Genomic DNA, 54,751 nt, shown 5'->3' with positions numbered 1-54,751 from the left:
GCAGAAGATCCGTGCTTCCGGCGCGGACATGCTCTTCCTCGGCATGCCGTCGCCCCGCAAGGAGAACTTCCTCCGCCGCTGGGAGGATCTGCTGGAGGTCCCGATCCGTCACGGTGTCGGTGGATCGTTCGACGTCCTCGCCGGCATCACCAAGCGCGCGCCCGAAAGGTGGCAGCGGGCCGGCATGGAGTGGGCGTACCGCCTGCTCCAGGAACCGCGCCGGATGTGGCGGCGCTACCTCACAACCAACACCGCTTTCCTGTTCCTGCTCGCTCGCGAACTGTTCCACACCACCCCGCCGTATCGCCCTTCCAAAACACTCTCCGTCGCAAGGAAGCATCATGGCTGACACATTCAGCGGTACCGTCGCCGTCGTCGGACTCGGTTACATCGGCCTGCCGACGGCCGTCGTTCTGGCGACTCGCGATGTCGACGTCATCGGCGTCGACATCGATCCCCGTATCGTGTCAGCAGTTTCGCAGGGTGAGGTTCCTTTCGCCGAACCAGATCTCGCGGCGAGTCTCGCGGGCGCGGTAGCCATGGGCACCCTGAGCGCGACCGACACGGTACCCCCCGCCGAGGCATACATCATCGCCGTTCCGACGCCGTTCAACGCCGATCACACCGCAGACCTGTCGTACGTGCGGCGTGCCACCGAACAGATCGCACCGCAGCTGCGCGGCGGGGAGATCGTCGTCCTCGAATCGACCTCACCACCCGGCACGACGGCGAATGTGAGCCGGTGGCTGTCCGAACTGCGGCCGGACCTTCGCCTCCCCCACACCGACGAGGGCATGCCCGACATCCACATCGCGCATTGCCCCGAACGTGTACTCCCGGGCCGAATCATGATCGAGATGATCACGAACGATCGCGTCGTCGGAGGGATCACTTCGCTGTGCGCCGAGCGTGCCGCGGCCATCTATCGGGTGTTCTGCCAGGGCGAGATCTGTCTCACCGATGCCGCAAGTGCCGAGATGGCGAAGCTGGTCGAGAACGCCTACCGCGATGTCAACATCGCTTTCGCCAACGAATTGGCCTACATCTCGGACGAACTCGAATTGGACGTCTGGGAAGTCATCCGCCTGGCGAACCGGCATCCTCGGGTGAACATCCTCAGTCCCGGTCCCGGTGTCGGGGGGCACTGCATCGCCGTCGACCCGTGGTTCATCGTCGGCGCCTCCCCGGATTCGGCCAAACTGATCCGTGCGGCTCGCGAGATCAACGATTCCAAACCCGATTACGTCGCGCGGCAGGTCATCGAGACATGTTCGCGTTTCAAGAATCCCACGGTCGCGTGTCTCGGGTTGACGTACAAAGCCAATGTCGACGACCTTCGCGAGAGTCCGGCCCTGCACGTCGTCGAACTCATCGCCAAGGCGCTGCCCGAGGTCGAGCTCCTGCTCACCGATCCCTTCGTGCGCGAGATACCGGATACCCTGCTCGGGTACGAGCACGTCCGCACCGCGCGCTGCAAGGATGCCATCGCCGCGGCGGACATCGTCGTCGAACTCGTGGACCACGACCAGTTCAGGTCGCTGTCGCGCAGTCTTCTGGCGGGCAAGGTCGTGTACGACACCCGCGGGGTGTGGCGCTGATTCGAACGGGTCCCGCCCGCAGAACCGGCCGGTAGGTGTCGATCGGACACCTACCGGCCGGACCGGTTTCGGCGGATTCAGTAGGAGGGCGCTGCTTCGACGGGTGCGAATTCGGCGGGGCGAGGCCCCCTGCCGAAGAAGTTCTCGATCGCGGCCACGGATCGTGCAGCGGCGTTTCCGTCCCCGTAGGGATTGACCGCATGGGCCATCTCGTCGTAGACGTCAGGTTGCGTGAGCAATCGCGTGACCCAATCGACGATGAGTTCTTCGTCCGTCCCCACCAGCCGAACGGTTCCCGCCGATACGGCCTCGGGACGCTCGGTTGTCTCCCGCATCACGAGGACCGGCTTGCCGAGACTCGGAGCTTCCTCCTGGACACCGCCGCTGTCGGTCAGCACGATCGTCGATGCGGCCATCGCCTGTGCGAAATCGCTGTAGGACAACGGGTTCGTCACCACCACATTGCGTAGGCCGGCGAGCGGCGGTAGGAGAACCTTCCGTACTTCCGGATTGAGGTGGGCCGGCAGGAGGAAAGTCATGTGCGGAAACGCCTGGGCCAGACGGGCGACGGCACGCGCAGACCTGGCCATCGGCTCCCCCCAGGATTCGCGCCGATGCGCCGTGACGAGAACCATGCGACGGCCGAGCACCGACGCCAGATCCGGGTTGTCGAGCGACGGGCTCTGCTCGGTGACCGTGTGGAGCGCGTCGATCACGGTGTTGCCCGTCACCATGATGTCACCGGGATCGACGCCCTCCGCAATGAGATTCGCCCGCGAAGTGGGTGTCGGCGCAAGATGCAGCGACGCCAGTTGCGAGGTCATACGACGGTTGATCTCCTCCGGGAAGGGGTTGTACCGATCGCCCGTCCGGAGGCCGGCCTCGAGGTGTACGAGCGGAACCCTGCAATAGAAGGCCGCAAGAGCCGCGGCGAAGCAGGTCGTCGTATCACCTTGGACGAGGACGGCACTCGGCTTCTCGCGGGCGATCACCTCCGACACACCGCAGAGAGCCTTGGTCGTGATGGCCTCGAGGCCCTGCCGTTGGGTCAGGATGTCGAGATCGTGCCTCGGTTCGATACCGAACAGGCGGTTGACCTGGTCCAGCATCTCGCGGTGCTGACCGGTCACGGCAACGACGGGCTCCAGCACATCCGATCCCTGCAGCGCGGTGACGACGGGCGCCATCTTGATTGCCTCGGGACGGGTTCCGTAGACCACCAAAACCTTCACCATTACCCAATAGTAGCGGTGAATTACTACCACAGGACTGTTTCAATCAATAAAACAGACCAAAAGTTTGTTCACTCCTCGGTACCTACGACAACGGCTTCCCACCGCGAGTGCGGCGGGAAGCCGAGATCGAAACGACGTATCCGGGCGGTCAGCGGAGCGGCTCGAGCACCTCACGTCCCACGAACGGGACGAGCGCCTCGGGCACCTTCACCGAACCGTCGGCCTGCTGGTGGTTCTCGAGCAGCGCGACGAGCCAGCGGGTGGTCGCGAGTGTGCCGTTGAGGGTCGCGGCGGTCTGCGGCTTGCCGTTCTCGTCGCGGTAGCGGATGTTGAGGCGACGTGCTTGGAAGGTCGTGCAGTTCGACGTCGACGTGAGTTCGCGGTAGCGCTTCTGCGTCGGCACCCAGGCCTCACAGTCGAACTTGCGGGACGCCGAGGACCCGAGATCGCCGGCAGCGACGTCGATGATGCGGTACGGCACGTCGATGGCGGCGAGCATCTCGCGCTCCCAGGCCAGCAGCCGCTCGTGTTCGGCCACCGCATCCTCGGGCTTGCAGTAGACGAACATCTCGACCTTGTCGAACTGATGCACGCGGATGATGCCGCGGGTGTCCTTGCCGTAGCTGCCCGCTTCACGGCGGAAGCACGACGACCAGCCCGCGTACCGCTTCGGCCCCTTGGACAGGTCGAGAATCTCCCCCGAGTGGTACCCGGCGAGCGGAACCTCGGAGGTGCCGACGAGGTAGAGGTCCTCTTCTTCGAGCCGGTACACCTCGTCGGCGTGCTGGCCGAGGAAACCCGTTCCCTGCATGACCTCGGGTCGTACGAGCACGGGCGGGATCATCATCGTGAACCCGTTCGCCGTGGCCTTCTGTGCGGCGAGCTGGAGCAGACCCAACTGCAGGAGCGCGCCGTAACCGGTGAGGAAGTAGAACCGGGCACCGGAGACCTTGGCGCCGCGTTCCATGTCGATCAGCCCCAGCGACTCGCCGAGCGCAAGATGATCCTGCGGCTCGAAGTCGAATACGGGCAGCTCGCCCACGGTCTCGAGCGTGACGAAATCGTCCTCACCGCCTGCGGGCACCCCCTCGCCGACCACGTTGGAGATGGCCAAGTGCGCTCGATCGAAGGCTTCCTGCGCAGCGTTCTGCTGCGCCTCGAGGTCCTTCACCCGGGCAGCGAGTTCCTTCGAGCCCTCGAGCAGGGCGGGCCGCTCCTCCGGGGACGCCTGGCCGACCTTCTTGCCCAGCGCCTTCTGTTCGGCACGTACGTTGTCGCCGGCGAGGACCGCGGCGCGACGAGAGGCGTCGGCCTCGAGCAGCGCGTCGACGAGGCCCGGATCCTCCCCCCGCATGCGCTGCGACTCGCGGACGGCATCAGGATTCTCGCGGAGGAACTTGAGGTCGATCACGGAATCGAAGCCTACCGCTGCCAGAGTTCCAGGTAGGCGTCGCGCCCGAACATCTTCGCCGTGTCCTCGGCGGTGGGGTGCCCTAGGCGCGGGTCCGCACCGGCCTCGGTGAGCACCCCAACGACCGCGTCGACGCCTTTGAAGACAGCACCTGCGAGCGGCGACTGGCCACGGTCGTTGAGCCGATCGACGTCGGCTCCCCGGTCGACCAGGGCCTGTACGGCCTCTGCGTGGCCGTGATAGGACGCCAGCATGAGGAGCGTGTCCCCGGTCTCGTTGGTGAGGTTCACCGGCACCCCGGCGTCGACATACGCGACGAGAGTCTCGACGTCTCCTTCCCGCGCAGCCGCGAAGGTGTGCTGGGCGATCTCGAGGATCTGCGGATCGATCGGGTCGTCGGCCATATACCGAAGCTACCTGCGTCCACTCGAACAGGCATGATGGAAGCGATGGCCGAAGACACCAAGCCCAAGCCCGATCGGCGCCCGCCCTCGGCGCAGCTGACCCGCCGCGCCCTGGTTCTCGTCGCGGCCGGCGCCGTGCTCGCGGCGGTCGCCACATTCGTCGTCGCAGGATTCCAGGGCACCGGCGGCGGGAACGATGACGCCGGCGTCGGTATCAGCACGACCGGTGCAGTCGCGGGGGAAGCGTTCGGAACCGCCACCGCCGGGGACTGCCTCACCTGGAGCGCACTCGACGCGAGCGACCTCGCGAAGGTCGACTGCGCCGAAACGCACCTGTTCGAGGTGGTCGCCGATATCGACCTGAGCATGTATCCCGGAACCGAGTGGGGGCCGGGATCGCGGTTCCCGTCGGTGACACGCTTCACCGAACTGCGCGACGAACTGTGCGCACCCGCAGCGCTGGATTATCTCGACGGCCGGTTCGATCCCAAGGGCAAGTTCAGCGTCGGCCTCATCAATCCCGGTGAGGCGGGCTGGGCGGCCGGAGAGCGCACACTGCGTTGCGGCCTGCAGTTCTCGTCGACCACCGGCAATCTGCTGCCCGTCAAGGGTCGTGTCGCCGACCAGGACCAGTCGCGCGCATGGGACGTCGGTGTGTGCATCGGCATCAACAACGGTGTTCCCGCCGACCCGGTGGAGTGCTCCAAGCCACACGCCTTCGAGGTCGTCGCCGTCGTCGACCTGGGCGGAGACTTCCCGGGAGGGCTGCCGAGCATCGAAGACCAGGACCGCTACCTGGAGGAGGCGTGCACCCGCCTGGTCGGTGAGTATCTCGGCGACCCGGAGGGGTTACGCAACAAGACCCTCACGCTGTTCTGGGACAACCTCGACTACGACAGCTGGCTCGCCGGCAGTCGCCGCGTGAACTGCTCGATCGGCAAGCAGGTGGAGGGCGGTGGCTTCTCGTCGATCACCGGTAGCGCCAAGGGCGACATCCTCATCGACGGCCAGCCCCCCGTAGCGCCGCCGCCCGTTCCGGAAGGCCGGTCGTTGCCGACGCCGTTGCCGGGCGCCGTCCCCCTGCCGGGGTCCTGACATGCCGGTGGAGATGAAGGACGAGCATTTCGAGGAGCTCGTCTCGGAGGCGCTCGATGAGATTCCGCGCGAACTCGCGCAGGCCATCGACAACGTCGTGGTTCTGGTCGAGCCGCGCCACGAGGAAGAGCCGGATCTACTCGGTCTCTACGAAGGTATCGCGCTCACCGACCGCGACAGTCACTATGCGGGATCGCTCCCGGATACGATCACGATCTACCGCGACGCGATCCTCGACATCTGCGACAGCGACGACGACGTGGTGCACGAGGTCCTCGTCACCGTTGTCCACGAGATCGCGCACTATTTCGGAATCGACGAAGAGCGCCTCCACCAGCTGGGCTGGGGCTGAGGCGCTCTACGCGGACGAGTCGGTACCCGCGGCGATGCTAGTTACGGGCAGGGGTCGCCTTGTCGAGGCTCGTGCTCTTGGCCTTGCGCTGACCGAAGTGCGGGCTGAGCGTCGAGACGATGAACAGAATGACGGTCCCGAAGGCGACGAGGGCCACGGTGAGCCACACGATGATGACGCCGAAGAGTTCCAACATGCCCGGTTACCTCCACAGTCGATGACACTTCGAGGCAAACGACCCACGTCCGCCCTGGGGTCACCCTATCGTCCGCGCCTCGCGGGGCCGCGACCACCTCTCCACCGGCGCTTGCGGGCCGGAGATCAGAGAGCGGTGTACTGCGTGAGCTTCGGCGCTCCCGCGAGGAGAGGCCCGAGATCGACGATGGCGCCCTCGCCCGCGCGGAACTTCCGGTAGGCGGCGTCGTGCTCGGCCGAGCGCCACTTCTCCACGATCACCCAGCGGGCCTCGTTCTTCTGATCGACGAGAATCTCGATGCCTTCGCATCCGTCGAACTGCCGGGTCTCGTCGAGCACCCGGGTCATGACCTTCTTCGCGTCGTCGAGGGAGTCGGCCTTGAATTCGAGTTCGAGCAGAGCAGTGAGCGCCATGGGAAACCTTCCGTGATGTCGTGCGATTGCGAAGATCACATTTCCGTATGCGGGAGAACGGCGCAATACCTTTCCGGAAACAGCATTCCCCTACGGGGCGGGTCAGGGAGCGAGCGCCGGAAGCACGTGATGTTCGAGCAACGGGGCCAGGTCGCCGGGCAGCGGCGAAGCGGCGGGATCGAGCCAGCGGGTCTCGGCGATCTCTGCCGAAGCACCTGCGACCTGCACGGGCGGATGCTCGTACACCGTTCCCTCGATCCGGTAGCCCGGCTCGTTCGCCGCGTCCGCGTCGAATACGCCCACCAGGCGCAGTGCCGCGACGTCGAGTACCGCACCGACCTCCTCGGCACACTCGCGAACGGCAGCCTCGGCCGCGGTCTCCCCCGGATCGGGCTTTCCGCCGGGCAGCATGAAACGTGACGTGTTCCGCTTGCGCACCGTGAGCACTTCACCGGTGGCGTTGCGGAGAACGACGGCACTGACACGAATCGTCCGGTCCTGAGTCACCGGATCATCGTAGGCATCTCAGAACAGGCTGTAGCCGCCGTCGATGAGCGTCGAACTCCCGGTCTGGAAGGACGAGGCGTCGCTCGCGAGGTAGACCGCGATCCCCTCGAAGTCCTCGGGCGTGCCCCACCTCCCCATCGGTACCCGGGAGATGACATTCGAGTTGAAGACGTCCGAATCCTGCAGACCACCGGTCATGTCGGTCGCGATCCAGCCCGGCAGCACGCTGTTCACCCGGATCCGATGCCGCGCGAACTCGACAGCACATCCGTTCGCGAGCGCGAGCACGGCGGCCTTGCTCGCCGCATACGGCTGATTACGCCCGGCGCCCTGCAGAGCACCGAGGCTCGACGTGACGATCATCGAGCCGCCGGCGCCCTGCTCGACGAGCACCCGCGAGGTCGCACGCATCGTGAAGAACGCACCGTCGACGTTCGTGGTCATGACCGCGCGGTACCGCTCGGTGGTCGACTCGTGGAACTTCTGCAGCGACGACCCGATACCGGCGTTGACCACCACCACGTCCAGCCCGCCGAACTCGTCGACGAGAGCGGCGACGCCGTCGTTCACGGCCTGTTCGTCGGAGACGTCGACCGATCGGGTGACCACGCGACCGGTGAACCGTCCGATATCCACCGCCGCGTCCGCGAGTTTGTCCTCACTTCGACCCCACAGGGCGACGTCGGCGCCGGCTCGGGCCAGACCGCGGGCCATACCGAGACCGATCCCGGCCGAACCGCCCGTGACGAGAGCACGCTTGCCCGTGAGATCGAACATCGAGTTCCCTTCTTCCGCAATCGGCTGCGCGCTAGACGTACTTCGCGGCGATGTCGCGGCCGATGATCTCCTTCATGATCTCGGTCGTGCCACCGTAGATGGTCTGGATGCGTGAATCGACGTAGGCGCGGCCGATCGGGTACTCCATCATGTAGCCGTACCCGCCGTGCAGCTGCACGCACCGATCGACGACGCGCTTCTGCAGTTCCGTCGCCCACCATTTGGCCTTCGACGCATCCACCGGAGTCAGCTCGCCTGCGTTGAGTGCGAGCACGCACCGATCGACATGCGACTCGGTGATCTCGATCTCGGTGAGCATCTCGGCGAGCACGAAGCGGGTGTTCTGCAGGTCGCCGATCGGCTTGCCGAAGGCCTTGCGCTCGAAGACGTACTGCGCGGTCCACTCGTAGGCCGCCCGCGCGGACGTGATCGCGCTGACAGCGATACCGATGCGCTCGAGGGGCAGGTTCTCCATCAGGTGCACGAACCCGCGACCTTCTGTGCCGAGCAGGTTCTCCGCGGGGACACGGGCGTCGTCGAATACGAGTTCGGCGGTGTCCTGTGCGGCGAGCCCGACCTTGTGGAGCTTGCGCCCACGGCCGAAACCGGGGGTGTCGCGCTCGACGACGATGAGAGAGAAGCCCTTCGAGCCCGCGTTCGGATCGGTCCGGCACACCACGATGACGAGATCGGAATGGATGCCATTGGTGATGAACGTCTTCTGACCGTTGATCACCCACTCGTCACCGTCGCGCACGGCGGTGGTCTTGACGCCCTGCAGGTCGGAGCCGGCACCGGGTTCGGTCATCGCGATCGCGCCGATGCGTTCGCCGGTAGCGAGTTTCGGCAGCCAGCGGGCTTTCTGTTCCTCGGTGCCGAGGTGCATCAGGTACGGGATCGTGATGTCGTCCTGCAACGCGAGCCCCGCACCGAAAGAGGTCGTTCCGATCCGCGCGATCTCCTCCTGCACGATGTGCCGGAAGCGGTAGTCGGTCACGCCCGAACCGCCGAACTCTTCGGGAGCTCCGAGGCCGACGATGCCGGTCTTGCCGGCAGCGATCCATGCCGACCGATCGATGAGGCGTTCTTCCTCCCATCGCTCGTAGTTCGGTTCGATCTCGCGGGCGAGGAATTCGCGCACGGTATCCCGGTACGCCTCGTGATCGTCGTCGAAGTGGGTGCGTTTCATGGCTTCTCCTATGCGTTCACGCGCGACATCATGCCGCTCAGACGCTCTGCGATGAGACTCTCCGCCTCGGCGACGATGCGCTCGACGAGTTCGCCCGCCGGGGGGATGTCGTGGATGATGCCCTGCACGGTGCCGACGGTCCAGATGCCGGCCTCGGGATCGCCGTTCTCGTAGACCAGGCGACCGCGGGCACCGGCGACGAGTTCGCGCACATCCTCGAACTGCCCACCGCGATCGAGGATCTCGACGACCTCGCGGCTGACGGTGTTGCTCGCGACGCGGGCGGTGTTGCGCAGCGGGCGGAAGATCAGTTCGGTGTCGGTCTCGTTCGCCGCGACGATGGCTTCCTTGATGTTGCGGTGGATCGGGGATTCCTCGGTGCACATGAAGCGAGTGCCCATGTTGATGCCGTCGGCACCGAGAGCGAGTGCCGCGACGAGACCGCGACCGTCGCCGAAACCACCCGAGGCGATCATCGGGATGGTGATCTTCTCGGCCGCGGCGGCGATCAGCACGAGTCCGGGGACGTCGTCCTCACCGGGATGCCCGGCGCATTCGAAGCCGTCGATGCTGATGCCGTCGACACCGATGTCCTGCGCCTTGACCGCATGCCGGACGCTGGTGCACTTGTGCAGCACCTTGATTCCGGCGGCGTGGAAGTCGGGCAGGTGCGGAGCGGGGTTGGAGCCGGCGGTCTCGACGATCTTGACGCCGGAGTCGATGATGACCTGGCGGTATTCCTCGTAGGGTGGCGGGGTGATCGCCGGCAGGATCGTGAGGTTGACGCCGAACGGCTGGTCGGTGAGCTCGCGGGTGCGGGCGATCTCCTTCGCGAGGTCCTCGGGTGTCGGCTGAGTCAGGGCGGTGATCATGCCGAGCGCGCCGGCATTGGCAACCGCGGCGACGAGTTCGGCGCGGCCGACCCACTGCATTCCTCCCTGCACGATGGGATGTCGGACGCCGAAGGTTTCGGTGAAGGCTGTGGTCAGCACGGCATGATTCCTTGCAGTGGAAGTGGATTCGATCGTTTCAGGAGTCCCGGCGGTGGCCCACGACGCGCAGGGCGATGCCGATGTAGCGTTCGGCCACCCGGGAGGGGGTGAGCGGACCGTCGAGCTGGTACCAGCGAGCGATGGACTGGAACATCCCCAGCAGGGCTCGCACGGTCTCCTCGATGTCGTCGACGTCGAAGACGCCCTGTTCGGTACCCTCGCGCACCAGGTCGAGCATCATCAGCTCGAGACGTTTGCGGGTCGCGGCGTAGGTTCGACGGTTCTCCGGGGAGATATGGCGCACTTCCGAATCCAGTCCGGAACGTTGCGCACGACAGGTCATGTTCAGCACGATCGCCTCGACCGCATTGGCGAAGCGGGTGACCGGGTCGTCGCCGCCGTCCGCGACCGCGGCCGAGACACGGTCGATGAGGTCGAGGACGGCGGCGTCGAGCAGAGTGACGAGAACGGCTTCCTTGTTCTCGTAGTGGTAGTACAGGGCAGGCACCGTCACGCCGACCCGGCGCGCCAGGTCGCGGACGGTGGTGCCGTGGAAACCGTTCTCGCTGAACGCTTCCAGGGCATGCCCGAGAATGAGGTCGAGTTCGGGCGGCTGGAACTCGCGCCAGTCGTCCGACCGGACGGTCCGGGCCTCGGGCGCACCGATCTCGGTGGCCGGGGCCTCGAAAGCCGGGGTCATCGACCCCTCCTCTCACAGGTGGTACGGATCAGCGCGGCGCCATGCGGATCGCACCGTCGAGCCGGATGACCTCGCCGTTGAGCATCGGGTTGGCGACGATGTGCGCGGCCAGAGCACCGTACTCGGACGGATCACCGAGGCGGGCCGGATGCGGCACCTGTGCACCGAGCGAGGCCTGGGCCTCCTCGGGGAGCGAGCCGAGCAGCGGGGTCTTGAACAGTCCCGGCGCGATCGTGACGACGCGGATGAGCAGCGACGCGAGGTCGCGGGCGATCGGCAGCGTCATTCCCACGACGCCGCCCTTCGACGCCGAGTAGGCGGCCTGGCCGATCTGGCCGTCGAAGGCGGCGACGGAGGCGGTGTTGATGATGACGCCACGTTCGCCGTCGATCGGCTCGGTCTTCGCGATGCGCTCGGCAGCGAGACGGATGACGTTGAACGTGCCGAACAGGTTGACGTCGACGACCTTCTTGAACGCGTCGAGCGGGAAGGCACCCTTCTTGCTGACGGTCTTGATGGCGTTGCCGATGCCGGCACAGTTCACCGCGACGCGCAGCGGACCGAGCGACTCGGCGACGTCGAGTGCCTCGGTGACGGCGGCTTCGTCGGTGACGTCCGCAGCGACGAAGCGGACGCGGTCGCCGAGTTCCTTGGCGATGGTCTCACCGTTGGACGACGGCAGGTCGATGATGACGACCTGGGCACCATCGCCGAGCAGGGCCTTGACGGTGGCGAGACCGAGGCCGGAGGCACCACCGGTGACGACTGCGACGCTGTCGTTGACGATCATTGATTACCCTTTCGAGAGTGGTTGCAGTTCAGAGACGTTCGATGACAGTGGCGTTGGCCATGCCTGCGCCCTCGCACATGGTCTGCAGGCCGTAGCGACCACCGGTGGCCTCGAGGTGGTTGACGAGGGTGGACAGCAGGCGGGTGCCGGACGAACCCAGTGCGTGACCCAGCGCGATGGCACCGCCCCACGGGTTGAGCTTGGCGGGGTCGGCACCCAATTCGTGTGCCCAGGCGAGCGGCACAGGCGCAAAGGCCTCGTTGACCTCGTAGGCGTCGATGTCGTCGATCTTCAGTCCGGCGCGGGCGAGCACCTTCTGCGTCGCGGGAATGGGTGCGGTGAGCATGAAGATCGGATCGTCGCCGGCGACGGAGAACGAGTGGAAGCGGGCACGGGGCGTCAGGCCCAGCTTGTTCGCCATTTCCTCACTCATGATCAGTGCGGCCGAAGCGCCGTCGGTGAGCGGCGACGAGTTGCCGGGGGTGATGACCCACTGCGCCTCGGGGAACCGGGCGGCGTACTCCTCGGTGTGGAAGGAGGGCCGCAGGCCGGCGAGACCCTCGGCGGTGGTGGAGGCGCGGAGGGTCTCGTCGACGGTGTGCTCGACCTGTTCACCGGCAGCATTCGTGACCGAGATCGGGACGATTTCGGAATCGAAGTGCCCGGCGGCATATGCGGCGGCGGCACGCTGATGGGACTGTGCGGAGTAGGCGTCGAGAGTGTCGCGGTCGAACTTCCACTTCGCGGCGATCAGTTCGGCCGAGATGCCCTGGTTGACCAGGCCTTCGGGATAACGGGCGCGCACGCTCGGGCCGTGTGTGTCCTTGCCGAGGGTCGCGGTGCCCATCGGGATACGGCTCATCGACTCGACACCGCATGCGATGACCATGTCGTAGGCGCCGGCGATGACACCCTGGGCCGCGAAGTGCGCGGCCTGCTGGCTCGACCCGCACTGGCGGTCGATGGTGGTCGCGGGCACCGACTCGGGGAAACCGGCGGCGAGCAGTGCAGTGCGCGAGATGTTGAGGGACTGCTCGCCGACCTGCGCGACGCAGCCGCCGATCACGTCGTCCACCTGCGCGGGGTCGATGCCGTTGCGTTCGACGAGCGAGCGGAGCACATGGGCGAGAAGTTCGACGGGATGGGTACCGGAGAGGGCGCCCCCCGGCTTGCCCTTACCGACAGCTGTGCGGACCACGTCGACAATGACAGCGTTGGTCATGACGATCCTTTCGAAAGTGCAGCGAGCGGGCCGGAGGCATCCCCAGCAGCGTACTTATCGATCGCTAATCTCTATCACGGACTTAACGCTCGGTCAATGATCGATGAGATCTGGCGCACACTGTGCGAGTCTGATAGCGGTTGATCACTATGGAGTCGAGGAGACACACGTGCGCGCAGCGCAATTGACCGAACACGCAGGACCCGCCGCCGTCCGCGTGACCGATATTCCGGAACCCGTGACCGACGGATCGCTCGTGGTCGTCGATCTGCACGCCGCCGGCGTGTCCTTCCCCGACCTGCTGCAGACGACGGGCGCCTACCAGACGGTCCGGCCACTGCCGTGCGTCCTCGGGGCAGAAGGTGCGGGCATCGTCCGCAGCGCCCCGGAAGGCAGCGGTCTTGTCGCCGGGCAGAGCGTCGCCGTACTGGCGGTCACCGGCTCGTGGCAGCAGACCGTCGCAGTCCCCGAGCAAATGGTGTTCCCACTTCCCGACAGCGTGTCGCCGACCGCCGGTGCCGGGATGCTCATGAACTACTTCACCGCGCATTTCGCCCTCGACGAACGAGCCCGCTGCCGAGCCGGGGAAACCGTGCTCGTCCACGGCGCCGCAGGCGGTCTCGGGGTGGCCGCACTGCAGGTCGCGGCGGCGCTGGGCCTCGAGACGATCGCAGTGGTCGGCACCGAGGAGAAGGCGGCGGTGGCGAAGGCCAACCGCGCGACCCACACAGTGCTCGCCGACGGCTTCAAGGACCGTGTCCTCGAGCTCACCGCAGGTCGCGGAGTGGACATCGTGCTCGATCCGGTCGGCGGAGACCGATTCACCGACAGCTTGCGCAGCCTCGCTCCGGGCGGGCGTGCCGTGGTCCTCGGATTCACCGGCGGGAGTATCCCCACGGTGAAGGTCAATCGGCTTCTGCTGAACAACATCTCGGTTGTCGGTGCCGGATGGGGAGAGTACCTCCGCACCGTCCCCGACTATGCGGGACGGCAGTGGGCGACGCTCGAACCGCTGCTGCGCGACGGAACTCTCGTCGTACCCGAACCCACTCTCTATCCACTCGACGAAGCATCGTCCGCGCTGCTTTCACTTGAGAACCGTTCTGCAACAGGAAAAGTCGCTCTCGATTTGACGTCACGAGACTAGGAGCAAGATATGGCCGACGATCTGCCCGGAGTCGACACGACCCTCGACGACGGCGTCCTGCGCGTCACCCTGAACCGGCCCACGCGGATGAACGCCGTGAAGACCGAGACCCTCGTGGCGATCGCCGAAGCATTCGAGAAGCATGCCGGTGACGAGTCCGTCCGCGTCGCAGTGCTCACCGGTACCGGTCGTGCGTTCTGTTCGGGCGCCGATATCGCAGGCCGGGACCTGAAGGCACCCCCGAGCGCCGAGACGATCGACGCCGCCAACCGCACCGCGGCGGCGATCCGCGCGTTCCCCCGTCCCGTCGTCGGCGCAGTCAACGGCGCGGCTGCGGGAGTCGGCGTATCTCTCGCTCTCGCATGCGATCTCACAGTGGCGAAAGAGTCGGGGTATTTCCTGCTCGCGTTCACGCGAATCGGGCTGATGCCCGACGGTGGAGCCTCCGCACTGGTCGCCGCGTCCGTCGGTCGCGCACGCGCATTGAAGATGGCGCTGCTCGCCGAACGGCTTCCGGCCACCGAGGCCCTCTGCTCCGGCCTCATTGCCGAGGTCTGGCCTGACGACGAATTCGACGGCGCGGTGGAAGCGCTCGTGCAGCGGCTCGCCGACGGCCCGTCGGCTGCATTCGAGTCGACGAAGAACGCGATCAACGATGCGACGCTAACCGAACTCGCCAGCGCGTTCGCGCGAGAACGGGCCGGGCAGCTCACTTTGCTCGGCGGGCCGGACTTCGCCGAAGGCGTCACCGCCTTTCAAGAGAAGCGCGCCGCGAACTTCCGTCGCTGAGACGGAGGTTTCGGTGGATCGAGCCCCGCTCAGCGGGTTTCGATCCACCGAAGTACGTCAGGCCTCGGCGGGGATCACTCGCTCGACGGCCGTTCGCACCAATGCGGCAGCACGGTCTTCGTCGAAGATGCCGGGCAGGGTGAGACGGTCGAGGATGAGCCAGTTCAGAGCGAGATACAACAGCACGACGGCTTCTTCACCCCCGGGTAGTCCGGACTGCCGGTAATTGCCGATGTTGAAGTCCAGATCGGCACGCACCCGCTCGGTGAGCAGTTCCTGGAGTTCGGGCCGGCGAGTCGCCTCGAGACGCAGTTCGAGGATCGCGAGATAACCGGTGCGGAACCGGGAGACCCGGTCGACGACCTCCGTCATCAAGCCGATCATGGATTCGCGGGTTTGCGGCCCCTGCGCCTGCTCGATGGCCTCGTCGGCGGGAAGCAGCCGCTCATAGTAGCGGTGCGCCGCCTGCACGAGCAGTTCGTCGCGATTGGTGAAGTAGTTCGAGGCGGTACCCGTGGGCACCGCCGCCTCCTTGTCCACGGCGCGAAAGGTCAGTCCGCGGGCGCCGTCGCGCGCGAGCACCTCGATCGAGGCGTCCAGCAATGCCTGTCGCCGTTCAGGATTCGTTCGAACCACTTGACACCACTCCATGTGTAGTACTACGTTGACACCACTTCAATCATAGTACTTTGAACGGCGGTCGAATATGCGAAAGCTCGTCTACTACGTGGCCGTCACCCTCGATGGCTACATCGCAGGTCCCGGAGGGGAGTACGACTTCTATCCCATCGACGACGAGATGGCAGCGGCGATGAGCGCGAGATACCCGGAAGCCGTTCCCACGGCCTTCCGCGAACAGATCGGCATGCCGGTCGACACGCCGAACAATGAATGGGACACGGTGATCATGGGGCGCGGCGCCTACGAACCCGGTCTCTCGCTGGGACTCACGAGCCCGTATAGCCACATGCAGCAGTACGTCGTGTCCCGCACTCTCGCGCCGGTAGACGATCCGCAAGTCCGGATTGTCGACACCGACCCGGTCGAGCTGGTCCGCACGCTGAAAGCCGAAGACGGCCTGGATATCTGGCTGTGCGGAGGAGGCAACATCGCAGGGCAGCTCGTCGACGAGATCGACCGGCTGATCTTCAAGAGCTATCCGGTGATCGCGGGCGACGGTATCCCGGCACTGTCGGGCAACTTCGTCCCCACGCGATTCGACGTCACCGCGCGGGAAGATTTCGGCAACGGTACCCAGGTCACCTGGTTCGATCGCCGCTGAATCCGGCCGGTCTCAGACCCCGACGGTCTTGAGCGCGATCCGCACGTACTTCTGCGCGACGGCCTCGGGGCTGAGAGTGCCCTCGGCGTGATACCAGCGCGGGATCGACTGACACATGCCGAGCAGGGCACGCGTCGTCTCGGCGGGATCGTCGACGTCGAACACCCCGGCGGCCACGCCCTGCTCGACGATCTCTCGCATCAGCTGCTCGACACCCTTGCGCACCGCCCGGTACCGCTGACGGTTCTCGGGGCTGAGATAGCGTGCCTCCCCTTCGAGCGCGGCGAGGCGGGCACGCATAGTCATGCGCAACACGATCGCCTCGATCACGTTGGAGAGCCTGCGCACCGGATCGCCGTCGGCGTCCTCGGCGGCGGCGTGCGCTCGAGAGAGGACATCGCTCGTGGACAACTCGAGAAGGGCGATGAGCAGCCCTTCCTTGTTCTCGTGGTGGTAGTACAGGGCCGGGACGGTGACACCGACGCGTCGAGCGATCTCCCGCACCGAGGTGCCGTGGAAGCCGGTCTCGTAGAACGCGTCGAGCGCTGCGGTGAGGATGGGGCTCAGCTGCATCGGCTCGAGGATGCGCCAGTCGGGGATGGCCTCACCCTCGGTGAGGGTGTCGGCGTCGTCGCTCGAAGCACCCATGAAACCGCACCTACCTACCGATCGTTACTTCACACGGACGCCCCGAGGATACCCGTACATTTCGCGCTCGAAGGATCGATAGGTGGGCGGTCTCACCCCATCGGATCGTCGGCGCCGCCGCGCGCGGTGTCGTGGAAGGGTGCCAGGAAGGAGCCCCAGCGCACGCACTCCCACCCGCCCCCGGCCACCGGTCGCAATTCGACCGTCTCGGTGTTGGCCAGGTGGTTGGTGGTGGCGAAATTGCCCGGCACCTTTCCCAGGTATGCCGCGACGAGCCGGATCGCGGCCCCGTGGCTGACCACCACGACGTCTCCGGAGCCTGCGTCGAGATAGTCGCTGCGCAGCCACTCCACGACCGGCAGATACCGATCGAGCACGTCGAGTGCCGACTCGCCACCCGGTACCCGGGCACGCAGGTCACCGCTGTGCCATTCCTCGTAGACCTTCATGAACAGTCTGTGCGACTCCTCGTCGCTGCGGTCCTCGAGTTCGCCGACCTGCACCTCGTGCACGCCCTCGCGGACGACCGTCTCGAGCGACACCGCGGGTGCCGCGTGATCGGCCGTCTGCCGGGCCCGAAGCGCCTGCGACGCGACGAGCAGGGCTGGTGCCCGCTCGACAAGGTTCTTCCCGAGAGTGCGAGCCTGTTCGACTCCGAGATCGGTCAGCTCCGCCCCGGGAAGTTTGGTATCGAGCCTCCGGGCGACGTTCGCCACCGTCTGCCCGTGTCGGGCCAGGATCAATCTGCCGCTCACCCTCAATCCTCTCCGCGCCGCAGCCGGTCGAGCCACCGCGCATCCTCGTCATCCGGAACCGGCGGAACACCGTGTTCGGACACGGCGGGCCACGATCCGAGGAAACGCACCTGCGCGAAGCGGTGCAAACCCTGCAGCGCTTCGGCGACCAGCGCGTCGTCGATATGTCCCACGCAATCCAGGTGGAAGAAGTAGGTGCCGTACTCCCTGCGGGTCGGCCGGGACTCGATGCGGGAAAGATCGATTCCGCGCGTCGCGAACTCGGTCATCGCTCGCACGAGCGAGCCGGGCTCGTTGGGGAGCTGCAGCACGATCGACGTGCGGTCGACGCCGGTGCGCTTCGGCACCGGCCGAGGCCGGGTGACGAGCACGAACCGTGTGCGGGCGCCCTCGAAGTCGGCGACCCCGTCGGCGAGCACGGACAGGCCGAGCCGTTGCCCCGCGAGTGCGGTGGACACGGCTGCGTCGACCTTGCCGGACGCGACGTCCTCGGCGGCTCCGGCATTGGAGGCAGCCGTCACGACCTCGGCGCGGGGCAGATGATCCTCGATCCAGCGGCGCACCTGTGCTGCGGCCACCGGGTAGGCGCCGATCGTGCGGACCTGCTCGCGCGTGACTCCTCCGCGGGTTACCACCGTGAATGCGATATCGAGTTCGACCTCGGCGACGATCTGGAGCCGCGGTCCGAGCGCGAGGGCGTCCATCGTGGGCGGTACCGAGCCCTCCACCGAACTCTCGATGGGGACGACGGCACCGTCGACCTGCTGGTCGCGCAGGAGTTGCAGGGCAGCGGGCGGGCTGGCCGCGGAGACACGCTCGACGGCGGTGTCCCCGGATCTGTCGTCGAACCCGTCGAAGGCACCGAGGCTCTCGAAACGGTCGAGGGCCATCTCGGTGAACGTTCCGGTCGGGCCGAAGAAAGCGATACGTGGCACGTGTACGAGGTTACGCATCGTCCGTTGCCGGAAGGCGAAATGGACATGAACCGCACGGGGCCGTCGCGGGGCTTCGGGAACCCCGGTCAGTCCGAACTGCGACCGAAGTCCTCCAGCTCACGGCCGATCAGGTCGGTGTCGTCGACCTCCACGACCAGCAGGACCTCCCGTACCGCAGCGGCGGCCTCAGGGCTCAGATTCCGCAGCCGCGCTGTGTCGGGGGATGCAAGTGCGGTGCGGACGTCGGAACCGCTCAGCGCCGCGACGGTGGCGGCGAGCAGAGCCAGCACGTCGTCACTCCCGCGGGCGCGGGCGGCATATCCGGTGTCGGCGTGAGCGAGCACCGCGAGGAAGTCGGCAACAGCGTCGGGGTCGCGACCTGCGGTGAGGCCCGGAATGTGGCCGACCTCGGTGAGCGCGCGGGCAGCATCTGCGAGCGCGGCGTCGGGTACGTGCGCATACACGACGAGGGGTGCCGGCGCGGTGATCGCGAGCACGTCCTCGAGATCGTCCGAGGCGCAATCGATCTGATATCTCACCGGTCGCCACCCGGCCGGCGAGGGGAGTTCGGCCGAGACGTCGAGTTCGACAACGAGCTCGCGGTTCGGAGATCCGGTGACGGCAGCGGCCGGGACGATCGGTGGAGCGAGCACGCGGCCGGTCGCCGCGAGGGCCTCGGTGAGGCTCTCGTGCCGGCGGGTCAGCAGCGCGTCGAGCAGGCCGCGAGGCTCGTCGCGGGACGGCGGCATTCCGAGAGGAAGTGGGATCGGCACCGGTCCAGGCTACGCCGGGCGAGATGGCACCGGTTCTCCGCGGAAAGGCACGACGGGTCTCACGGAACCGGCGACTTCTGTCGGCTGTGACGGTCATCATGTGCGTGTCCCCTCCGCATTCACGCTTCTACGGCGCGGAGGGGCTCCGACGAACGAGGGGCATTCCTATGGGCAAGATCCTGGTGCACGAATTCGTGAGCCTCGACGGGGGATACGAGGATCCGAGCTTCACCTTCGATTACGGCTTCCCCGACGACCTCGGTGCGAGCATAGGGCGTCTCAGTGCTTCCAGCACGGCGATCCTGCTCGGGCGCAACACCTTCCAGATGTTCGCGGCAAGTTGGGCCGACCGCACCGTCGAGGACGACCCCGGGGCGCCGTTCTTCAACGACACTCCCAAGTATGTGGTCTCGTCGACTCTCGAGAACGGCGACGAGTGGAAGAACTCGACGGTCCTGGGGCCGTACGATCCGGGCGCGATACGGGATCTGAAGGCCGCGACCGAGGGCGACATCTACATCAGCGGCAGCGGGACGCTCGTACGCGCCCTCCTCGCCGACGGACTCGTCGACGAACTGCACCTGCTGGTGTACCCCGTGGTGCTCGGCTCGGGTGCGCGACTGTTCCCCGACGGCACCGGACCTCTGCCGGTCGCACTTCTCGACAACCTGTCGTTCGGCAACGGCGTCGTGCATCTCACGTACGGCCCCGCCGCCTGAAATCGGCTACGACGAGGGAACACGGCCCCCTTGCGACCGTGGTCACGATGACTTAGGTTTGCCTCACCTACTTCGAGACGGAGGGTTGGTATGCAGACCACCACATCAGTCATTCCCGCGCCGACCACGGCCGAACGCGTGCGCACCGCCCTCATCCGCGCCGATACCACCCAGCTCGCGATCGACGGGTGCGATCCGGTTCCCACCTCGGTTCACCATCTCCTCGACGACGGCCGGGTCGCCGTCGTGGTTGCCGAGGACAGCCTCCCTGTCGCCCTCGCCCGGCAGTCCGGGAGCGCAGGAATTCCGGCCATGCTCGAATTCACCGATTACTCCCCGATCGCGTTGCGCAATCCCGTGCGATCGCTCATCTGGCTCAGTGGCACACTGCGGCCGATCGAACATCCCCGCCGCCTGGCCGCCGAGATAGCGGAGATCCTCCCGCATCCCGAACTTCTCGACGTGGGACACCGCTCCGAGCTGCTGTGCCTGACCGTCGACTCCGTCGTCGCCGCCGACACCACCGGGGCCGAGGCCGTCGATGTCACCGACGTCCTCGACGCCGCTCCCGACCCGTTCGCGGCACTCGAGACCGGGTGGCTGCAGCATCTCGAGCAGGATCACGCCGACATCGTCCGGCAGATCGCGCGACGAATCCCGCCCGCACATCGCGGCGGACGGGTCCGTCCCCTCGGTCTCGACCGTTACGGACTTCGACTGCGCGTCGAATCCGAAGGCGACGACCACGACGTACGGATCCCCTTCCACGAGCCGGTGGACGATCCCGCGGCGCTGAGCCGCGCGCTGCGCCTGCTCGCCGGATGCCCGTTCCGCAACGGCCTGCCACCCCGCGCCTGAGGGTCCGCTCAGACCTGATGCAGGTCGACGCCCCTCGTTTCCTTCATGATCAGTGCCGCGATTCCGGTCGCGACGCACAGCACCATGATGTACACCCCGAAGACCCATCCGATGTCCCAGCCGGCGAGCAACTGGTTGAGATAGGGCGCCGTACCGCCGAAGACCGCCACCGAGAAGGAGTACGCGAACCCGATCGCCTGGGTCCGCAGGCGGGTCGGGAAGCTCTCGGAGAGAGTGCACGACAGGATTGCGCCCGGGATCGAGACGATGAGAAGAGCAACGGTGGTCGACACGAGCAGCGTCCATCCGGAGGAGGTGATCATCGATGTCAGCGGGATCTGCAGCGCGAACATCAGGATCGCGAAGCCGCCGAGCATGGGACGACGGCCGATCCGGTCCGACAGCCGACCCCACAGGGGCAGCGACACCAGCGCGATCACCTGAGCGATCACAAGCATCCAGTAGGCAGTGTCCGGGTTCATCCCCTCCTGGGTGATCGCGTAGGTCGACACGTACGAGGTCCAGGTGTAGTGCGCCGCCGTGACCCCCGAGGTCATCCCGATCATCAGCAGGATCGCGCGCACGACCACCTTCCGGGGGATGCGCGGTTCGTCGTCCCGCTCGCCCTGCGCGTGGAAGACCTCGCTCTCGTCCATGCTGCGCCGCAGATAGAGGGCGAACAGTGCCAGGAAGAACCCGAGCAGGAAGGGCACGCGCCATCCCCACTCGCCCACCGCACTCTCCGAGAGTGTCGAGGTGACCACTCCACCGATCGTGTACGCGAGCACCGAGCCGCCGAAGATGGCGGCGAAGGCAACGCTGCCCCACATGCCGCGGCGATTCGCCGGCGCGATCTCGCTCACGTAGGAATACGCGGTCGCCGACTCGCCGCCGTGCGCGAAGCCCTGCACCACCCGGGCGAACAGCAGGATCAGCGATGCCCACACCCCGATCGAGGAGTAGGTCGGCATGAGGCCGATCACGAGACTGCCACCTGCCATCATCAGCATGGTTGTGACGAGTACGAACTTACGGCCCCGCTTGTCGGCGACGCGGCCGAACACGATGCCGCCGAGCGGTCGCATCAGGAAGCCGACGGCGAAGACCGCGAGCGTGGACAGCAGCGCCGACACCGGATTGTCGCTGTTGAACATTGCTGCGGCGATGAACGGAGCGAACACCGCGTAGGCGCTCCACTCGTACCACTCGAGAATGTTGCCGACAGAGCTGGCCAGGAGTGACTTCTTCTTCGACGCCGGCGTCACCGACGCGGTGGACGCAAGGTTCTTCTCAGGAATTTCGGTGTTCATCTCCCCCACTTCCGGGTCGCAGATCCCTCTCGGCCTCCAGGACCGCCCGCGACCGAGCGATCGATCGGTCGGGTGATGTGAAGTGTGATGGGTCACAAGGTTGCTGTCAAATCGGACACGTCACCGGGGCGCGAGCATTTCTTCTGGCGCGCAGGGACCCATCGACGCTCCGTCCGGCACAATCGCTTCGGTGATGACCATCCGCGACTGGCTGCGGCCCGCACCCCGCACCCCCGAGCCGCCCCTCGATCCGGCCGCGCGTCGCGCGCTGTGGATCGAGATCACCATCGTTCTGCTCGTCACATTCGGCCTGAGCGGGATTTCGTCGATCCTGTCCCTGGCCGAGGCGGCATTGGCACCGGAACCACTCGCGGACCAGACCGTCGCTCTGAACACGCCGCGCTCGTCGCAGGAGTTCATCGATCTCGCACGGCAGCTCCTCGGCATCGTCCGTCTGCTCGCATGGGGGGCACTGGGCCTGTATCTGCTGTGGCGCAGCGGAATCGGGCCGCGACTCGCAGGTCTCGCCCGGCCCGGTCCCCGTCGGGATCTGCTGCCCGGCGTGGGCCTGGCCGCGCTGATCGGGCTCCCTGGTCTCGCGTTGTATCTCGTTGCGCGCGCGGCCGGATTGAACCTGACGGTCGCGCCGAGCCTGCTCGAGGACTACTGGTGGCGACTGCCCACCGAGGTGCTCTGGGCGATCGCCAACTCCGGTGCCGAGGAGATCCTGGTGGTCGCCTATCTCATCACCCGCCTGCGACAACTCGGCTGGTCGGAGAACTCGTCGCTGCTCGCATCCGCACTGCTGCGGGGGAGCTACCACCTCTACCAGGGCATCGGTGGCGGGTTCGGCAATGTCGTCATGGGCTTGGTCTTCGGGCGCTACTGGCAGCGCACCGGCAAGCTGTGGCCGCTCGTGATCGCCCACGCGCTCATCGACACCGTCGCCTTCGTCGGCTACCAGGCGCTGCGGGGGCATGTCTCGTGGCTGCCCTGAACGTAGAGTTGTCCAGGTGAACGGCGACCCTCGCGACCCTCGGAACAGGCCGCGACCTCCGCAGGGACCTCCCCCGCAGGGACCTCCTCCCCGACGGCCCGCACCTCGCGGCGCCGTGCCACCGCCTCGACCTGGCGCTGTTCCGCCCTCCCCCGAGGGCACCCAGGTGCTCCGACGCGACGGAGGGCCTCCGTCGCCGCAGGCATGGTCGCAGGCACCCGCGCCGAGCTACCGGCCCACCCCAGGCCCCCGCCCCACCCGACGGCAACCGCCACCGCAGCAACAGCAGCAGCGCGGCTGGGCCCCGACTCAGCGACCCGAACGGTTCACCGACCCCGCCGTCGATCGTCGCCCACCGGGTGGGAAGACTCCGCCGCCCGCGCCGCCCCGGCGCCGTCCCGCACCCCCGCCCCCGGGGTCACCTCCGCGGCGGCCCGTCGGCGCGCGGCAAGTCCTGCGACGACTCGCAATCGCGCTGGTAGTGCTCGTCGTCGTGATGGGCGCAGGCGCGGTCTACTTCGACAGCAAGCTCGCGCGCGTCGACGCGCTGGCCGACTACGACGGCCGCGTCGGCGACACCCGAGGAACGAACTGGCTGCTCGTCGGCTCCGACAGCAGGGTCGGCCTCACCGCCGAGCAGGAACAGGAACTCGCGACCGGCGGAGACGTCGGCGCCGACCGTACCGACACCATCCTGCTCGTCCACATCCCGCCCGGCGGGGGTGCCACGACGATGGTGTCCCTGCCGCGCGACTCGTACGTGAGCGTGCCGGGTTTCGGGCAGGACAAGCTCAATTCGTCCTTCGCCCTGGGCGGGCCGCAGCTGCTCGTGCAAACGGTCGAAGGTGCTACGGGTGTGCATATCGACCACTACGCCGAGATCGGCTTCGGCGGGTTCGCCTCGATCGTGGATGCGATCGGCGGCGTCGACATCTGCGTGCCTTATCCCATCGACGACCCGCTCGCCGGCCTCACGCTGCAAGCCGGATGCCAGGAACTGAACGGGGCCCAGGCGCTGGGTTTCGTGCGCACCCGCGCCACCCCGCTCGCCGATCTCGACCGGATGAACAATCAGCGTCTGTTCCTGTCGGCGCTGCTGAGCAAGGCAACGAGTCCCGGTACCTTCCTGAACCCGTTCCGTGCGTGGTCCCTGATGTCGGGTGCAGCCGGCTCGTTGCGGGTCGACGACGGCGACCACCTGTGGGACCTCGCGCGACTCGCGTGGGCGATGCGCGGCGAGACCGTCACGGCGACGGTTCCGGTAGGCGGATTCGAGGACGTCTACGGCATCGGCAACGTCCTGCTGTGGGATCGCGCGCGTGCCGTGCCGTTCTTCGAGGCGATCTCGCAGGGCGACCCGATCCCCCCGGAACTCCTCGCTCCTGCCCCCTGACACACCGCCACGACCGACTTCGATCTTGGGAAAGGCTGTCCGAATCTTTCATAGGGTAGCCGACGCTGCGAAGTGCAAGGGTAGCCAATGCTTGGATGAAAACTGTCTTGACCTGCACTAACGTCATGATCATGACGACGATGGGCGACATGACCAAGACCAAGTTCCACACCCTGCTGCACGACCAGATCCGCAACGAGTTCACGGCGTCGCATCAGTACATCGCCATCGCGATCTTCTACGACAACACCGATCTCCCGCAGCTCGCGAAGCACTTCTACGCCCAGGCAGTCGAGGAGCGCAACCACGCCATGATGATCGTCCAGTACTTCCTGGACCGTGACATGGCCGTCGACCTCACCGGTGTCGACGCGGTGCAGTCGATGTTCGAGGACGCCCGCGAGCCGATCGCATTGGCCCTGTCCCAGGAGAAGAAGGTCACCGACCAGATCGTCGAACTCGCCCGCACCGCGCGCGAGGAGGGCGACTACCTCGGCGAGCAGTTCATGCAGTGGTTCCTGCAGGAGCAGGTCGAGGAGGTCGCGACCATGACGACCCTGCTCACCGTAGCCGGTCGCGCCGGCGCCAATCTCTTCCACCTCGAGGACTTCGTTGCCCGCGAGCTGAACTCGAAGCCACGCGAGCCGCGCGGTGCCGCTCCCCTCGCCGCGGGCGGCACCATCTGACCGTTTCACCATCCGGGGACAGCCCACCCGGAACGACGAAGGCCACCTCCTCATGCGGGAGGTGGCCTTCGTTCACGCGACCTCGGTCAGCGCAAGGTGATCTGACGACTGCGCAGTCCGTCCCGGGAGCGGCGCTCGGCGGCGGTGAGCGGCTCGTCCACTGCGAGAGCCTCGTCGAGACGCCGCCCGAATTCGATCGTCGGGGCGACCCACTCGTCCGGATGCTTCTCGCGGTCGAGATCGAACACCGGCACCAGCAGTCCGTGGGTGCGGAACGAACCGGCGAACCGCGATCCCTCGCCGAGGTGCAAACCGCCTGCCGCATGTACGCGCGACAACGCTGCCATCAACACGTCCTCGTCCTCCGGCCGCACCCACCGAAGATGAGCCTTCTCGCCCGGATCGACCCACCACGCGCCACGAAGGCCCTCGCCCTCGAGCCGCGCCGAGGGCAGGACGGCGTCGTTCGCATGCTTGACGGTGTGCGCGATCTCGGCGCTCGGTTCGACACCCGGTGGGATCCACCAGTTGAAATCGTCGTGCACGGTGATCACCGGTACGACCGCCGGATCGATCAGTTCCGCGAGCTGCGGGGTGTCGTCGTCCACGCTCGCGGCCTGCAACGAGGAGCCTGGCTCGGCCGTATGCGCCCAGTCCAGAGCGGCAGCCAGTTCGCCCGCCGGATCCGGTCCGTATCCGGCAGCGAGCTGCAGGCCCACATAGGCGACCGGTTCACCGTTCTCCTCACGGACCAGGGCCGCGACCCCTCCGGGCAGGATCGTCGCGCCCACCACCCGGCGGCCGTTCTCCGCAGCGGGCAGCTCCGCGAGAGCCGACGGCACGAACTCGCGCAATGCCACGAGGTCGCACTCGAAGGCGAACCCTTCGAAGGGCCGGGACGTCGCAGCCGCCGCCGCTTCCCGCTCGAGCCGGCGCTGCTCGAGCTTCGCGGCGCGATTGCTGCCGGGCTTGGGTCCGCTGTTTCTCTTGCTCTTCTTGGCCACGGCGCCAAACTACACGGCGACCCGCGACACGATGTCACCCTCGCACGACCCGCGGGGCGCGCTCACCGGCCGAACGCTGCACCGAGTTGCAGCTTGGTGCGCCCCGGATGGTTCGTGGCGACCCACTCGACGCCCAGCTCGCGGCACAACTCGACGTCGGCGGGATCGTCGACGGTCCAGCAGTAGGTCGCCCGTCCCGACAGCGCGGCACGGTCGACGAGGTCGCGGTGCTCACGCAACGTCTCGATCGACGGCCCCACGGCGGTCGCACCGACTGTGGTCGCCGCGCTCCCGCGCAGGTAGCGCGACGTCTCGCCGAGCAGCACGGTGGGCAGCAGCGGCGCGGCACGCCGAATCCGCCACACGGCGCCGGCTGCGAACGACATCACCACCACCCGGGAGAAGTCCGCGGAGGCCGGAGTCGCGAGTCCGAATCGGGCGAGTTCGGTGAGCAGTTTGCTCTCCACGAGCCCGCCGTAGCGCACGGGATGCTTGGTCTCGATGAACACCTTCACCGGAACACTCGTGAAGTCCATGACGAGTTCGAGCAGTTCCTGCAGGGTAAGGAGGTCGGCGGGCTCGCCGGGCCGGCCGTAGTCGAACTCCGCGAGCTCGCCGAGGGTCATCTCGCTGACGACACCGGTACCGTTCGACGTCCGGTCGATGGTGCGGTCGTGGACGCACACGAGGTGACCGTCGCGGGTGAGCCGCACGTCGCATTCGACACCGTCGGCGCCTTCCTTCAGGGCCAGTTCGTACGCACCGAGCGTGTGTTCCGGCAGCGCGGCCGATGCACCGCGGTGGGCGACGACCCGTGGATAGGCGCTGCGGGTCACGGCGCCACCGCCTCGGCCGAGTCCTCGTCGTGGGCCGTCCGCTCGGGGCGATCGATGTCGGTCTGCGCCCCCTCGCGTGCCGCGGCGGGAACGATCGGTGCGATCGGCGACGATGCCGGCCCGGTGGCATGGGTGAGCCGACGGCGCCGCAACGGCCGCCCCCACAGATCCTGCCCGTCGAACAGACGCAGTACGTACAGGCTCGCGAGTCCGACGACGGCCCCGAGTGCCGCAAGAAGCGCGGTGAGCAGGACACCGTCGGCACGAGCCTGCAACGTGTCGCGCTGACGCCACGCGAGGAGCGCGACGACGAGCACCCCGTTCACCACCCACAGCACCCACCAGATACGGACTGCGCGCAGCAGCCGGGCGTCGTGGCCGGCGATCTCGGTCAGGAACACTCCGGGCATGGCGAGGTTGACTCCGGGGATCACGAGCCCGGCGAGTACGGACAGCGGCTGACGTGAATCGGCCAGTCCCCGCTCGGCGTAGATCCGACGGCGCAGGTCGAGCAGGCGGAATCCGGACGCGACCGCTGCGGCCAGTGCCACGATCGGACCCACCACCTGGGTCGCCCACACTGCCGCGTCCGAGACGGCGAGCACGAGAGGGTCCACGAGCCGGGTTCGGTTGAACAGCAGTACTCCGTATCGCACGGCCTCCGCGACTGCCGCGAGACCGAAGACGACCGCAGTGCCGACGAGCAGCGTCGGCGCGAGATCGGCGGCGGTTTCGGCGCGATCGGGTTCGTCGTCTTCGATCGGGAGCGGGTCGGTGAGTCCCCAGCGAGGCATCTCGCGGTAGGACGGCGTCTCGGTGGTCGCGCGTCGCTGCGGACCGGAGTTCGGCTCGGTCACCGGAAGACCACCCGCGGGTCGCGCGACCCAGCGGAAATTGCGGTGCGAAGGCGGAACCGATCCGTCGGGTGCGACGGGCGAGAGCAGCACACCGCGGCAGGCCGGACACCACTGACGCGGCTGATAGGTCACGGGCCAGCGATTCTCACAGCGCACACAGATCTGATAGGCCGACATCAATAGATCTTCGCCGGTTCGCCGCGTTCGGACACGAGCGGAAGCCCCTGCTTCTGCCACGCCACCATGCCGCCCGCCACCTGGAAGGCCTCGTATCCGATGCGGGCGAGATATTCGACCGCACCGAGTGAACGTCCACCCTGCCTGCAGATCACGTAGATCTCGGCGTCGGGGTCGACCTCGTCGATGCGGGCGGGCACGTCGGCGAGCGGAATATGCAGTGCGCCGGGGGCGTGCCCGAGTTCCCATTCGTCGTCCTCACGGACGTCGAGGAGGACGACCTCGTCGCCGAGTTCGGGTACCAGGTCGACCGACACTGTGGGCACGTCGGGAAAGCTCACGTCTCCAATAGTGGCACGCGCGTGCACCCCCAGGGGTGTGGTGGGACCGATCCCGGTATCACCCGTGGGGATGGCCGGACCGGCCGGTGCACTTCCCACCAACCTCATCCGCTGGAGTTATCCACAGTTTCCACAAGTTCATCAACAGGTCTATCCACGCATGTGGAATCACATTGGGGACATCTCACAGCCGAGGGTCGCACTCCGCTACGGCGAAGCCGCAGGGAGGCTGAAATGATCGGAACATGGAATTGCGCATCTTCACCGAACCCCAGCAGGGCGCCAGCTACGACGATCTCCTCGCCGTCGCGCAGACCGCAGAACGACTCGGCTACGGCGCGTTCTTCCGCTCCGACCACTATCTCGCCATGAACGCCGAGGGCCTGCCCGGACCGACGGACGCATGGATCACCCTGGCCGGTCTCGCCCGCGACACGTCCACCATCCGTCTCGGCACCCTCGTCACCTCGGCGACATTCCGGTATCCCGGCCCGCTCGCGATTTCCATCGCGCAGGTCGATGCAATGAGCGGCGGACGGGTCGACTTCGGTTTCGGCGCGGGCTGGTTCGAGGAAGAACACCTCGCCTACGGCATTCCTTTCCCCTCCGTGAAGGAGCGGTTCGACCGCCTCGAGGAATCCCTCGCGGTCATCACCGGCCTGTGGGAAACACCCGAGGGCGAGACGTTCTCGTACGAGGGCAAGCATGTACGGATCGAGAATTCCCCGGCACTGCCCAAGCCGTATCAGCGTCCCCACCCGCCGATCATCATGGGTGGTGCGGGCAAGAAGCGCACTCCGGCGCTCACGGCGCGCTACGCCGACGAGTTCAACGTGCCTTTCATGTCGGTCGAGGATACGAAGACGCTGTTCGAGCGCGTGCGCTCGGCCTGCCGGGATGCCGGCCGCGATCCCGCGGAACTGACCTACTCGAACGCCCTGGTGCTGTGCTGCGGCCGGGACGAATCCGAGATCGCCCGGCGCGCGGCGCGAATCGGCCGCGAGGTCGACGAACTTCGCGAGAACGGGCTCGCGGGAACGCCTCAGGAACTGATCGACAAGATCCGTACCTACGCCGCGGCCGGAACGCAGCGCATCTACCTGCAGGTCCTCGATCTCGCTGACCTCGAACACCTCGAACTGGTCGCGAACGAAGTCATGCCCGCGGTCGCCGAACTCTGACCCTGCGGCGTCAGTGGCTGCTGGTGGAGCCGAGGAACGCTTCGATCTCCCGGCTCCACTCGCGGCTGCGCAGCACCTCGAGCCGCCAGTGTGCCAGGGCGAACAAGCCCGAGACCCCCACCGCCGAGAACGTCCAGAGGGACACACCGGAAAGTACGGCGGTGAACTTCGCAGCGGAGGTGGTCATCGGCGGCCGGGTGTGTTCGCCCGAGCGTGCGTCGACCCAGATCTCCACCTCGCTGCCCGAGGTCGCCATGTCGTCGACCTGCACGAGATCATGACGCGTCTCGTCGCCCCAACGCCAGGTCGCCGGAGCCGAGGCGAACTTCACCGTGTCTCCCCATCCTGTGGAGTCGCTCACCGCATCGGCATCGGCATCGAGCACCGCCGTCACGGTGATGCGCTCGGCGTTCTGCGTCTCCGCGAGGTCGAGTTGGGAGTCCCACATCGTGGCCGACACCCACACGGCGACGGGAATCAGGAACACCGTCACGGCGACCATCAGTGCGAAGCACCGTGCTTCGATCCGGTCGGTACGACGCACGAGCGGATCGTGACTGCGTAGACCGCGTCGTGTACGCCGCAGATAGCCCGCCCTCGTCGTCATGTCGGCAACCGTCCCTTCCCCCCGGGGATGTCCCACTTCCCAGCACGCGTTCTTCCCAGCATGCGTTCGCCGTCGAGGGAGTTCAAGGCGGGCCAACGCATCTCACAATCCCGGAGGAGGCACGGGCGTCGTCCGCTGCGTGGATCAGGCGCCGAGCCCGACCGGGCAACTCACCCCGGTGGCATGGACAGGGCAGTACCCGTTGGGATTCTTCGCGAGGTACTGCTGGTGGTAATCCTCGGCATAGTAGAAGTCCGTCAGCGGTGCGATCTCGGTGGTGATCTCGCCGTAGCCGGCGTCGGACAGTCGCTTCCCGAAGGCTTCCGCGGTGGCCTCGGCGATCTCGATCTGCGTCTCGTCGTAGGTGTAGATCGCCGAGCGGTACTGAGTGCCGTGGTCGTTGCCCTGCCGCATGCCCTGGGTGGGATCGTGGTTCTCCCAGAACTGCTGCAGGATGCGCTCGTAACCGATCACCTTCGGGTCGAAGACGACCAGCACTACCTCGGTGTGCCCGGTCCGGCCGGAACACACCTCCTCGTAGGTGGGATTGGGTGTGTACCCACCGGCATATCCGGCTGCGGTCGAATACACACCGTCGAGCTGCCAGAACTCCTTCTCCGCGCCCCAGAAGCAGCCCATACCGACGACTGCGGTCTGCAGGCCCTCCGGGAAGGGAGGAACGATGCGATTGCCGTTGACGTAGTGGGTCTCGGGGACAGGCAGCGGCTCGGCGCGACCGGGGAGCGCGTCCTCGCGTCCCACCATCTGCGACTTCGAACCGGCACGGGCGAGGATCTCGTCGAACCAGGACATGACCCGATGCTACGCGCGTGTCGCGGTAGCAGGCCGTTGCACGGATGCGACCGGCTTGGGCGCCAGCCAGCGGTTCTTGATCCACTGCGCTGCCGGAACCTCGACGGTCCGGTAGAGCACTTCGGCGACGAGACCGCAGCCGATCAACACGAGCGCGATCGCGACCGTCGTACCGGCGATACCCACGGTGTTCTCGTAGATCCGGTACATCACGAGCGTATGGGTCAGGTAGATGCAGTAACTGCGGGTCGCGACCCAGACGACAGCGGGTGAGTGCGCGAAGCGGCCGTCGTACCGTGCGACGAGCACGACCGCCGCGAAGATCACGATCACGGTCCACAGGTAGCGACTGCCCGACCAGTAGACGTTGATGTCCGTGGCCATCACGATCACCGAGACCTGCGCGAACAGCGCCGCCAGGAAGGCTCGTACCGAGATCAGGCCCGCCCAGCGCAGGTACACGATCTGCCCCAGGAACAGGGTCGGCAGCGTCGAGGCGACCTTCGACAGGAAGGGCACACTGTAGGGCTCGGGCACATACAGGTTGTAGAGAAGCACCAGCATGCACAGCACGGCGCCGAGCATGGGGACCGCCACCGGAGCGGTCCGCAACAGCGACCGGCCTGCGACACACCACAGATAGAAGGAGATCTGCGCGGCGAGCGTCCACACCACGCCGAGCACGATCACCTGTGGTTTCAGGAAGAACCCGCCGAGGAAGAACGACAGGAATGCCTCCGAGACGGATACCGTGGCGTGCCCGCTGAACGTGCCGTTGATCCCGAGCCACACCAGCGCGACCGCAGCCAGGATCGACACCCAGAAGGCCGGCAGGAGCCGTGCGGCGCGGGCGATCAGGAACTTTCCGCGGTCCTGGCGGATCGCTGACCGGGTGACGAGCAGGCCCGTGAGCATCATGAAGGCCGACACCCCGACGGACGACAGATGCTGGTTGAGTCCGGCGCCCTTGACGAGCACCTCGTACGTGAGGTCGATACCCCACCACCCGGTGCCGAGGTCGTCGACGAGATAGAAGGCGATGTGCGAGTACAGGACGGCCGCGACCGCGACGAACCGGACGACATCGACGCCCGGCAGGTCCACACGCGGTGGGACGGCCCCGCGTGTCGGTTCGTTCAGGAAGGGCCGAAACACCTGCCAATGTTAAAGTCCCGTTCACACGACTGTTGCCGACGGCCCCTACAGGCACCTGTCTCCGCTGGTAGGAGCGGTGTTCCGAAGGGATCGACGTTTTCGGGTGCCGCGCGAGCAGGTCGGCTTACAGGCGTGTCCGCATGACAGCGAATGTTGCGGACGGTGTACTTATGGGTTTGGGTGGAAACCCGATCAAGGTACGGAATAACTGCACGGGCCTGTCGGCCCGGAGAAGAAGGGACCCTTCGTGGCTGAATACACTCTTCCGGACTTGCCCTACGACTACGCAGCGCTCGAGCCGCACATCTCGGCGAAGATCATGGAGCTGCACCACTCGAAGCACCACGCGACCTATGTAGCCGGTGCGAACACCGCGCTCGAGAAGCTGGCCGAGGCCCGTGAGAACGGCACCATGGCGGCGCAGGCGACCAAGCTGGAGAAGGATCTCGCCTTCCACCTCGGTGGTCATACCAACCACTCCGTCTTCTGGAAGAACCTCTCCCCCGAGGGTGGCGACAAGCCCGAGGGTGAGCTCGCCGCCGCGATCGACGATGCCTTCGGCTCGTTCGACAAGTTCCGCGATCACTTCTCCGCGAACGCGAACTCCATCCAGGGCTCCGGCTGGTCGATCCTCGCGTGGGATTCGATCGGACAGCGCCTGATCATCGTCCAGCTGTACGACCAGCAGGGCAACATCCCGATCGGCCTGACCCCGCTGCTCATGCTCGATATGTGGGAGCACGCCTTCTACCTGCAGTACCAGAACGTCAAGGCCGACTACGTCAAGGCCTTCTGGAACATCGTCAACTGGGCGGACGTGCAGGACCGCTTCGAGCGCGCCCGCACCGCCACCTCCGGTCTGATCGTCTAGGACCGATCGAGACCGGTTCGCGAAACCGACACGACGAAAGGCGCCGGACCACCGGCGCCTTTCGTCGTCCTCGGGCCGTTACGGTACGGCCATGAATACCAGTGAGGTGTTGCTCGACGGCCTGGCCTTCCCGGAATGTCCCCGACTGCACGAGGGTCGGCTGTGGTTCTCCGACGTGTATGCGGGCGAGGTCTTGTGTCTCGATCCCGGGACGGGATCGGCCGAAGTGGTCGCCCGAGTCGACGGCCACCCCGCGGGCCTCGGATTTCTGCCCGACGGGCGACTGCTCATCGCAGCGGGAGTGCCCCGCAAGGTACTGCGCCGCGAGTCCGACGGGCGTCTCGTCGAGCACGCAGATCTCTCGCATGTCGCGACCTGGCATCTCAACGACATGTTCGTCGACACGCACGGGCGCGCGTACGTAGGCAACTACGGCGACGCGAGCGCCCCTCCCGATCCCGTGCGCCCGGCCGCACTGGCGCTCGTCGAACCGGACGGCTCCGTTCGCGTGGCGGCCGAAGGGCTGGAATTCGCCAACGGGATCGTCGCGACCGGCGACGGTCGCACCATGATCGTCGCCGAGACCCGGGCTCGTCCGGGCAGGCTCACGAGATTCACCGTCGCCGACGACGGCTCGCTCACCGACCGCCGTACCCTCGTCGAATTCGGCTCCACGGTTTTTCCCGACGGCATCGCGATCGACTCCGAGGACGGGGTGTGGGTCGCGTCGCCGTTCGACGGTCGCGTCCTGCGCGTGTCGGCGTCGGGCACGATCACCGACGAGGTGGCGGTGGCGAATCCGTACGCCGTGGCCGTGGACGGAGACGACCTTCTCGTGTGTACCTCCTCGGACTGGAAGCCGGAGATCGCTCTGCGGGAACGAACCGGCGCGATCGTGCGGGTGCGGCGGAGCGGCCGGGGGTAGCTGGCACTCGACACCTCTTGTGTGCCAATGGAGGAAACGGGCATTCTCCCCTTACCGGCCGGGAGGGAGGTTGGGATGAATGCCGAAGAGCACGGACGGATCGAGCTGTCCGCATTCCAGTCCGACGGGTCGTTGCGGGGATTCGTCGTCTCGGGCCGATGGCCTGCGACCACGCGCGAATGGGCCCAGGTACTGGCAATGACGGTGCGAATCGCGTCCCTGCCGGGCCTGCTGCCCACCTCGACCGTCTTCGGGGTGAAGGAGGAACTGCCCGACAACCCCGAGCCCGGAACCGTAGGCCTGGTGGTGGCCGAAGGTCCGGTGCTCGGCGACCGGGCCGTGCGGCCGGGCAGGTTCGCAGAACATCAGCCTCCGGCACTGATCATGTTGCATCCGCCCTCCGAGACCACGCCGTCGCTGCCGGAGAATGCGGGCGCGGCGTCGGGATGCGTGTTACTACCCGGCATTCCGCATCTGGGCCTCGAGCATCGCGCGGCGTGGGTCGAGGCCGAACCGGACGGCACCGTCACCGCCCTGGTCAGCAAGGTGGGAGTTGATCCGAGCAGCGATCCCGACACCGCGATTCTGGCCATGCTGCTTGCCTCGTGAGGCCGACCTGGAAGTGAGAGTTAGGTTCTCCTAAACTTAGCATTGCCTTTACAGAATTCGGTTCGCTGGGCTAACGTTGCCGTCTACGAAGGGGAGTAGCCCCCAATCGCAGGGTCGACATACTGGTGGCACCGCACACGGCATCACCCGGCCCCGCGAACCGGATCACCCTCCGGTGGGCGAGACCTTCGGCCGCCCGACGCACCGTGCGTCCGGCGTCCGGAGGAAGCCCCGTTTCCTCCATACGGAAGGAGGAAACGGCTCATGTGGTCGGCACTCGTCCTGTCGTTCGCCATCATCTTCGTCGCCGAACTCGGCGACAAGTCCCAGCTGATGGCGATGACCTTCGCCCTGCGTTACCGCTGGTGGGTCGTCCTGTCCGGGATCCTGTTCGCCACCACCGTGGTTCATCTCGTGTCGGTGGCCGTCGGGCACTACCTCGGAATCGCGATACCCGCAGCCGCGATCTCGATCGTCGGCGGTGTCGCCTTCCTGATCTTCGGTGCCTGGACGCTGCGCGGCGACTCCCTCGACGACGACGAGCAGTCCAAGGCCGGCCGCGTCACGCGCTCCGCCTTTCTCGCTGTGACCTCAGCCTTCTTCCTGGCCGAACTCGGCGACAAGACGATGCTGGCCACCATTACCCTCGCCAGTGACCACAACTGGGCCGGCGTGTGGATCGGATCGACCATCGGCATGGTCGCAGCGGACGCACTGGCCATCGTCGCCGGAGCCGTCCTGGGCCGGCACCTTCCCGAGAACGCCATCCGCTTCGGCGCTGCCGCGTTGTTCTTCGGCTTCGGTGCGTGGATGCTCGGCGACGGATTGTTCCCGCAGAACGCTGCGGTGGGCCCGGCCGCGGGCGCGGTGGCCCTGCTCGGTTCTGCGGGCGTGATGACCACGCTGCGCCGGCGCGCACGCCACACCTCCGAGGAAACCCCCGCACTGGTGCGTCGCTGATCACCGTTCGCCATGGTGTTTTCGGCTTTCGGCAAGGAGTATGCTTGCCGATAGGCAAATAAATTGGAGGTGGTTTCATGTCGGACAGTCCGGACAGCACCCCTCGATCCGAAACTCCCCCGTTCGACGCCGAGGACGTCCACCGTCTGCGTATCGCGATCGGACGGATCTCCCGCCGCATGGGCATATTCGCATCGGAAGAAGGGCTGACGCGTTCGCAGTCGGCCCTCCTGGCGACCGTCGCCCGTCACGAGACGATCGGAGTCCGCGAACTCGCGGAGATCGAAGGGCTCAACCCCACCATGTGCTCACGCATGGTGAGCAAACTCGACGAGGCCGGGTTGCTCAGCCGTTCCTCCGACGCCGACGACAAGCGTGTCGTCCGCGTTCACATCACCCCGGCCGGTGCTGCGCTCTCCGCGCAACTGCGTGCGCAGCGGACCGCCCTGTTCGCCCGCCACCTGGCAGATCTGAGCGAACACCACCTCGATGCGCTGCACGCGGCGCTCCCCGCGCTCGAGGCACTCTCCGAGCGAGTCGCCGCCTCGGGACGCCGACCGGCGGAGGAGGCGCAACTGTGACGATGCTCGCGGACATCCGCGGACAAACCTTCGCGGCGCTGCGCGGCCCCAACTTCCGCCTGTACATCGGTGGACAGGCGGTGTCGCTGGTCGGTACGTGGATGCAGACGGTCGCCCAGTCGTGGCTCGTCCTGCAACTCACAGGTTCCGCGACCGCCATCGGTATCGTGCTCGCACTGCAGACCGTGCCGATGCTTCTGCTCGGCCCCTACGGCGGCGTGGTCGCCGACCGCTCCGACAAACGCCGGCTCATGATCGGGTTGCAGACCCTCATGGGTGTGCAGGCCCTGATTCTGGGACTGCTCGTCGTCACCGACACCATCGCGCTCTGGCATGTGTACGTCCTCGCGGTGATACTCGGTCTCAACCAGTGCTTCGAGAACCCCGCGCGACAGTCGTTCATGCTCGAACTCGTGGGGCCGGAGGACCTGCGCAACGCCGTGAGCCTGCAGTCGGTGCTCGCCTCGTGCTCCCGCATGATCGGCCCGGCCGTCGCCGGTGTGGTCATCGCCGCGGGTGGCCTCGGTGTGTGCTTCCTGCTCAACGCTGCAAGTTTCGTCGCCGTCGTCACCTCACTGCTCCGGCTCGACGTGTCCAGGCTCCAGCGGTCACCTGCCGCCGCGCGCGCCAAGGGCCAGTTGCGTGAAGGCTTCGCCTACATCCGACGCACGTCCGATCTGGCCGTTCCGCTGCTGATGATGGCCCTGGTGGGGTGTCTCGCGTTCGAGTTCCAGGTGGTCCTGCCGGTTCTGGCCGACCAGACCTTCGAAGCCGGTGCCGGTGCCTACGGTTTCCTCACGGCAGCGATGGGCGCCGGGTCCGTCGTGGGTGGGCTCGCCGTCGCCACCTGGGGCCGGACGGGAACCCGGCCGCTCATCGTCACCTCCCTCGCGTTCGGCATCGCCATGGCGGTCGCCGCCGCGGCGCCGAACCTGACCACACTCATCGTGCTCATGGTGATCGTGGGCGCGCTGAGCGTGACCTTCACCTCCACCACCAACAGTTCGCTTCAGCTCGCCGCCGCACCGACGATGCGCGGCCGGGTGATGGCCCTGTGGTCGGTCGCCTTCCTCGGCTCCACCGCCATCGGCGGTCCCGTCGCCGGATGGGTCAGCGAGCAGTGGGGTGGCCGGGCCGGCCTGCTGCTCGGAGCCGCCGCATGTGTCGTGGCCGCACTGATGGGAGTCTTCGCGCTGCGTCGCCGGAGCACGACCCCCGAGGAGCCCGTAACCGCCAACGGTTAGGGTTCGTGACGAACGACACCCACATGCGACAGGAGATACGAACAGTGGAGATTCAGGGATCCGCCGCGCTGGTGACCGGTGCCGCATCCGGTCTCGGCGCCGCGACCGCGCGCCGCCTCGTCGACGCGGGAGCTACCGTATTCGGCCTCGACCTGCAGCAGTCCATCGACCGGGTCGGGGATTCCGCACCGGAGGGCGTCACGCTGATCGCCACCGACGTCACGAGCGCCGACGAGGTGCAGGCTGCTGTCGACCGCATCGTCGAGTCCGGCGTTCCGCTGCGCATCGTCGTCAACTGCGCCGGTGTCGGCTGGGCCGGCCGCATCCTGTCGAAGAACGGCCCGCACGACCTCGAGTTGTTCCGGACGGTCATCACCGTCAACCTGCTCGGCACGTTCAACGTCATGCGCCTGGCCGCCGACGCGATCTCCAAGACCGAGGCGGTCGACGATTCGGGGCAGCGCGGCGTCATCGTGAACACTGCCTCGGTGGCTGCCTTCGAGGGTCAGATCGGCCAGATCGCCTACTCCGCGTCGAAGGGTGGCGTTCACGGCATGACCGTCCCGGCCGCGCGCGACCTCGCGCAGTTCGGTATCCGCGTCAACACCATCGCCCCGGGTATCGTCGACACCCCGATGCTCGCGGGTGTCACCGAGGAGTACCGCAAGGGCCTCGAGGCCGGCGTGCCGTTCCCGTCGCGTCTCGCCCAGCCCGCCGAATACGCGCAGCTCGTGCAGATGATCGTCGAGCACGACTATCTCAACGGCGAGACCATCCGCATGGACGGCGCCCTGCGCATGGCGCCGCGGTAGGCGACTCCTCCGCACCGCACGTGCGCGTTTCCGGTGGTTCCGGCTGCCGGAAGCGCGCACGTGAGTTAAACCGGTGTCATGCGGATCGTTCTCGTCGTGGTGCTGGTCGCCGTGCTCGTCGGCGTCGCCGGCTGGGCGATGCAACGACGCCTGATCTATCTGCCCGACACCTCCGGTCCTCCTGCTGCCGCGACCGTCCTGCCGGGTGCCGAGGACGTGCTGCTCACCACCTCCGACGGTCTCGAACTCGGTGCCTGGTTCGTGCCGGGACGTGCTCCCGACGGTCCCGGCGCCGGCTTCACGGTGCTCCTCGCGCCCGGGAACGGCGGCAACCGGCTCGGCCGCGCCGACACCGCCGCCGAACTGGCCGCGGCAGGCTTCTCGACGCTGCTGATCGACTATCGCGGGTACGGCGGCAACCCCGGCTCCCCCACCGAGGAGGGTCTCGCCGCCGACGCTCACGCGGCCCTCGACCATCTCCGCTCGCGGGCGGACGTCGATTCCACCAGGTTGCTGTACTTCGGCGAAAGCCTCGGTTGCGCGGTCGTCGCGGCGCTCGCCGTCGGCGACCCCCCGGCGGGCATGCTGCTGCGCTCACCGTTCACCGATCTCGCCGCCGTCGCCCGGCACCACTATCCGTTCGTCCCCACCTCGCTCTTGCACGACGAATTCCCCGTCACCGAACTCGTGGCCCGGATCGATGTGCCGGTCACGGTCGTCTACGGCACCTCCGATACCATCGTCCCTCCGAGTCAGAGCGCCGAAGTCGCCTCTGCCGCAGTCAATCCTGCCGAAAGGTTGGAACTACCCGGTCTCGGGCACAACGACCCGCCGATGTTCGGCACGCCGGTCGTGGAGGCACTCTCCCGCCTCGCCGAATCGGTGCGCGGGAGCGGATGATCCGACCTTCTACAGCAGCCCGGTGAGTCTTGCCGCGCCGTCGACGAGGAACTTCACCAGTTCGGGTTCGGGTCGAACCTTCGCGGCCGACCCGTGGAGGTACAGCCCTCCCACGACGAACGACGACGGATCGCGGATCGGAGCGGCCAGTGCCGACCGGCCGAGGCGGGTCTCCTGGTTCTCGTGCGCATATCCGGTCACCATCACCTCGCGCAGCTCACGGGTGAAAGCGTCGGGGTCGCACACGGTGAAATCGGTGATCCTGCGCATGTCGCCCGGTCGGCGCGTCTCCGGCAGATGCGCCAACATCAGCTTGCCGATCGCATTGGCGTGCAATGACTTCGAGAGCATCGCCATCGCCACGATCTCGTGGTCCGGGTCCTGGTCGACGAAGCGGAGGCGCCCCCCGGCGAAGGAGGCCACGTGCAGCCCGAAGCGGGTACGCAGCCGCAGATCCTCCATCACGTCGTGGAGGGATTCGGACGGATTCGATTCGGCTGCGGCGTAGGCGAGTTCGGCGGTGCGGCGACCGAGGGCGAAACCCGAAAGATCGGGTACCCGCACGAGATAACCGTCCGCGACCAGCAGGTTCAGCATCCGGTAGGCCGTGGCCGGCGGTACCGACGTGAACGCTGCGATCTCCTTCGCCGTGCTGCCCGGTCCGAGTTGCGCCACCGCCTCGAGCATTCCCAGCGCCTTCTGCACGGCGTGCGGCTGACGGCCCCCGAATGCCGTATCGGAGTTCCGCACCGCGGCATGGGCGGTCATCTGTCCCCCGGCGCGGTGTCGGTGACGATCCGGCGATGTCCGTCCTCGTCGAGGATCAACCGCCCCGCACCGGGAAGCAGGTCGGTGGTCTCCACGGTGTCGAACGCCCCGATCGTGGTGAGACTGCGTGGACGGAACCAGCGCAGCACGACCCGCCACAACGGGCCCGATGCCGCGAGGACGGCCAGGGCTGCCGGCATCACGAGAGCCGCATGGGTGATCCCGTCCACCGCAGTGGACACCAGCAGACCTCCACCGAGCAGGGTGACGAACACCGCAGCCACCCGGGACCAGATCGTGTCCTCCCCGATCCGGTGCAGGAATCGCAACGACGCGACGGCGACCAGCGTGTACGCCATGACCAGCGCGATCTCGACGATTCCGTCGAAGGTCGACGAGTCGGCGCCCACCCGGACCGAGTAGAGGACTGCTCCTGCGACGCTCGCCCCCGCGAACGCCCCCACCGCGACGTACGGAGTACGCAGGGTGCGGTGGACGCGGGCGAGGGAAGCAGGCAGCACACCCTCGACCCCCATCGAATACAGCAGCCGCGAGCCCGCCTGAGCGCATCCGAGCGTCGAGGCGAACCACGAACATGCCATTCCCACCTTCACCGCGAGGACCATCCCCCACGGAGCGCCCGAGTCGAGGCCGCCGAAATAGGCACCGACGAGGAGCGATCCGCGGTCGCTCAGAGACGCGACCGCCGCGAAGACGAACAGCACACCGACCACGAGCGGGGTGATCAGCACAGTCCGGCTCACCGTCACGAGAGGGCGCCGGGCCTCGGGCCCGAAGAAGGCCGCACTCTCGAATCCGGCCATCGACAACACTGTCATGAGAGCGAGAAAGGGCAGCAGACTCATCGAGGAGTCGGGCAGGACCGTCGCGGACACTCGGCCGGCATCGGGCACGACGAGCATCGTCACGACGATCAGTACGAGAGAGCAGGATTCGACGATCAGGATTGCCCTGGTGGCGAACCGCACACCGCGCACGGCGATCAGCGCGACCACACCACCGAGTATCCCGATCGTGATGATCCACCTTCCCCGGTCCGCGACGGGCAGCCCGAGAAGTTCCCCGATGTCGAGAACCGTGTGCGCACCCTGCGCCAGCACGGAGATCGCGATACCGAGATACCCGACGATCAGTGCCGTGCCCGTCACCAGCGCAGCGCGGGTGCCGAGACCCTGGAACACGAAGCTGTAGAGCGACCCGGCAGCAGCCAGGCGGCGGGTGAACCCGGTGATGCAGACCGCGACGAGGACGACCACGCACGTGGTGGCTGCGATCGTGAGCACGCCTCCGAGACCGGGAGCCCGCGTCGTCATCCACAGGGCGATGAACACCATTCCCGTCGCGGGAGCGATCGTCGACAGCGACTGCCCGATCAGATCCAATTGCGATAGCTGCCGGCGTCCGAGCGCATGCAGAGGCGACAGGACTTCCTGTTCGGTGGATTCGGTTCTCTGTGCGCGGTGTATCGCCGCACGAAGCGCTGCCGTCACGATCGCGTCCTTCCCTTCGACCGGTGCTCGGGACGCTAGTGCGCGCATGTTACCGGCGGGTTATCAGCGCGAAGATCGCATTTCCGTCGAGTGAGAATTCGGTCGAGCCGGATCGTGCGAATACCGCCCACGGTGGCCCGTCCCGCACCGAGCGCGACCGAAACTCGCAGGTAGACGGCCGATGTGAAGTGCGAATCCGCCGCCCTGGTTCTCGTTCGGCGTGTCGCTGTTCGTTTCTTCGATGACGTCGTTGCGACTCACGGCCCCACCACGATGTGTCCATCCGGCCTGTGAGGCATCCGAATGGACGCCCGTAATTTCCCAGGTCCGACACGGAAGGAGTGATCGCGCACATGCTGTGGTTGCTGATCGCATCGATCGTCGGCGGCACTCTGCTGCTCGCCGGCGTGCCCAAGATACGGGATCGCGACGGGCTGCTCCGCGTCGTGCGCGGATACCGGCTTCTTCCGGCGCCGATCGAGCGGGCAGTGGCCCTCGGTCTTCCGTGGCTGGAGATCGTTCTCGGCGTAGCGCTCGTCACCGGAATCGCCGGGCGGTATGCCGCAGCCCTCGCGGCGTTGCTGTTCGCAGGCTTCTGGGCGGGACTGTCGATCAACCTCCTCCGCGGACGACGAGATCTCGACTGCGGCTGCTTCGCGTTCGGTGCCGCACACGAGGTGCCCCGGATCGGGTGGTTCCACGCGGCCCGAGCGGCTGCCTTCACCGCCGTCGCCGCCCTGCTGGCGATCGTTCCCGCCGGGCCGGCGACGCTCGCGGAACACGTCCTCGCGGTCGCCCTCGCCGCCCTCCTGCTGGCCGCCGCGGTCACCGCTGCGCAACTCCGCTCGATCGTGCATCCGGGACGGCGTCCGGTCGATGCCCATCTGAGCAACGCCTCCATCGAACTGCGCGCCGCGTCGACCCTCTCGCGGTACTGAAACCTGAAACGGAGAACCCTGTGAACACCTTCCTCCTGATCGCAGTGATCGTACTGGCAGTCGCCCTGGCGGTGCTTTTCCTCATGGTGCTCGCGCTCGCCCGTGAGATCGGCCGCGTGCAGGTACGTCTCGGTCCGCTCGGCGCCCGGATGATGGACACCGGACCGAAGATCGCGCAGGCCGGGCCGAGTTTCCGCGGCCTGACCGACCAGCTCGGCCGCCAGATCGGCGTGGGCGGCCACCGCGACAAGCCCCAGTTGTTGCTGTTCACCGCGCCGTCCTGCTCGACGTGCAAGAGCCTGCTGCCCGGTATCAAGGCGATGGCAAAGGCCGAGAAGAACCTCGAGATCGTCATCGTGTCCGACGGCACGCCCGAAGAGCACGAGGCATTCCTCGCAGGCTCGGGCATCGGCGGCGAACTCAGTTACGTCGACGCGCGCGACGTGGGCATCGCATATCAGGTGGGCACCACGCCGTACGGCGTGATCCTCGACGAGCACGGCAAGATCCAGGCCAAGGGATTGTGCAACCACATGGCACAGGTCGAATCCCTCCTCAACGCACTCGAATCCGGCACTCCGTCGTTGCAGCACCTGCACGAGGCAGCCAAGACTCGCGCCGCGGCAGGCGTGTGACCTGCGAGCGCAGACCGCGCCGTCGGCGGGCGCGGTATCCCGTCCCCTTCCCGAGATCGGAGTACGTCGTTGGAATTCAGACCCTCATCCGGTGAACCGGAAATGCACGAGAACCGATATCCGGTGGACGAAGCCACCGTCAAGGAGCAGGCCGAGTGGATGGCCGGTCGCGGCGGATCGCTCGTCGGCCGAGCCGGTCGTCGCCTGTCCGAACGTGTTTCGCGTCGTTCCGTGATCAGCAAGATCGGCCGGTGGACGATGGGTGTTTCCGGAGTGGCCCTGATCGGTTCGCTTCCCGTCACCCGTACCGCACTCGCACAGGAACCTCCGGCGCCGGCGCCTACCGAACCGGAACCGCTGCTGCCCGCATTCGACGGCAAGGATCCCGCCGAATGCGAGTACTGGCGCTGGTGCAACATGGACGGCACCTCGTGTGCGGCGTGCAATGGGGGTGGCGTGACCACCTGTGCACCCGGCAGCCGACCGGGGGCCGAATTCTGGGTCGGTTGCTGTACTCATCCCGATACCGGAAAGACCTATCTCATCGCCTATTACGACTGCTGTGGGGCACCCTCGTGCTCGAACGCGTTCTGCGGTGAACCCGACATGCAGGCGATCATGTACAACCCCGTCTCCGGCAGTTACGACCAGGAGATCATCTGGTGCGTCTCCGACGAATCCCAGTCCTACACCTGCACGATGGCTCCCATCATCGGTGAAGACTGCCAGACGCGTCCCGCTGCACGCCCGAAGGTGGGTGCCGGATCATGAAGCGCACCTCACGGGCGGTCGCTGCGACCGTCCCCCTCGCCCTCGCCCTGTCGCTCACAGCATGTTCGAGCGATGACGAATCACCTTCCACGGCAGGAGAAGTCACCTACCCTACCGTTCCGTACACCACTCCGGGTGAAGGCATCTCCCTCGGCCACGACGACCAGGAGATCGGCGACACCATTCCCGAACCTCTCCACGTCTCGGAGATCCAGCCCGCGAACGAAAACGAACTGCTCGCGGTGATCGGCGGATTCGGAACACTCGAACTCGGCGTCAACATCATCGATCCCGCAACGGGTGTGGCTGCCGGGCGCGTCGTGGTCGGTCCGGGCATCTGGGATCCCGTCATCCACGGCTTCGTCGGCGAGACCACCTCCGATCCTGCGGTACTCGCCGCGGAAGTGTGGCGACCACGTGGCTCGCGCGGGGCCGCCGACTTCACCGTCACCACCTATTCCGGCGACCTCCTCGAGCCGGACGAAATCGAGCTGCCCGATTACGCCCGCGTGCATTCACGTCCCGGATCCAATGCCGTCACTTCCGATGGAAAGTACTTCGTGACCTGGGACGACGGTCTCTACGGCGTGCGCGTCGTCGACCTCGAATCGGGCAAGGAGAGCGGTGCGCTGCAGATCCTCGGATGCGGGCCGTTCACCTGGCTCGTCGACCACGAGATCTACAGCGTCTGCGAGGACACGCGCGAGCTGATCCAGATCTCCATCGGCGAATCCGGGGTTCCCACCGAGACGGCCCGCACGAAGGTCCTGCCCGACGACTTCGTCAGCACCCGAAAGGTGACCTGGGCGGCGGATGTCCACAAGGGTCTGCTCCTCAGCGCCAACGGCGACGTCTTCGTGCTCGACTTCTCGAACGGCCTGCCCGACAGCCCCGTCACCCCGATCGGGAACGCCGGTCAGGACAGCGGCCGGTTCTCCGAGAGCATCATCAACAACCCGGGCGACCGGATCGCTGTCGAGTACACCGACACCGCGATCCATCCGCACTCCGGCCGCGGCGGCGACGTCGTGAAGATCGATCTGTTCGACGCGACCGACTTCGCGCCGATCCGCACGCTGGATCTCGCAACGCTCGGCCTGACGGACATCGCGTCCATGGCGTTCTCGGTGAACGGCGAGATCCTCTACGTCGTCGGCGCCGGTCCCGAGGTGGACGGCGAGTCGACGCAGAAGATCGTCGGCGTGTCCGCGAGCAACGGGGAGCAGGTGAGTTCGGCCGACGTCACCGGCACCGTCGACGACATCGCCACCCTGCTGACCCCCCAGGTGATCCGATGACACGACCCGTTCCCGGGCTCGTGCTCGACCGCCGGCGCTTCCTCCGCCTGAGCACCCTCGGTGCCGGCGCGGTGGGGCTCGGCGCTCTCGGGTTCGGCACCGCCGCCTGCAGTTCCGGTACCTCCGGAGAGCAGGCGGCGGCAGCCGACCTCGATTACATCCTGCCCACCGATCCCGAGGTGGCCGCCGCGGAGGCGGCCCGGCCGTCCTCGGGTGCGACCGCGTCCTTCGCGCTCGCCGCGAGTGCCGGGGCCGTCGATCTCGGCGGACGGATCGTGAACACGTGGACCTACGGCGGAGCCGCCGTGGCGCCGGAACTCCGGTTGTCGAAGGGTGACAGGGTCCGGGTTTCGGTGGACAACGGCCTGCCGCAGGAGACCACGCTGCACTGGCACGGCATCCGGATCCGCAACGACATGGACGGCGCGGCGCCGGTGACGCAGCCACCGATCGATGCCGACGGCGGCCGATTCGAGTACGACTTCATCGCTCCGGACCCCGGCACCCACTGGTACCACTCGCACAGCGGGTTGCAGGCCGACCGCGGCCTGTTCGGAGCCATGATCGTCGAGGACCCGAACGACGCCACCGGTGCCGACGCCGATGCGGTGCTCGTGCTCGACGACTGGATCGACGGACTGGGCACCACCCCCGACGCCGTTCTGGCCGCGCTCAATCCGCAGATATCCGGGCACGGCCACGGCGGGCACGGTGGCTCGTCGGCGCCGATGACGCATTCCGGCGACGAGATGACCGCCGCGCAACAACTGGTATCCCAGGGTCACGGGGACTCGGTGCCGCTCGGCGGCATGACGCAGCACATCGCGTATCCACTCCATCTGGTCAACGGGCGCCCCCCGAACGACCCGGCCGTGATCGAGGCTCCCGCCGGACAGCGACTGCGTTTGCGGGTGATCAACGCCGCAGCGGAGACGCCGTACCGGTTCGCGGTCGCCGGGCACGAACTGACGGTCGTGGCCGTGGACGGTTTCGACGTCCGGCCCGCGACCGCGGACACCGTGATCGTCGGAATGGCCCAGCGCGTGGACATGCTGGTCACGGTGCGGTCCGGGGCGTGGCCCGTCGTCGCGAAGGTCGAGGGTCGTGAAGGTTACGCGTCGACGGTGCTCCGCAGCCACGACGCGGTGCCGATGCCGAACCCCGATGTGGGTGGCCGCATTCCCGAACTGGACGGACGCCTCCTGCTCGAGAGCGAGTTGCGTCCGGCCGAGGCCGTGATGCTCGACGAGCGGGAGGCCGACCGCGACTACCGCATCGAACTCATCCAGGCGGGCGACCGCTACGTGTGGGGGATGGCGGGTCCCGACGCCGGGAAGCTGGTGATGAAACCGGGTGAGCGGGTGCGCATCACGATGGTCAACTCGTCGACCATGTGGCATCCCATGCACACCCACGGACACACCTTCGCCGTTCCGGCGTACGGGGGTCTTCGGCGCGACACCGTCAACGTGCTCCCGGGGACCGAACTCGCCATCGAGTTCGACGCAGACAATCCGGGAGAGTGGATGTTCCACTGTCACAACGCATATCACTTCGAAGCAGGAATGACCGCGAACCTGCGGTACATCCGGTGAGAGGACTGGACATGAGAAGAATTCTTTCCGTCGCAGTGGGCACGATGCTCGCGGCAGGCCTGCTGACCGGATGTGGTGGCTCGTCCTCGGCCGAACCCGCAGTCGTCATCGAGGTCAAGAACATGTCGTACAGCCCGGCGGAGGTCACGATCGACAAGGGCCAGACCGTCCGGTGGCATTTCGACGATTCCGGGCTTCCGCACGACGTCGCAGGGGACGGCCCGCTCGCCGGCGAACTGAAGAGCGAACTGCTCACCGAAGGTACCTACGAATACACCTTCGAGGAATCCGGCACGTACACCTATCACTGCACGCCGCACCCGTCGATGGTCGGCACGGTCATCGTCCGGTGACACGGATCCGGTGGGGTGTGGCCGCCGTCGCGGCGCTGGCAGCGACCTCGTGCGCCGGCCCACCTGCCGGACCGGACGCGGAGGTCGTCGTCCGCGACGTGCACTTCGAACCGATGAATGTGACCGTGCCGGTCGGCGGCACCGTCCGATGGACGTTCGACGACGGCGGAGTGCTGCATCACGTCGGTTCCGACGGTGAGTTCGACAGCGGCATCACCGCCGACGGCAGCTTCGAGCACACCTTCGACACGCCGGGCGTCTACGAGTACCACTGCTCGGTCCACCGGTACATGACCGGAACCGTCACCGTGACCGGCTGACGGACAGCGACGTCCGTAGCTCGGCCGCAACGCCACGAGTTGAACAGCAAAGGAGTAGTCCTATGACGGAAACACTCGTGCGTGAGCCGCTCGCTCACGCACCATTGGACATCGACGTACCCGAGATCAGGCCGACCCTCGACCACGCCGTCCCGAAGAAGGCCCGTACCGGGCTGGTCGCAGGGGCCGCAGTCGTCGGCGCGACGGCAGGTCTCCTCGCCGCCCCGGCGGGCCCGGCCGCACTGACCGCCGCCGTGGTCGGAACGGCGGCCGTCACCGCACTCGCGGCCAACTGGTCGACCTGCGGCATGTCGGTCGCCGGCGTCGTCGCCGCCCCGAAACAGCCGGAGCGGCGCGGATCCTCCACACCGCTCCGGCGCCTCGGATGGCACGCTCTCGGTTCGCTCGCCACCGGCATCCCGACCGGCGCCGCCCTCGGCGCACTCGGCGCCCTGGTCACCGGCTCTGTGCCGTGGGCGTGGATGCTTGCGGCCTGGGGCGTGATCGCCCTCGGCTACGGCCTGCACGAGCTGGGCATGATCACCCTGCCTGCACCGATGCGACGGCAGCAACTCCCCCGGCATCTGCGCCGCACGATGGCCCCGTGGAAGGTCTCCCTGCTGTTCGGGGCGCTCATCGGACCCGGTTTCATGATCTTCATCCGCTCGAGCGCGTACTACCTGCTGGTGCTCGGCGTGATCGCCTCGGGTTCACCGGTTCTCGGCGCCGCGCTGTTCGCGACCGTCAGCCTCGGCCGGTGCATGCCCAGCGTCCTGGCAATTCTGCACACCCGGCGCGGTGGATCGATGCCCGGCTTCCTGTCGGCGATGTGCGTGATCGACCGGCGCGTCCAGACCCTCACAGGCGGTGTGCTCATCGCACTCGCCGCGTTCGCCCTTGCGGCACTGGTCTGAAACGTCGTGCGTGGTTCCGGCCGGCCCTGCCACCGGAACCACGCACGGCCGCCACGCGCCCTAGAGGTCTTCGACGTACGGAATGTCCAGCACAGCACGATCACTCATCCACTCGCGCAGGACCTTCGTCGCGATCACATCGTCCTCGTTGTACTCGAGGAGCCGCACCCGCTGCGCCGGGTCGGGTGGACCCGTCATGCCCACCGCCTCGCGATACCAGCTCATCGACGCTTCTCCCCCGGCCTCCGCATCGCGCCAGTGATGCCCGGCGATCGGCGCGATCTTCTTCAGACCCTTACCGTTCGGGCAGACGAACTGGTCCGTGACCGCCTGGAATATGTCCACCCACCCGTTCGAGCCGATGAACGCCTTGACCTCGGCGAGTTCCGGTACCCCGGGGAATCCGTGGAACCGCCGTGCCGACGACAACAACCACTTGTCCTCGGCGGATCGCGAATAACAGTAGGCTGCAAACGTTTTCCCGCGACGCTCAGCGGTACGCCGCTGGTCCGACAACCAGCGCCAGAATTCCGCGAACGAACGCGCCTCGTCGTCGGTGGGCACCGGCTCCCAGGTCGCGAAGGGAAGGTACTCCGAGCTCGATCCGGAGTTGAGCAGCGTGCCCCACAGATAGGCGCCGTGCTCGTGATAGCTCTCCATGTCGATGTCGACCTCGATGTCGGCCCGGTGCACGTGTACGTGCCGGTAGCGACGGACGAGCGGCGCATCGGCGAGCCATGCCCGCGCCGTTACGATCGCGTCCTCGAACGAACCCTGCGGCCACGCCTCCGGTTCCTCCCCCTCCCACCGGGCGAGTCCGTCGATGGTGTGCACCTCCAGTTTGCGCAGCACTTCGGCGCGCTGCCCCGGCGCGACCAGCGACACATCCCGTTCACGGGCCAGTTCGGCGCGGCAGCGATCCCACCACGGGCAGGTCTTGCACTCCCCGATCTGCGACGGCGAGGTCGGGGTGAGACCCCGCGCGATCCGGATGCGATCGGCCAGTCGGGCGTCGTAATCGTCGAGGATCGGATCGAGATCGTGCACGAGGATGCAGTCACCGCCGTAGCCGATCGCACCGGCGACCTTCGCGGGGCTCGCGAGTCCGTGCCGCTCGAGCATCCGGTAGAGATGCGCCAGACGCATCTGGTCGCGCACCTGACTGCGCACCTTGCGGGTCTCGTCGACGACAGGTTCCCAGGCGAACAGATCGCTCGTGACCGCGCCGCGCCCTGGATCGGTGACCTTGTGGTTGACGACGATGACCGGAATGTACCCACCGCGTTCGGCATCGCGCAGCAGGATCTCCGACCGGCCGCGGCGCCCGGTATCGGGTTCGGTCGGCAGGACCGCACCCCAGATCCGGTCGGCAACCGCGCGACACGCGTCGAGGGTGCGCTCGGCGCGCTGCGACATCGGCCCCTCGGGGGCGACGAGCACCCATCCGTCCGGGTCGGCGTCGAACAGTTTCTGCCGGATCGCCTCACGGTGAGCCGCCGCTGCTTCCTGCCGTTGCCGCGCACCCGGATTCTCGGGTGCACCAGCGGCTACGTCGGGAAATGTGGCGTCGAGCCAGACCCGGTGGCGGCACCTCGTCAGCGCAGCGGCCTCGATGGTGACGGCTGTGCGTTCTGACCCTCCGCGTTCGGACCGCGGTAGCTCTCCGGTTGCCTCCACGACATTCCAGGGTATTCCCTGCACAGGCGACGGCTCGCGGCAGCACCGCCACGTTAGGCTGACGCGGGGCGCCGGAGCGTCGTGTCGTACCGAATGGAGGGTGCTGTTCGATGGGGTTGTTCACACGGAAGCGTCGCGCGACTCGTCGGGCGGAGGCCAAGGCGCTGAGAGCCAAGGCGAAGCTCGAGGCCAGACTCGTCGCGAAGAATCGGCTCAAGAACGACCGGCGGGCGGCCAAGGCGAAGTCCAAGATCGACAGAAAGCTCGCGAAGTCCCAGGTCAGGCTCGATCAGGAGCTCGTGAAGTCGCAGGCGAAAGTCGAAAAGGAACAGATCGCGACGCTCAAGGCTCAGAAGAAGGCCGCCGAGAACCAAGGCCTCACCGCAGCAAAGGTGCGCCGCTATCTCGCGGTCGCACGGCTGCTCGCGCCGGTACTCGTGCCTATCGTCTACCAGGCGGTCACGGCCCTTCGCGGGCAGCTCGACGCGCGCCGGGCACAGCAACTCGGTGTGCCGATCGAGGAACTCGGCTCGTTCACCGGACACGGTGCACGGCTCAGCGCCCGCATCGCGGGGGCGGAGCAGTCGCTCGCGAAGGTCGAACAGCGCAATCCCAAGGATGCCGAGACCCAGAAGTTCGCCACCGCCACCCGCGAGCGGCTCACCGATCTGACGGCCGCAGTGCAGACGGCCGAGCAGATGCCGGCCGCACGACGGAAGTCGGCGCACGCGGCGATCTCGTCGGAACTCGACGGCATCGAAGCGGATCTGCTCGCGCGCCTCGGCGTGCGCTGAGGCACCGGAATCGAGAAGACCCAGCAGCAGTGACCAGTCCGACCGTTCTCGGCACCACCGCGGGCATCGCGACAGCGGTGCTGGCGGTGGCTGCCCACGGCGCCGCCGGAGGCGGTGTGCCGTCGGGACCTGTCGCAGTACTGCTGATCGCGGTCGCAGCGGCGGTCGGGATCCTCGGCGCGAATCAGCCGTCGCTGCCTCCGCTCGTCCTTCTCACCGGCGGACAGGCGGCGATACACGTCGTGCTCTCCGTCCTGGTGGCAGGCCACGGGCACATGTCCGCGTCCATGCTGGGCGCGCACATGATCGCCATCGCGGGCTGCGCGGTGTTGCTCGGTGCAGCTGCCCGCCTGTACGGGGCGTGCAGCACCGCTTGGAAGATCGTCCTGATTCGCGGTCCCGTCGTCGACAGGCCGGCCGTGCTCGCCCCGACCTCGTCGACGGACCGGCTCGTATGGGGGCGCGCGCCCCCGGCCATCTCGAGGAGAGGACCCCCGATCGCCGCGGCCCGAACGTGACGATCATCGACCCTCTTCCCACGAGAAAGACCAACAGATGTCCCAGCTCTCCCGTCGCGTCCTCGTGAGCGCGACCGCAACCGCCGCACTGACGGTCGCGGGTGCCGGCGTCGCCGCCGCTCACGTCACCGTCGTCGCTCCCGGCGCCGAGCAGGGCGGTTACACCGTCCTGACCTTCCGAGTACCCACAGAGTCCGAGACCGCCGGCACCACTGCCGTCACCGTGGAACTGCCCGGCCTGCGCTCGGCACGCACCGAACCGCTGCCCGGCTGGACCGCCACCGTCGAGAAGGACCCGGAGTCTCAGCTCGCCACGGCGGTGACCTGGACCGCCGAGCCGAACGTGCAGGTCGCACCGGGCCAGTTCCAGCAGTTCGTCCTGTCCGCCGGTCCCATGCCCGAGGAAGACGAGGTCGCATTCCCCGCGATCCAGACCTACAGCGACGGAGAGGTCGTCGCATGGGACGAGATTGCGGCCGGTGACGCCGAGCCCGAGCGCCCCGCCCCGACCGTCACGCTCGCGGCGAGCAGCGGCGACGGTCACGGGCATGGTGCCGCCGACACCCACCCCACCGGCACCGAAGAGACGGGCGACGCGGCGGCGGCCGCCACCGACACCACCGCGCGGTGGCTCGGTGGCATCGGCCTCGTGCTCGGCGCCCTCGGCGCTGCACTCGGCCTCGGTGCCGTGATCCGAGGGCGGCGGGCATGAAGCGCATCCTCGTTCTCCTCGCCGCGCTGACCGCGGCGCTGTCCCTGTCCGTCGGTTCCGCGGCCGCCCATTCGGTGGTGCTGTCCAGCTCGCCGGAGGACGGCGCGCAGATCGCCGAGGCGCCCGATCGGGTGAGCGTGACGTTCAACGAGACCCTGCAGGAGCAGTTCGCGGCCCTGACCGTGGTGGGGCCCGACGGCAATCTGTGGTCGAAGAGCGACCCGATCATCGACGGTGCGACGGCTTCCGTCGAGCTCGACGGTCTCGGACCGGTGGGCGAATACACGATCGCCTACCGGGTGACCTCCGCGGACGGGCACCCCGTCAGCGGCACCCGCACGTTCACTCTCACCCAGGAAGGCACCGGCACGCCCGGCAAGGTGGCCTCCGGAGACCCCGGTTCCGCATCAAGCGACGATGACGGCAGCGGGCCCGCCGTGTGGTGGTTCGTCGTCGCCGGTGCCGTGGTGGTGGCCGGGGGTCTCGCTTTCGCGCTGCGCAAGCCGAAGGCCTGACCCGCATGATCCCGGAGCGTCGGCAGTGGCTCGTCGTGGCCGCTGCCGGCGTGGCCTTCGGAGCCGTCGCGGGCATCGCCGTCGCGAGTTCCCTTGCTCTGCCGGCCCCGTCGAGTTCGGTGCGGGCCTTGGGCCTGTGTGTCGGTTCCACCGTGCTCGGACTCGCGGTACTCGCGACGATGGTGCAGCGGCAGCGTCGGCCCGCGGTCACCCCGGGCACCCTGTGGCGGGCTGTCGCGGCGTTCGGCGGAATCTGGCTGGTGCTCGCGAGCATCGACCTCGCGTGGGCCGCGTCCACGGCATTCGACGTGCCGGCCGCCGAACTGGAGGTGGGACGGTTCGGGGAGTACATCGTCACCACCACCGGACGGGTGGATGCGGCGGCATGGTCGTGCGTCGCGGCGAGCACGCTGATCGCAGTGGTGGCATACCGGCGATCGGCGTCGTGGTCGACCCTGCCGGTGCTCCTCGCGGCGGCGCTGGCGTTGATCGCCCGCCCGGTGACCGGCCACATGGCGCAGCAGCCGCTCGGGTCGCTGTTCAACGCGGTGCACGTGCTCGCGGCGGCGGTGTGGTTCGGGGTGCTCGTGGCGCTGGCCGTGACCGTCCGGGGACGTGGGGCATGGGCAGAGCTGCTTCCGCGCTATTCGCATCTGTCCCTGCGGTGCGTGGCGGCGCTGGTGGTGACAGGTGTCGTGGACGCGGCGGTACGTCTCGGATCGATCTCCGCACTGCTGGACACGGGTTACGGGCGCATCGTTCTCGCGAAGGCGATCGTGCTGGGTTCATTACTGGTGCTCGCATGGAACTGGCGGCGGAACTGGGTTCCCGCCGCCGCGGCGCATCGGACCCCGGAAGAGGAGTCGCTGCGTAACGCCATCCTCGAGGTGTGCGCGATATCGGTCGCTCTCGGACTCGCGGCGGGACTCGCCACGACCGGATGAGTCGTCACAGGCGTGCGGCGCGTTCCAGATCCTGCACGAACGAGCGGAACATGTCGTCACGCTGCGATCTGGCTCGCAACACCGCCGAGGGATGGACGGTGACGACCACCGCGGGGTCGCACGAGTCTCCCGGCTCGCCGGGCAGGTGCAGCACCTCACCCCGGTTCTCCGTGAGCTTGAAATCCTTGCCGAACAGCGACTGCGCGGCCGTGGCACCGAGGCACACCACCACTTCGGGACGCACGGCGGCGAGTTCGGCCTCGAGCCACGGCCGGCACGCGGCGACCTGGCCACCCGATGGCTTCTTGTGGATTCGCCTGCGGCCGTTGGCCGACCGCTCGAATCGGAAGTGCTTGACGGCATTGGTCACGTACACCCTCCCACGGTCGATCCCCGCGCGTTCGAGGGCCTTGTCGAGCAGATGACCGGCCGGCCCGACGAACGGTTCTCCCGCCAGATCCTCCTCGTTGCCGGGTTGTTCACCGACGAGCAGCATGCGCGCGTCGTGCGCTCCCCCACCGAAGACGGTGCGTTCGGCCGCCTTGTAGAGATCGCATCCCCGGCACCCCGTGGATGCGGCGGCGAGTTCTGCGAGGCGGCGGCTGTCGGGTACGAACCGCTGCGCGCCGGGATAGGTCACCATGAGTGTGGGATACCCGCCTTCATCGCTGCTGCACCAGTCGTGCGATCCAGCTGCGGCTGTCGGCCGGATCGACGACGTCGTCGAGCTCGAAATTCGTGGCCGCCTGCAACGCTCTGCCCTGCCGGTAGGCGAGCGCGACGAGCTGTTCGAACAACTCCTCGCGCGCCCGGTCTGTCTCAGCTTTGTCGAGTTCCTTGCGGAAACCGAGCCGCACCGCCCCCTCGAGCCCCATCCCACCGATCTCTCCGGTCGGCCATGCGATGGTGAATTCGGGAGCGTGGAAGGACCCACCGGCCATCGCCATCGCACCGAGCCCGTAACCCTTGCGGAGAATGATCGTCCCGAAGGGGACGGTCAGGCGCGCACCGGCGACGAAGAAGCGTCCGAAGCGGCGCACGGTGGCCTCTTCCTCCGATTCCGGACCGACCATGAAACCCGGTGTGTCGCACAGGCTCAACACGGGAAGCCGATGTGACTCGCACAGTTCGAGAAAATCCGCGGCCTTGTCGGCGGCCTGCGCATCGATCGCTCCGCCGAGATGCACGCTGCTGTTGGCGAGTACGCCGAGGGTGACGCCTTCCACCCGCATCAGGGCCGTGACCATCCCGCCGCCGTATTCGGGCCGCAGTTCGAGGACCGAACCCACATCCGCGATCGCGTCGATCGCATCCCGCACATCGTACGCTCGGGTCCTGTTCTCGGGCACTACATGTCGCGCGAGCCGCGGGTCGGGTACCTGCCAGTCCTCCTCCCTCACGGTGAAATAGGCGAGATACCGGCGAGCGAGATCCACGGCGTG

At 67.2% G+C, this 54,751-nt stretch carries 64 protein-coding genes (2 of these 64 only partly in view); 34 read left to right on the top strand and 30 right to left on the bottom strand.

What is annotated here, in order from left to right; genetic code table 11:
• Positions 1–349 carry the final stretch of a WecB/TagA/CpsF family glycosyltransferase gene (locus ABZ789_RS05325; RefSeq protein ID WP_358419975.1) on the top strand. Its footprint begins 416 nt before the window's first position, so 349 of the gene's 765 nt are visible here — the last part of the coding sequence; the start codon falls outside the window, past its left edge; it ends in the stop codon at positions 347–349.
• Positions 342–1,598: a UDP-N-acetyl-D-mannosamine dehydrogenase gene (wecC, locus tag ABZ789_RS05320; RefSeq protein WP_358419972.1), complete on the top strand. Its 1,257-nt coding sequence runs from the start codon at positions 342–344 to the stop codon at positions 1,596–1,598. The genes ABZ789_RS05325 and wecC overlap by 8 nt, the downstream gene beginning before the upstream one ends.
• A gap of 77 nt (positions 1,599–1,675) precedes the next feature.
• On the opposite strand, the gene wecB is transcribed toward wecC, so the two are convergent.
• The 3 genes from wecB to ABZ789_RS05305 form a co-directional block, all read right to left on the bottom strand.
• Positions 1,676–2,833: a UDP-N-acetylglucosamine 2-epimerase (non-hydrolyzing) gene (gene wecB / locus ABZ789_RS05315; RefSeq protein ID WP_358419970.1), complete on the bottom strand. Its 1,158-nt coding sequence runs from the start codon at positions 2,831–2,833 to the stop codon at positions 1,676–1,678.
• A 148-nt stretch (positions 2,834–2,981) separates the two neighbouring features.
• Complete coding sequence (gene serS, locus ABZ789_RS05310; RefSeq protein WP_358419967.1) at positions 2,982–4,244, bottom strand: serine--tRNA ligase; 1,263 nt, start codon at positions 4,242–4,244, stop codon at positions 2,982–2,984.
• An 11-nt stretch (positions 4,245–4,255) separates the two neighbouring features.
• A complete protein-coding gene (locus ABZ789_RS05305) occupies positions 4,256–4,648 on the bottom strand; it encodes an ankyrin repeat domain-containing protein (protein WP_358419964.1) in 393 nt (130 codons plus the stop codon).
• Positions 4,649–4,693: 45 nt separating this feature from the next.
• On the opposite strand from ABZ789_RS05305, the gene ABZ789_RS05300 reads away from it, so the two are divergent.
• On the top strand, positions 4,694–5,743 hold the full coding sequence (locus ABZ789_RS05300) for a septum formation family protein (RefSeq protein ID WP_358419961.1): 1,050 nt from the start codon (positions 4,694–4,696) through the stop codon (positions 5,741–5,743).
• 13 nt (positions 5,744–5,756) lie between these two features.
• Positions 5,757–6,095 (top strand): metallopeptidase family protein, encoded by a 339-nt coding sequence (locus ABZ789_RS05295; RefSeq protein WP_358420223.1) that lies wholly within the window; start codon positions 5,757–5,759, stop codon positions 6,093–6,095.
• Positions 6,096–6,132: 37 nt separating this feature from the next.
• Here ABZ789_RS05295 and ABZ789_RS05290 read toward each other — a convergent pair whose 3' ends face one another.
• The 9 genes from ABZ789_RS05290 to ABZ789_RS05250 form a co-directional block, all read right to left on the bottom strand.
• Complete coding sequence (locus ABZ789_RS05290; RefSeq protein ID WP_358419958.1) at positions 6,133–6,291, bottom strand: hypothetical protein; 159 nt, start codon at positions 6,289–6,291, stop codon at positions 6,133–6,135.
• 125 nt (positions 6,292–6,416) lie between these two features.
• Positions 6,417–6,704, bottom strand: coding sequence for an antibiotic biosynthesis monooxygenase (locus ABZ789_RS05285; RefSeq protein WP_358419955.1), 288 nt, complete (start codon positions 6,702–6,704; stop codon positions 6,417–6,419).
• Positions 6,705–6,806: 102 nt separating this feature from the next.
• Positions 6,807–7,211, bottom strand: a complete 405-nt coding sequence (locus ABZ789_RS05280; protein WP_358419952.1) for an NUDIX domain-containing protein — start codon at positions 7,209–7,211, stop codon at positions 6,807–6,809.
• Positions 7,212–7,229: 18 nt separating this feature from the next.
• A complete protein-coding gene (locus ABZ789_RS05275) occupies positions 7,230–7,988 on the bottom strand; it encodes an SDR family oxidoreductase (RefSeq protein WP_358419949.1) in 759 nt (252 codons plus the stop codon).
• Between the two features lie 31 nt (positions 7,989–8,019).
• Entirely contained in the window at positions 8,020–9,177 is a 1,158-nt protein-coding gene (locus tag ABZ789_RS05270; RefSeq protein ID WP_358419946.1) for an acyl-CoA dehydrogenase family protein, read from the bottom strand.
• A gap of 8 nt (positions 9,178–9,185) precedes the next feature.
• Positions 9,186–10,169 carry a nitronate monooxygenase gene (locus ABZ789_RS05265; protein ID WP_358419943.1) on the bottom strand — a complete coding sequence of 328 codons (984 nt, stop codon included), beginning with the start codon at positions 10,167–10,169 and terminating at the stop codon, positions 9,186–9,188.
• A gap of 37 nt (positions 10,170–10,206) precedes the next feature.
• A complete protein-coding gene (locus ABZ789_RS05260; protein ID WP_358419940.1) occupies positions 10,207–10,869 on the bottom strand; it encodes a TetR/AcrR family transcriptional regulator in 663 nt (220 codons plus the stop codon).
• A gap of 28 nt (positions 10,870–10,897) precedes the next feature.
• Positions 10,898–11,659, bottom strand: a complete 762-nt coding sequence (locus tag ABZ789_RS05255) for a 3-hydroxyacyl-CoA dehydrogenase (RefSeq protein ID WP_358419937.1) — start codon at positions 11,657–11,659, stop codon at positions 10,898–10,900.
• A gap of 28 nt (positions 11,660–11,687) precedes the next feature.
• Entirely contained in the window at positions 11,688–12,881 is a 1,194-nt protein-coding gene (locus ABZ789_RS05250) for a thiolase family protein (protein ID WP_358419934.1), read from the bottom strand.
• Between the two features lie 169 nt (positions 12,882–13,050).
• Between ABZ789_RS05250 and ABZ789_RS05245 the strand changes: the two genes are divergently transcribed.
• Both ABZ789_RS05245 and ABZ789_RS05240 read left to right on the top strand, forming a co-directional pair.
• Entirely contained in the window at positions 13,051–14,028 is a 978-nt protein-coding gene (locus ABZ789_RS05245) for an NADPH:quinone oxidoreductase family protein (RefSeq protein ID WP_358419931.1), read from the top strand.
• 9 nt (positions 14,029–14,037) lie between these two features.
• Entirely contained in the window at positions 14,038–14,817 is a 780-nt protein-coding gene (locus tag ABZ789_RS05240; RefSeq protein ID WP_358419929.1) for an enoyl-CoA hydratase, read from the top strand.
• 57 nt (positions 14,818–14,874) lie between these two features.
• Here ABZ789_RS05240 and ABZ789_RS05235 read toward each other — a convergent pair whose 3' ends face one another.
• Positions 14,875–15,453 (bottom strand): TetR family transcriptional regulator, encoded by a 579-nt coding sequence (locus ABZ789_RS05235; RefSeq protein ID WP_358419926.1) that lies wholly within the window; start codon positions 15,451–15,453, stop codon positions 14,875–14,877.
• Between the two features lie 70 nt (positions 15,454–15,523).
• Here ABZ789_RS05235 and ABZ789_RS05230 point away from each other — a divergent pair, with 70 nt between their 5' ends.
• Positions 15,524–16,099, top strand: a complete 576-nt coding sequence (locus tag ABZ789_RS05230; protein WP_358419923.1) for a dihydrofolate reductase family protein — start codon at positions 15,524–15,526, stop codon at positions 16,097–16,099.
• A 12-nt stretch (positions 16,100–16,111) separates the two neighbouring features.
• Here ABZ789_RS05230 and ABZ789_RS05225 read toward each other — a convergent pair whose 3' ends face one another.
• The 4 genes from ABZ789_RS05225 to ABZ789_RS05210 all read right to left on the bottom strand — a co-directional run bounded on the left by ABZ789_RS05225 (position 16,112) and on the right by ABZ789_RS05210 (position 19,186).
• Positions 16,112–16,747, bottom strand: coding sequence for a TetR/AcrR family transcriptional regulator (locus ABZ789_RS05225; protein WP_358419920.1), 636 nt, complete (start codon positions 16,745–16,747; stop codon positions 16,112–16,114).
• Between the two features lie 92 nt (positions 16,748–16,839).
• Complete coding sequence (locus ABZ789_RS05220; RefSeq protein ID WP_358419917.1) at positions 16,840–17,502, bottom strand: histidine phosphatase family protein; 663 nt, start codon at positions 17,500–17,502, stop codon at positions 16,840–16,842.
• A gap of 2 nt (positions 17,503–17,504) precedes the next feature.
• Positions 17,505–18,437, bottom strand: a complete 933-nt coding sequence (gene pheA, locus ABZ789_RS05215; protein WP_358419914.1) for a prephenate dehydratase — start codon at positions 18,435–18,437, stop codon at positions 17,505–17,507.
• An 86-nt stretch (positions 18,438–18,523) separates the two neighbouring features.
• Positions 18,524–19,186, bottom strand: a complete 663-nt coding sequence (locus ABZ789_RS05210; RefSeq protein WP_358420220.1) for a hypothetical protein — start codon at positions 19,184–19,186, stop codon at positions 18,524–18,526.
• A 191-nt stretch (positions 19,187–19,377) separates the two neighbouring features.
• On the opposite strand from ABZ789_RS05210, the gene ABZ789_RS05205 reads away from it, so the two are divergent.
• Both ABZ789_RS05205 and ABZ789_RS05200 read left to right on the top strand, forming a co-directional pair.
• Positions 19,378–19,929: a dihydrofolate reductase family protein gene (locus ABZ789_RS05205; RefSeq protein WP_358419911.1), complete on the top strand. Its 552-nt coding sequence runs from the start codon at positions 19,378–19,380 to the stop codon at positions 19,927–19,929.
• A gap of 90 nt (positions 19,930–20,019) precedes the next feature.
• Positions 20,020–20,787, top strand: a complete 768-nt coding sequence (locus ABZ789_RS05200) for a DUF2470 domain-containing protein (RefSeq protein ID WP_358419908.1) — start codon at positions 20,020–20,022, stop codon at positions 20,785–20,787.
• An 8-nt stretch (positions 20,788–20,795) separates the two neighbouring features.
• Here the strand turns inward: ABZ789_RS05200 and ABZ789_RS05195 are convergent, their stop codons facing one another.
• Positions 20,796–22,097 carry an MFS transporter gene (locus tag ABZ789_RS05195; protein WP_358419905.1) on the bottom strand — a complete coding sequence of 434 codons (1,302 nt, stop codon included), beginning with the start codon at positions 22,095–22,097 and terminating at the stop codon, positions 20,796–20,798.
• 193 nt (positions 22,098–22,290) lie between these two features.
• On the opposite strand from ABZ789_RS05195, the gene ABZ789_RS05190 reads away from it, so the two are divergent.
• The 3 genes from ABZ789_RS05190 (at position 22,291) to ABZ789_RS05180 (ending at position 25,173) form a co-directional block, all read left to right on the top strand.
• Positions 22,291–23,094 (top strand): CPBP family intramembrane glutamic endopeptidase, encoded by an 804-nt coding sequence (locus ABZ789_RS05190; RefSeq protein WP_358420217.1) that lies wholly within the window; start codon positions 22,291–22,293, stop codon positions 23,092–23,094.
• A gap of 166 nt (positions 23,095–23,260) precedes the next feature.
• A complete protein-coding gene (locus ABZ789_RS05185; RefSeq protein ID WP_358419903.1) occupies positions 23,261–24,487 on the top strand; it encodes an LCP family protein in 1,227 nt (408 codons plus the stop codon).
• A 125-nt stretch (positions 24,488–24,612) separates the two neighbouring features.
• A complete protein-coding gene (locus ABZ789_RS05180; protein WP_358419900.1) occupies positions 24,613–25,173 on the top strand; it encodes a ferritin in 561 nt (186 codons plus the stop codon).
• A gap of 86 nt (positions 25,174–25,259) precedes the next feature.
• Here ABZ789_RS05180 and ABZ789_RS05175 read toward each other — a convergent pair whose 3' ends face one another.
• The 4 genes from ABZ789_RS05175 to ABZ789_RS05160 form a co-directional block, all read right to left on the bottom strand.
• Complete coding sequence (locus ABZ789_RS05175) at positions 25,260–26,177, bottom strand: DUF5926 family protein (RefSeq protein ID WP_358419899.1); 918 nt, start codon at positions 26,175–26,177, stop codon at positions 25,260–25,262.
• 62 nt (positions 26,178–26,239) lie between these two features.
• Positions 26,240–27,013, bottom strand: coding sequence for a glycerophosphodiester phosphodiesterase (locus ABZ789_RS05170; protein WP_358419896.1), 774 nt, complete (start codon positions 27,011–27,013; stop codon positions 26,240–26,242).
• A complete protein-coding gene (locus tag ABZ789_RS05165; RefSeq protein ID WP_358419893.1) occupies positions 27,010–28,047 on the bottom strand; it encodes a DUF4328 domain-containing protein in 1,038 nt (345 codons plus the stop codon). Before ABZ789_RS05165 ends, ABZ789_RS05170 begins: the two co-directional genes overlap by 4 nt.
• The gene (locus tag ABZ789_RS05160) at positions 28,047–28,373 is read right to left on the bottom strand and encodes a rhodanese-like domain-containing protein (protein WP_358420214.1); all 327 of its coding nucleotides are present in this window, start codon (positions 28,371–28,373) and stop codon (positions 28,047–28,049) included. The genes ABZ789_RS05165 and ABZ789_RS05160 overlap by 1 nt, the downstream gene beginning before the upstream one ends.
• Positions 28,374–28,633: 260 nt before the next feature.
• On the opposite strand from ABZ789_RS05160, the gene ABZ789_RS05155 reads away from it, so the two are divergent.
• Complete coding sequence (locus ABZ789_RS05155; RefSeq protein ID WP_358419890.1) at positions 28,634–29,569, top strand: LLM class F420-dependent oxidoreductase; 936 nt, start codon at positions 28,634–28,636, stop codon at positions 29,567–29,569.
• Between the two features lie 10 nt (positions 29,570–29,579).
• On the opposite strand, the gene ABZ789_RS05150 is transcribed toward ABZ789_RS05155, so the two are convergent.
• From ABZ789_RS05150 to ABZ789_RS05140, 3 genes are all read right to left on the bottom strand, one after another.
• Positions 29,580–30,176, bottom strand: a complete 597-nt coding sequence (locus tag ABZ789_RS05150) for a hypothetical protein (RefSeq protein ID WP_358419887.1) — start codon at positions 30,174–30,176, stop codon at positions 29,580–29,582.
• A gap of 144 nt (positions 30,177–30,320) precedes the next feature.
• Complete coding sequence (gene msrA / locus ABZ789_RS05145; RefSeq protein WP_358419884.1) at positions 30,321–30,989, bottom strand: peptide-methionine (S)-S-oxide reductase MsrA; 669 nt, start codon at positions 30,987–30,989, stop codon at positions 30,321–30,323.
• 9 nt (positions 30,990–30,998) lie between these two features.
• The gene (locus ABZ789_RS05140) at positions 30,999–32,093 is read right to left on the bottom strand and encodes an acyltransferase (protein ID WP_358420211.1); all 1,095 of its coding nucleotides are present in this window, start codon (positions 32,091–32,093) and stop codon (positions 30,999–31,001) included.
• 298 nt (positions 32,094–32,391) lie between these two features.
• Here ABZ789_RS05140 and ABZ789_RS05135 point away from each other — a divergent pair, with 298 nt between their 5' ends.
• The 8 genes from ABZ789_RS05135 to ABZ789_RS05100 all read left to right on the top strand — a co-directional run bounded on the left by ABZ789_RS05135 (position 32,392) and on the right by ABZ789_RS05100 (position 39,046).
• Positions 32,392–33,015 carry a superoxide dismutase gene (locus ABZ789_RS05135; RefSeq protein WP_358419881.1) on the top strand — a complete coding sequence of 208 codons (624 nt, stop codon included), beginning with the start codon at positions 32,392–32,394 and terminating at the stop codon, positions 33,013–33,015.
• Positions 33,016–33,106: 91 nt separating this feature from the next.
• Positions 33,107–33,940, top strand: a complete 834-nt coding sequence (locus ABZ789_RS05130; RefSeq protein ID WP_358419878.1) for an SMP-30/gluconolactonase/LRE family protein — start codon at positions 33,107–33,109, stop codon at positions 33,938–33,940.
• A gap of 75 nt (positions 33,941–34,015) precedes the next feature.
• Entirely contained in the window at positions 34,016–34,549 is a 534-nt protein-coding gene (locus tag ABZ789_RS05125) for a peptidase (RefSeq protein ID WP_358419876.1), read from the top strand.
• 264 nt (positions 34,550–34,813) lie between these two features.
• Entirely contained in the window at positions 34,814–35,509 is a 696-nt protein-coding gene (locus ABZ789_RS05120) for a TMEM165/GDT1 family protein (RefSeq protein WP_358419874.1), read from the top strand.
• Positions 35,510–35,586: 77 nt separating this feature from the next.
• Positions 35,587–36,090: a MarR family transcriptional regulator gene (locus tag ABZ789_RS05115; protein WP_358419871.1), complete on the top strand. Its 504-nt coding sequence runs from the start codon at positions 35,587–35,589 to the stop codon at positions 36,088–36,090.
• Positions 36,087–37,334, top strand: coding sequence for an MFS transporter (locus ABZ789_RS05110; RefSeq protein WP_358419868.1), 1,248 nt, complete (start codon positions 36,087–36,089; stop codon positions 37,332–37,334). Before ABZ789_RS05115 ends, ABZ789_RS05110 begins: the two co-directional genes overlap by 4 nt.
• Positions 37,335–37,378: 44 nt before the next feature.
• Positions 37,379–38,146: an SDR family NAD(P)-dependent oxidoreductase gene (locus ABZ789_RS05105; protein ID WP_358420209.1), complete on the top strand. Its 768-nt coding sequence runs from the start codon at positions 37,379–37,381 to the stop codon at positions 38,144–38,146.
• Positions 38,147–38,224: 78 nt separating this feature from the next.
• Positions 38,225–39,046, top strand: a complete 822-nt coding sequence (locus ABZ789_RS05100; RefSeq protein ID WP_358419866.1) for an alpha/beta hydrolase — start codon at positions 38,225–38,227, stop codon at positions 39,044–39,046.
• 9 nt (positions 39,047–39,055) lie between these two features.
• On the opposite strand, the gene ABZ789_RS05095 is transcribed toward ABZ789_RS05100, so the two are convergent.
• Together ABZ789_RS05095 and ABZ789_RS05090 are read right to left on the bottom strand one after the other, a co-directional pair.
• Positions 39,056–39,814, bottom strand: a complete 759-nt coding sequence (locus tag ABZ789_RS05095) for an IclR family transcriptional regulator C-terminal domain-containing protein (protein ID WP_358419863.1) — start codon at positions 39,812–39,814, stop codon at positions 39,056–39,058.
• Positions 39,811–41,325 (bottom strand): APC family permease, encoded by a 1,515-nt coding sequence (locus ABZ789_RS05090; protein WP_358419860.1) that lies wholly within the window; start codon positions 41,323–41,325, stop codon positions 39,811–39,813. Before ABZ789_RS05090 ends, ABZ789_RS05095 begins: the two co-directional genes overlap by 4 nt.
• A 353-nt stretch (positions 41,326–41,678) precedes the next feature.
• Between ABZ789_RS05090 and ABZ789_RS05085 the strand changes: the two genes are divergently transcribed.
• From ABZ789_RS05085 to ABZ789_RS05050, 8 genes are all read left to right on the top strand, one after another.
• Positions 41,679–42,263, top strand: coding sequence for a MauE/DoxX family redox-associated membrane protein (locus ABZ789_RS05085; protein ID WP_358419857.1), 585 nt, complete (start codon positions 41,679–41,681; stop codon positions 42,261–42,263).
• Between the two features lie 20 nt (positions 42,264–42,283).
• Entirely contained in the window at positions 42,284–42,898 is a 615-nt protein-coding gene (locus ABZ789_RS05080; RefSeq protein ID WP_358419854.1) for a redoxin domain-containing protein, read from the top strand.
• Between the two features lie 102 nt (positions 42,899–43,000).
• Positions 43,001–43,669, top strand: coding sequence for a methylamine dehydrogenase light chain (locus ABZ789_RS05075; protein WP_358419851.1), 669 nt, complete (start codon positions 43,001–43,003; stop codon positions 43,667–43,669).
• Positions 43,666–44,967 (top strand): hypothetical protein, encoded by a 1,302-nt coding sequence (locus tag ABZ789_RS05070; protein ID WP_358419848.1) that lies wholly within the window; start codon positions 43,666–43,668, stop codon positions 44,965–44,967. Before ABZ789_RS05075 ends, ABZ789_RS05070 begins: the two co-directional genes overlap by 4 nt.
• Positions 44,964–46,562 (top strand): multicopper oxidase family protein, encoded by a 1,599-nt coding sequence (locus ABZ789_RS05065; protein WP_358419845.1) that lies wholly within the window; start codon positions 44,964–44,966, stop codon positions 46,560–46,562. Before ABZ789_RS05070 ends, ABZ789_RS05065 begins: the two co-directional genes overlap by 4 nt.
• 11 nt (positions 46,563–46,573) lie before the next feature.
• The gene (locus tag ABZ789_RS05060) at positions 46,574–46,915 is read left to right on the top strand and encodes a plastocyanin/azurin family copper-binding protein (protein WP_358419842.1); all 342 of its coding nucleotides are present in this window, start codon (positions 46,574–46,576) and stop codon (positions 46,913–46,915) included.
• Between the two features lie 17 nt (positions 46,916–46,932).
• Positions 46,933–47,235 carry a cupredoxin domain-containing protein gene (locus ABZ789_RS05055; RefSeq protein WP_358420206.1) on the top strand — a complete coding sequence of 101 codons (303 nt, stop codon included), beginning with the start codon at positions 46,933–46,935 and terminating at the stop codon, positions 47,233–47,235.
• A 62-nt stretch (positions 47,236–47,297) separates the two neighbouring features.
• On the top strand, positions 47,298–48,149 hold the full coding sequence (locus ABZ789_RS05050; protein WP_358419839.1) for a methylamine utilization protein: 852 nt from the start codon (positions 47,298–47,300) through the stop codon (positions 48,147–48,149).
• A gap of 60 nt (positions 48,150–48,209) precedes the next feature.
• Here ABZ789_RS05050 and ABZ789_RS05045 read toward each other — a convergent pair whose 3' ends face one another.
• A complete protein-coding gene (locus ABZ789_RS05045) occupies positions 48,210–49,763 on the bottom strand; it encodes a TM0106 family RecB-like putative nuclease (RefSeq protein WP_358420203.1) in 1,554 nt (517 codons plus the stop codon).
• A gap of 173 nt (positions 49,764–49,936) precedes the next feature.
• Between ABZ789_RS05045 and ABZ789_RS05040 the strand changes: the two genes are divergently transcribed.
• From ABZ789_RS05040 to ABZ789_RS05020, 5 genes are read left to right on the top strand one after another with little or no spacing between them, the layout of a single operon-like run.
• A complete protein-coding gene (locus tag ABZ789_RS05040) occupies positions 49,937–50,620 on the top strand; it encodes a DUF6474 family protein (RefSeq protein WP_358419836.1) in 684 nt (227 codons plus the stop codon).
• A gap of 29 nt (positions 50,621–50,649) precedes the next feature.
• A complete protein-coding gene (locus ABZ789_RS05035) occupies positions 50,650–51,138 on the top strand; it encodes a hypothetical protein (RefSeq protein WP_358419833.1) in 489 nt (162 codons plus the stop codon).
• A 37-nt stretch (positions 51,139–51,175) separates the two neighbouring features.
• Positions 51,176–51,850 carry a YcnI family protein gene (locus ABZ789_RS05030; protein WP_358419830.1) on the top strand — a complete coding sequence of 225 codons (675 nt, stop codon included), beginning with the start codon at positions 51,176–51,178 and terminating at the stop codon, positions 51,848–51,850.
• On the top strand, positions 51,847–52,365 hold the full coding sequence (locus tag ABZ789_RS05025) for a copper resistance CopC family protein (RefSeq protein WP_358419827.1): 519 nt from the start codon (positions 51,847–51,849) through the stop codon (positions 52,363–52,365). The genes ABZ789_RS05030 and ABZ789_RS05025 overlap by 4 nt, the downstream gene beginning before the upstream one ends.
• Before the next feature lie 5 nt (positions 52,366–52,370).
• On the top strand, positions 52,371–53,309 hold the full coding sequence (locus tag ABZ789_RS05020; RefSeq protein WP_358419825.1) for a CopD family protein: 939 nt from the start codon (positions 52,371–52,373) through the stop codon (positions 53,307–53,309).
• 4 nt (positions 53,310–53,313) lie between these two features.
• Here ABZ789_RS05020 and ABZ789_RS05015 read toward each other — a convergent pair whose 3' ends face one another.
• Together ABZ789_RS05015 and ABZ789_RS05010 are read right to left on the bottom strand one after the other, a co-directional pair.
• A complete protein-coding gene (locus ABZ789_RS05015) occupies positions 53,314–53,952 on the bottom strand; it encodes a UdgX family uracil-DNA binding protein (protein WP_358419822.1) in 639 nt (212 codons plus the stop codon).
• 19 nt (positions 53,953–53,971) lie between these two features.
• On the bottom strand, positions 53,972–54,751 hold the end of the coding sequence (locus tag ABZ789_RS05010) for a carboxyl transferase domain-containing protein (protein ID WP_358419819.1). It continues 2,421 nt past the right edge of the window; 780 of the gene's 3,201 nt are visible here — the last part of the coding sequence; its start codon lies off the right edge, out of view; the stop codon is at positions 53,972–53,974.

Source organism: Rhodococcus sp. NPDC047139, from assembly GCF_040643435.1.
Taxonomy (GTDB): Bacteria; Actinomycetota; Actinomycetes; order Mycobacteriales; family Mycobacteriaceae; genus Rhodococcus.
The sequence above is the reverse complement of the archived record's forward strand: the minus strand, read 5'-3'. Positions and strand labels throughout refer to the sequence as shown.

Excerpts from the sequence above, each read along its gene's own strand:
- ABZ789_RS05075 (WP_358419851.1), top strand. The coding sequence starts at position 43,001 with ATGCACGAGAACCGATATCCGGTGGACGAAGCCACCGTCAAGGAGCAG.
- ABZ789_RS05025 (WP_358419827.1), top strand. The coding sequence starts at position 51,847 with ATGAAGCGCATCCTCGTTCTCCTCGCCGCGCTGACCGCGGCGCTGTCC.
- ABZ789_RS05020 (WP_358419825.1), top strand. The coding sequence starts at position 52,371 with ATGATCCCGGAGCGTCGGCAGTGGCTCGTCGTGGCCGCTGCCGGCGTG.
- ABZ789_RS05180 (WP_358419900.1), top strand. The coding sequence starts at position 24,613 with ATGATCATGACGACGATGGGCGACATGACCAAGACCAAGTTCCACACC.
- ABZ789_RS05115 (WP_358419871.1), top strand. The coding sequence starts at position 35,587 with ATGTCGGACAGTCCGGACAGCACCCCTCGATCCGAAACTCCCCCGTTC.
- ABZ789_RS05155 (WP_358419890.1), top strand. The coding sequence starts at position 28,634 with ATGGAATTGCGCATCTTCACCGAACCCCAGCAGGGCGCCAGCTACGAC.
- ABZ789_RS05270 (WP_358419946.1), bottom strand. The coding sequence starts at position 9,177 with ATGAAACGCACCCACTTCGACGACGATCACGAGGCGTACCGGGATACC.
- ABZ789_RS05210 (WP_358420220.1), bottom strand. The coding sequence starts at position 19,186 with ATGCCGCCGTCCCGCGACGAGCCTCGCGGCCTGCTCGACGCGCTGCTG.
- wecC (WP_358419972.1), top strand. The coding sequence starts at position 342 with ATGGCTGACACATTCAGCGGTACCGTCGCCGTCGTCGGACTCGGTTAC.
- ABZ789_RS05205 (WP_358419911.1), top strand. The coding sequence starts at position 19,378 with ATGGGCAAGATCCTGGTGCACGAATTCGTGAGCCTCGACGGGGGATAC.
- ABZ789_RS05125 (WP_358419876.1), top strand. The coding sequence starts at position 34,016 with ATGAATGCCGAAGAGCACGGACGGATCGAGCTGTCCGCATTCCAGTCC.
- ABZ789_RS05290 (WP_358419958.1), bottom strand. The coding sequence starts at position 6,291 with ATGTTGGAACTCTTCGGCGTCATCATCGTGTGGCTCACCGTGGCCCTC.
- wecB (WP_358419970.1), bottom strand. The coding sequence starts at position 2,833 with ATGGTGAAGGTTTTGGTGGTCTACGGAACCCGTCCCGAGGCAATCAAG.
- ABZ789_RS05275 (WP_358419949.1), bottom strand. The coding sequence starts at position 7,988 with ATGTTCGATCTCACGGGCAAGCGTGCTCTCGTCACGGGCGGTTCGGCC.
- ABZ789_RS05060 (WP_358419842.1), top strand. The coding sequence starts at position 46,574 with ATGAGAAGAATTCTTTCCGTCGCAGTGGGCACGATGCTCGCGGCAGGC.
- ABZ789_RS05190 (WP_358420217.1), top strand. The coding sequence starts at position 22,291 with ATGACCATCCGCGACTGGCTGCGGCCCGCACCCCGCACCCCCGAGCCG.
- ABZ789_RS05065 (WP_358419845.1), top strand. The coding sequence starts at position 44,964 with ATGACACGACCCGTTCCCGGGCTCGTGCTCGACCGCCGGCGCTTCCTC.
- ABZ789_RS05230 (WP_358419923.1), top strand. The coding sequence starts at position 15,524 with ATGCGAAAGCTCGTCTACTACGTGGCCGTCACCCTCGATGGCTACATC.
- ABZ789_RS05255 (WP_358419937.1), bottom strand. The coding sequence starts at position 11,659 with ATGATCGTCAACGACAGCGTCGCAGTCGTCACCGGTGGTGCCTCCGGC.
- ABZ789_RS05305 (WP_358419964.1), bottom strand. The coding sequence starts at position 4,648 with ATGGCCGACGACCCGATCGATCCGCAGATCCTCGAGATCGCCCAGCAC.
- ABZ789_RS05120 (WP_358419874.1), top strand. The coding sequence starts at position 34,814 with ATGTGGTCGGCACTCGTCCTGTCGTTCGCCATCATCTTCGTCGCCGAA.
- ABZ789_RS05015 (WP_358419822.1), bottom strand. The coding sequence starts at position 53,952 with ATGGTGACCTATCCCGGCGCGCAGCGGTTCGTACCCGACAGCCGCCGC.
- ABZ789_RS05225 (WP_358419920.1), bottom strand. The coding sequence starts at position 16,747 with ATGGGTGCTTCGAGCGACGACGCCGACACCCTCACCGAGGGTGAGGCC.
- ABZ789_RS05260 (WP_358419940.1), bottom strand. The coding sequence starts at position 10,869 with ATGACCCCGGCTTTCGAGGCCCCGGCCACCGAGATCGGTGCGCCCGAG.
- ABZ789_RS05295 (WP_358420223.1), top strand. The coding sequence starts at position 5,757 with ATGAAGGACGAGCATTTCGAGGAGCTCGTCTCGGAGGCGCTCGATGAG.
- ABZ789_RS05100 (WP_358419866.1), top strand. The coding sequence starts at position 38,225 with ATGCGGATCGTTCTCGTCGTGGTGCTGGTCGCCGTGCTCGTCGGCGTC.
- ABZ789_RS05300 (WP_358419961.1), top strand. The coding sequence starts at position 4,694 with ATGGCCGAAGACACCAAGCCCAAGCCCGATCGGCGCCCGCCCTCGGCG.
- ABZ789_RS05130 (WP_358419878.1), top strand. The coding sequence starts at position 33,107 with ATGAATACCAGTGAGGTGTTGCTCGACGGCCTGGCCTTCCCGGAATGT.
- ABZ789_RS05040 (WP_358419836.1), top strand. The coding sequence starts at position 49,937 with ATGGGGTTGTTCACACGGAAGCGTCGCGCGACTCGTCGGGCGGAGGCC.
- ABZ789_RS05285 (WP_358419955.1), bottom strand. The coding sequence starts at position 6,704 with ATGGCGCTCACTGCTCTGCTCGAACTCGAATTCAAGGCCGACTCCCTC.
- ABZ789_RS05240 (WP_358419929.1), top strand. The coding sequence starts at position 14,038 with ATGGCCGACGATCTGCCCGGAGTCGACACGACCCTCGACGACGGCGTC.
- ABZ789_RS05030 (WP_358419830.1), top strand. The coding sequence starts at position 51,176 with ATGTCCCAGCTCTCCCGTCGCGTCCTCGTGAGCGCGACCGCAACCGCC.
- ABZ789_RS05200 (WP_358419908.1), top strand. The coding sequence starts at position 20,020 with ATGCAGACCACCACATCAGTCATTCCCGCGCCGACCACGGCCGAACGC.
- ABZ789_RS05150 (WP_358419887.1), bottom strand. The coding sequence starts at position 30,176 with ATGACGACGAGGGCGGGCTATCTGCGGCGTACACGACGCGGTCTACGC.
- ABZ789_RS05095 (WP_358419863.1), bottom strand. The coding sequence starts at position 39,814 with ATGACCGCCCATGCCGCGGTGCGGAACTCCGATACGGCATTCGGGGGC.
- ABZ789_RS05070 (WP_358419848.1), top strand. The coding sequence starts at position 43,666 with ATGAAGCGCACCTCACGGGCGGTCGCTGCGACCGTCCCCCTCGCCCTC.
- ABZ789_RS05250 (WP_358419934.1), bottom strand. The coding sequence starts at position 12,881 with ATGACCAACGCTGTCATTGTCGACGTGGTCCGCACAGCTGTCGGTAAG.
- ABZ789_RS05165 (WP_358419893.1), bottom strand. The coding sequence starts at position 28,047 with ATGTCGGCCTATCAGATCTGTGTGCGCTGTGAGAATCGCTGGCCCGTG.
- ABZ789_RS05085 (WP_358419857.1), top strand. The coding sequence starts at position 41,679 with ATGCTGTGGTTGCTGATCGCATCGATCGTCGGCGGCACTCTGCTGCTC.
- ABZ789_RS05050 (WP_358419839.1), top strand. The coding sequence starts at position 47,298 with ATGACGGAAACACTCGTGCGTGAGCCGCTCGCTCACGCACCATTGGAC.
- msrA (WP_358419884.1), bottom strand. The coding sequence starts at position 30,989 with ATGTCCTGGTTCGACGAGATCCTCGCCCGTGCCGGTTCGAAGTCGCAG.
- ABZ789_RS05195 (WP_358419905.1), bottom strand. The coding sequence starts at position 22,097 with ATGAACACCGAAATTCCTGAGAAGAACCTTGCGTCCACCGCGTCGGTG.